This window comes from Comamonas sp., assembly GCF_009360615.1.
Classification (GTDB): Bacteria; Pseudomonadota; Gammaproteobacteria; order Burkholderiales; family Burkholderiaceae_C; genus Comamonas.
In genome coordinates this window covers 1-57671 of sequence record NZ_SPEY01000061.1, presented here as the reverse complement: position 1 = coordinate 57671, position 57671 = coordinate 1, and the positions used below count along the sequence as shown (strand labels likewise).

Sequence of the window (57671 nt, the reverse complement as noted above, 5' to 3'; positions counted from 1 at the left end):
GGCGCGCGCAGGGCATTGCGGTGCGTTTCGGGAAACAGAGGCAGGGCCACGTCGGCGATCTCGCGCGGGAAGTCCTTGTCGGCTTGCTTGAGTTCGGCGGCGTTGGCGTAGTCCGCACTGCGGCCCGAGCGCAGGCGGTCGGCGCGCAGATAGTCATTGAGCTGGCTGATGGCCTGCTCGTCGTGATTGACCAGGGTGCGGATGTACAGCTCGGCCGCAGCAATGGCCGAGGGCGGCTCGGCAGCCTGTGAGGCTGCAGTCAGAGGCAGCAGCAAAAAAGCGATGGCTGTCGTGATGGAATGGTTCATGTTTTTATAACGATCTGAAGGGTCTGAATCGCGTGGAGTCACGTGAAAACAGAATGCAGCCCGTCGCTGAGGCCTGGGCGGGAAGCTGCCTTGGGCGGGCCTGTCGTGGATCGGCAGCAGCCTCTTGGCATGCGGGCGCTCCGGAGTCTGGATGCCAGTCCATGGGAGCGCCTCGCAACAAGTGTAACCCCGAATTGCTATCGTTTTTGTAGTATGAGGGAGCCGTTCTGTCGCTGGCCTGAGCCCTGCCGACCAAGCGACGCACTTGCTGCCGCCATCAAAAAGGCCCCGTGCAGCCAATGCTGACGGGGCTTTTGAGGGCTGGGGGAATGATGCCTGGGCCGCGCTTTCGGAATCGCAGCCGGCTTTCAATCGAGGCTGATCTGGGCTTTCTCGATCAGTAGCTTGTATTGCTCGGACTTCTTTTTGGCAAATTGCTGCATCTCGGGCACGGTGAAGCTCATGGGCTGGAAGGCGAAGGTGGAGAACTTCTCGCGGACCTGCGGATCCTGCAGCACGGCTACCACATCGACGCGTATCTTGTCGCGCACGGCGGCGTCCACGCCCTTGGGACTGAGCAGGGAAACAAAGGAGTTCACGTCCAGTTCGGCAGGGCCGCCGGCTTCGGCGACCGTGGGCACATCCGGCATTTGCGCAATCCGCTTGGGGGCGGCCACGGCCAGATAGCGGATCTTGCCGCTTTTGTAGATGCCCTGGCTGGAAGGCAGGCTGGCAAAGCTCCAGGTCGGGTCGCCATTGGCGACCGAGGTGAACAGCTGGCTGACCTCGCGGTAAGGCACATGGGTCATCTTGCTGCCGGTCAGATAGTCCAGCCATTCGCCGCCCAGATGGCCGGGGCTACCCACGCCCCAGGAGCCGTAGCTGATCTTGCCGGGTTCGGCCTTGGCGGACTTGATCAGATCGCCCATGTTCTTCCAGGGCGAACTGGTGGGGACGGCCACAAAGAAAGGAGTCAGAAACAACGGGGCCACGGGATCGAAGTGGCTCAACGTGTTGAAGTTCTTGTTCCTGTAGAGATAGGGCAGCGCCGAGATATGTTCGCTGTCCAGTTGCAGCAGGGTATAGCCGTCGGGCTTGGCGCGGCGCGCGTACTCGATGGCGACAAAGCCACCCCCGCCAGGGCGGTTGTCCACGGTCACGCCCTGCTTCCAGCGCTGGGCCAGCTTTTCGCCGACGATGCGCAGCACTGCATCGGGGCCGCTGCCCACGGCAAAGGCCGTGACCACAGTCACGGGGCGGTTGGGATAACCAGACGCATCGCCCTGAGCCAGCGCAGGGCCGGCTGAGGCCAGCAGAGCGGCTGTGGTAACTATGGTTCTGATAGCTGCTTGCGTATGTGTAGATTGGCTTCTTGTCTGATTTTGCGCGTTTTTCACAGTTTGTCTCCGGTGGGTGTTTTTTAGGGACTGCAAAGCGTTGCTGGGTAGCCGCGTCCGGGCGCGGCCGCACGGGAAGGGTCTAGTGCGGAGCGTCGGGCTGGGCCAGAGGTGCTGCCTGGGCAAAGGCAGGCAGGGCGCTGCAGGCCGCATCGACGGCGCTGATCAGCGGCCAGCGGGCGAGATCCACACCAAAGCGGCGTGCGCTCTCGACCTGCGGAATCAGATAGACATCGGCAAGGCTCGGTGCATGGCCAAAGCAGAAGTGCCCCCGTGTGTCGTCCCGTGACAGCAAGGCTTCGATGGCGTCGAAGCCGGCCGTGATCCAGGTGGCGCACCAGGCGTTGATGGCGGATTCGTCGGCACCGAACTGCTGGCGCAGGGTCTGCAGGATGCGTCGGTTGTTGACGGGGTGCACATCGCAGCCCACGATGGCCGCCAGGGCGCGCACATGGGCGCGGGCCTCGGGGTCGGCAGGCAGCAGCGCAGGCGTGGGGTAGCGCTCTTCCAGCCATTCGATGATGGCGGGCGACTGGATCAGCGTCGTGCCGCTGTCCAGCGTCAGCGCGGGAACCAGGCCTTGCGGGTTGATGCGCTTGTACGGCGCTTCGGCCTGTTCGTCCACGCGCAGATCCACAGGGAGGTAGTCGGGTGTGAGGCCCTTGAGATTGAGGGCAATGCGCAGACGGTGCGAGGTGCCGCTGCGAAAAAAACTATAGAGTTTCATGGTCTGTGCGCCTTACCCGGGCTGGCCCACATTCAGGGCAATCTCGCCCACGCCCTCCACGCGTCCCGTGATCCGGTCGCCGGGCAGCACGGCACCCACGCCTTCGGGCGTGCCCGTGTAGATCAGGTCGCCGGATTGCAGGTGATAGAACAGCGACAGGTCGGCAATGATTTCGCGGATGTTCCAGATCAGCTTGTCCACATCGGACTGCTGTTTGACCTGACCGTTGACGCTCAGCTCGATCAGGCCGGACTCGATCACCTTTCCGGCCATGGGCACGATTTCGCTGGCCACGGAGGATTGCTCCACGTCCTTGCCCAGATCCCAGGGACGGCCCTTGTCGCGTGCCACCAGCTGCAGATCGCGGCGCGTCATGTCGAGGCCGCAGGCATAGCCATAGATATGTTCATGGGCCTGGTCGGCAGGAATGCGGAAGCCCGGTTTGCCGATGGCCACGACCAGCTCCATCTCGAAGTGGTAGTTGGCGGTTTCGGGGGGATAGGCCACCGTGGCGCCGGATTCGGTCAGCGTCTGCGGGGCCTTGGTGAAATAGAAGGGGCGCTCGACGCTTTTGTCCACGGGGCGGCCCATCTCCACTGCGTGGGCGTGGTAGTTGCGGCCCACAAAGAACAGGCGGTTGACGGGCAGGCGCTGCGCGCTGCCGCGCACGGGCAGAGATTGCACGGGCGGCGGCGCCCAGAGGTAGCTGGCGTGGGTCATGGAGTGATTCCTGATGGTGATCGGTGACTGGGTGCTTGAAAAAGACATGTTCTGTGTGGGAGGCAGCCCGCGGGGGCCTAGGTGGTCCCGTCGCCCCGCAGCAAAGGCTGTCGTCCTCCTTGAGAGGGGAGACGCGAAGCGGCTCAGGGGGTATCCGCCCTGTACGCGTGGATGGCCTCGAAGATCGGCGTATCGGCAAAGCGGAACAGATCGAGCCGTGGCTGGTCGGCATCACATTGCGCGCTGAACAGCTGCCAGGAAGGCACGACGAACATGTCGCCACGTCGCACCTGCCACTGGCGCTCGCCCACGGTCACCGTTCCCTGGCCGTCGAAGACCTGAAACACGGCGGAGCCGACTTCGCGCTTTGGCCGCGTGCCGGCACCACGGGTCACGCGGTGCATTTCGCAGCGTATGGTGGGCAGCACGTCGCGGCCATTGCAGGGGTTGGTGTAGCGCACGGCGGCATGACCGGGGCTGACCGTGGCGGCACAGCCCTCGGCTTCGAGCGCCAGCTGCTCGGTCAGCGCGCGGTCCGTATCCGCCCAGCGATAGGCCAGCAGCGGTGTGGTCGGACTGTCCTGCAGGTGAGCGACAGGGCGCAGGCCGGGGTGAGCCCAGAGGCGCTCGGAGCGCGAGAACTCGGGCGTGGTGCGCTCCTCGGGGTCCAGATGCAGGCGGCCGTGCTCGAAGAACTGGGACTCGGTGGTGTAGGCAAACGGAATGTCCAGCCCGTCTATCCAGGCCATGGGCTGGCGGGCCGCATTGTGGTGGGCGTGCCAGTTCCAGCCGCCCTGGGGCAGGAAGTCTCCGCGCGACATGCGGATCGAGTCGCCGTTGACCACGGTCCACACGCCTTCGCCTTCGACCACAAAGCGAAAGGCATGCTGGGTGTGACGATGCTCGGGCGCATCTTCGCCGGGCATCAGGTACTGGATGGCAGCCCACAGGGTGGGCGTGGCAAAGGGGCGGCCGCCCAGCGACGGATTGGCCAGGGCGATCGCGCGGCGCTCGCCGCCCCGGCCCACGGGCACGATGCGGCCGGCCTCGTCCGCCAGCCTGCGCAGATTGTCCCAGCGCCATAAATGCGCTGCGGCCTGACTTCGGGGGTGGGCGGGCATCAGGGCGCCGATCTCCGTCCACAGCGGCACCAGCATCTCCTGCTCGAAGCCTCGGTACAACTGCTCCAGGGCAGCGGTGGGTTCGGGTTGGCCGGGGGCGGCTCGGGCCGTGAGCTTGACCGGCGAGGGCTGGGCTTGCGCGAGGCTCATGGTGTGTCTCTTTCCTTGATATCTGTCTGGCAGTGCGTCGCTGGGGGCTCCGTCGGCGTCCGGAACGGACGGTCTGCGAACGAAATAAACAGCACACTGATGATTAGCATAATGTTGATCTGCATCAGCGTTGATTGGGTTAAACCCGGTTGAAGGCCAGGTGCGAATCGGGGTGGCAGTCGTGCGAATATCGGGGTCTTTCAGTCATGGCCCTTCCACTGCCGCTCGGCAGGTCGGGCTCGGCATCGGTTCTCAAGACATGCAATACCAACCCGCAGAACTCGAAAACTATCCCGGCTATCACATCCGCAGGCTTCAGCAGATCGCGGTGGCCGTGTTCATGGAAGAAACCGAGGAATTTGGCGTGACGCCCGTGCAATACGCGGCCTTGTCGGCTGTGCTGCGCCAGCCGGGCATCGACCAGCGCACGCTGGCTCGCAATATCGGCTTCGACACTTCCACCATCGGCAGCGTGATCGACCGTCTGGAAGCGCGTGGCCTGATGGCACGCAACGCCAGCCCTGCAGACCGGCGCGTGCGTTTGCTGAGCCTGACGCCAGAGGGGCGCAGCTTGCTGGTGGCTGCCGAGCCTTCGGTGCTGCGTGCCCAGCGCCGTATGCTCGAGCCTCTCGACGATGACAAGCGGGCGCAGTTCATGGAAATGCTGTCGCTGCTGATTCACGAAAACGACGAGTTCGCGCGCGCGCCGAGCGCAGTGGCCCAGCGCAGTGCCGAGCGCAAGCGCAGCGCGGCCCTCAGGGCGGTCAAGGGCCTCTCGGGCACGGTGCCGGGCGGCGTGGACGACTGAACCCCCATTGCAAGGAAAGACAATGGACTGGGACCATCTGCGTTTCTTTGGTGAACTGGCCCGCAGCGGCAGCATGGCCGCAGCTGCGCGGCGCATGGGCGTCGAGCACACCACGGTCTCGCGACGCGTTCAGGCGCTGGAAAAGCAGCTCGGTGCCGTGCTGTTCGCTCGCGAAGGCGGACAGTGGCGGCTGACCGAGGCCGGACGGCAGTTGCAGAAAGTGACCGACACCATGCAAGGCGCGGTGGACGGGCTGGAGCGGGGACCGCTGGCGCAGGCCTCCACCGCCGAAGGGCCGGCCGGGCTGGTGCGGGTGGGGGCTACCGAAGGCTTCGGCACGCAGATGCTGGCCTCCGAACTTGCCAGGCTCACGCTGCGCTATCCCTTGCTCAGCGTGGATCTGCTGGCGCTGCCGCGCATGCTCCATCTGTCCAGCCGCGAGGCCGACATCGTCATCTCGCTGGAGCGGCCCAAACGCGGCTCGGTCGTGGTCACCAAGCTGACCGACTACCGCCTCTATCTGTACGGCCAGCGCGAATATCTGGCACGCAAGCCCCTGGTGGCCAGAACCGAGGATCTGCGCCACCACAGCTTTGTGCACTATGTGGACGACCTGCTGTTCACGCGCGAGCTGCAACTGCTGGATACCTTGTACCGTCCCGAGCGTTTTGCGCTGCGCAGCACCAGCATCACCGCGCAATATGAAGCCGTGCGTGCGGGCGCAGGTCTGGCGGTGCTGCCTGCATTTGTTGCCGACAGGGACCCGATACTCAGCCGTGTGCTGCCCGAGCAGGCGTGTTTCACGCGCACCTTCTGGATGAGCATGCCCGTGGAGTCGCGCCAGATTCCACGCATCGCCACGACCTGGAGCTTTCTGCGCGACGCGGTCCAGGGCATGCAGAAGCTGCTGCTCCCCAGCCTTTGACGGTGCGGTGCGATCAAGCCCCAGGCCGAGGTGGCGGGGTGACGGACGACCTCCATGCTGCAGCCCGGCCTCATCCGTAGACCGGGTGTTGCCGGCACAATGCCTTGACCTGCTCTCGGATCCGGGCACTCACCTCCGGCAAGTCCTCGCTGCCCAGTGCGTCCAGCACATCGCAGAGCCAGCCGGCGAGCTGGATGCACTCCCTCTGTCCGAAGCCGCGCGTGGTGACGGCGGGTGTGCCTATGCGCAGGCCTGAGGTCACAAAGGGCGGGCGCGGGTCGTTGGGCACGGTGTTCTTGTTGGTGGTGATGTGGGCTTCGCTCAGGGCGGCGTCGGCGTCCTTGCCGGTGTAGCTGCGGTCGGACAGGTCGATCAGCATCAGGTGGTTGTCCGTGCCGCCGGAGACGATGCGGTAGCCGCGTTGCTGCATGACGGCGGCCATGGCGCGGGCATTGGCCAGAACCTGGCGCTGGTAGGTTTTGAACTCGGGCTGTAGCGCTTCCTTGAAGGCGACGGCCTTGGCGGCGATCACATGCATCAGAGGACCACCTTGCACGCCGGGGAAGACGGCCGAGCTCAGGCGCCGGTTGAAGCTTTCGTCCCGGCCTTTGGACAGGATCAGCCCGCCGCGCGGGCCGCGCAGCGTCTTGTGCGTGGTGCTGGTGACCACATGCGCATGGGGCAGGGGGCTGGGATATTGCCCGGTGGCGACCAGTCCGGCCACATGGGCCATGTCCACCCACAGCACCGCGCCCACCTTGTCGGCGATCGCGCGCATGCGCGCCCAGTCCTTGTGGCGCGAGTAGGCCGAGAAGCCCCCGATGAGGATTCGCGGGCGGTGCTTCAGCGCAATGCGTTCCATCTCGTCATAGTCGATCAGTCCGGTCGCAGGATCCACCCCGTAGGGCACGATGCGGTAGTGGCGGCCGGAGAAATTCGACGGATTGCCATGGGTGAGATGGCCGCCCTGGGCCAGGTTCATGCCCATGACCGTGTCGCCGGGCTGGGCCAGCGCCAGGAAGACGGCGGCATTGGCCTGGGCGCCCGCATGAGGCTGGACGTTGGCGTAGTCGCAGTCGAAGAGGGCCATGGCCCGCTCGATGGCCAGACGCTCGGCCACGTCCACGTTTTCGCAGCCGCTGTAGTAGCGCTTTCCGGGATAGCCCTCGGCGTACTTGTTGGTGAGGACCGAGTTCTGGACGGCCATCACCAGGGGGCTGGCGTAGTTTTCCGATGCGATGAGTTCCACATGGTCTTCCTGGCGGTGCTGCTCGCTGTGCATGGCCTGGGCCAGCGGCGGATCGAAGTCTGCAAGTGTCTGGGTGCTGTCGTACATGGCGCATCTTTCCTGTATCCGGTGAGAGGAAGGTCCGGGCGAGCCCAGGCCGGTGCGTGGCGGCTGATGGTGGTGTGGGTCCTGCGCTCAGGCAGTGGCCAAGGGGTCCGTCGCGCGGCGAGAGCGCTGTGCGGCGGCCGTCGGTGCCAGCAGATGCGCGACGCGCGCCACGATCTCGTCGATCTGGGCTTCATCGCAGACCAGCGGCGGCAGTAGCCGGATGGTGCTCTCGCGTGTCACGGTGATCAGCAGCCGCTGCCGGGCCAGCGCCTGTCCCACCAGCGCCTGGCAGTTGTGGTTCAGCTCGATGCCCGCCATCAGGCCCAGGCCGCGCACGGCCAGCACGTCGGGGTGGCCATGCAGTGCCTGGTGCAAGCCATTGAGCAGTCGGCGTCCCAGGCGCTCGGCACGGGCGGGAATGCTCTCGCGCTCCATGATGTCCAGGACCGTGCAGCCGACGCGGCAGGCCAGTGGATTGCCGCCGAAGGTGGACCCATGCCGGCCTGGCGAGATCAGGCTGGCGGCGGATCCTCGCGCCAGGCAGGCACCGATGGGCACGCCATTTCCCAGCGCCTTGGCCAGGGTCATCACATCTGGCACGATGCCCGCGTGCTGGTGGCCGAACCACGCGCCGGTGCGTCCCAGGCCGGTCTGGATCTCGTCGAGCATCAGCAGCCAGCCGTGCGCGTCGCAGAGGTCGCGCAGCTGGCGCAGATAGTCGGCACCGGCCACGCGGATGCCGCCTTCGCCCTGCACGGGCTCGATCAGCACCGCCACGATGTCGTCGTACCGGGCTGCGGCCTGGCGCACGGCCTCGATGTCGTCATAGGGGACGCGCACGAAGCCCGGCATCAGCGGCTCGAAGCCGCGCTGCTTGGCCGGGTTGCCGGTGGCCGACAGCGTGGCCAGCGTGCGCCCGTGAAATCCGTTGTCCATGACCAGGATCTGCGGGTGTGCGACCCGCCGGCCATGGCCGTGCAGCCTGGCCAGCTTGAGCGCGGCCTCGTTGGCCTCTGCGCCCGAATTGCAGAAGAAGGCCGACTGCATGCCCGCCAGGCGGCACAGACGCTCGCCCAGGCGTTCCTGCCAGTCGATGCGAAACACGTTAGAGGTGTGCAGCAGCAGTCCGGCCTGCTCGGCGATGACTGCGGCGATCTCGGGATGGGCATGGCCCAGGCTGGTCACGGCCACGCCGGCGATGGCGTCCAGGTATTGCGTGTCTTCGGCGTCCCAGAGCAGGGCGCCTTGTCCGCGCACGAAAGAGACCGGCTGTCGGGCATAGGCCTTCATGAGGGAAGAGTCGGGCAATGGCATGTCGTTCTGCATGGTGTGGTTCTCAGGGGGAAAAGATGTGTGCGGCCGTCTCAGGGCTGCGCGGGGTCCGGGTCGCCGGCCGGCCAGTAGAGGCTGTCGGGTTGGGTGCGCGCACCGAAGATGGCCTGGCCGACACGTACCACGGTGGCGCCTTCCTCGATGGCGATCTCGAAGTCGCCGGACATGCCCATGGACAGCTCCTCAAGTCCTATGCCGGATGGCGCATCCTGGCGCAGCCGCTCTTGCAGGTTGCGCAGCAGCACGAAGCACCGCCGCACGCGCTCGGCTTCGCTGGAGAACAGCGCCAGCGTCATCAGGCCGCGCACGCGCAGCGCCGAGAAGCCGGGCAGTGCCCACAGGAAGTCCTCGACCGCATCGGGTGCCAGACCGTATTTGCTGGCCTCTCCCGAGGTATTGACCTGAACGAACACGTCCAGCGAGCGGCCTTCGACCTGCAGGCGGCGGTCCAGCGCCTCGGCCACGCGCAGGTTGTCCAGCGCCTGGAATTCACTGGCAAAACGGGCTACCAGCTTTGCCTTGTTGGTCTGCAGATGACCGATGACGGACCACTGCAGGTCGGGAAGGTCCTGCATGGCTTCCCACTTGCCATAGGCCTCCTGGACCTTGTTCTCTCCCAGCATGAGGCAGCCTGCGGCATGGGCCAGGCGCAGGCTGGATTCGGGCTTGGTCTTGCTCACCGGCAGCAGGCGCACGCCGGCGGGGTCGCGCCCGGCGCGGCGGCAGGCTGCGGCGATGCGCGCCTGCACGGTGGCCAGGTTGCACCGGAAATCTTCCACGGTTTCGGCCTGCGGGTAGCGGCCGTGCTGGTCGTGACGTGTCAGGGTGTCGCAGGTGGTGTCTTGTGTGGCAAGCATGGGTCACATCCTCTTGATGGCGGCACCGGTGCCGGTCTCGCTGCGGGCGGCCCGGCGCGGCCATTGGCCGTTGAGCACGGCGTGGGCCACGAGGCCGATCACCAGCCCCCAGAAGGCGCCGCCAATGCCCAGCATCGTGATGTTGGCCGCAGCGGCCAGGAAGGTGATCAGCGAGGCTTCACGTGTGGAAGGGACAGCCAGGGCGCTGGCCAGGCTGCCGCCGATGGTGCCCAGCAGCGCCAGGCCCGCCAGCGTGGTGATGAAAGTGGCGGGAAACGCCATGAACACGGCGGCCAGCGTGACCCCGAACACGCCGACCAGGATGTAGAACACCCCGGCCGCAACGCCCGCGATCCAGCGCCGGGACGGCTGCTCATGCGCCTCCTTGCCAGTGCAGATGGCGGCGGTGATGGCGGCGATGTTGAAGGCGTGCGAGCCGAAGGGCGCCATCAGCAGCGAGCCAAGGCCCGTGAGCGTGACGATGGGATTGGCGCTGGTCCTGAAGCCGTCGTTGCGCAGCACCAGCATGCCCGGCATGTACTGGCCGGTCAGCGTGATCAGGAACAGCGGCAGGGCCACGCTCAGCAGCGCATTCAGGGTGAATTCGGGACGGGTGAACACGGGGGCTGCCAGGCGCAGCGCCAGGCCCGACAGGTCGATGCGGTCCTGTGCCAGCAAAAAGGCCAGCCCGATTGCCAGGATGCCGACAACGGCGTAGCGTGCCGTCATCCGCTTGAGGACCAGATAGGTCACGATCAGCAGGCCGGCCAGGGTCGGGTCCACGCTCATGCCTCCCAAGGCCTGGATCCCGAACTGCAGCAATATGCCCGCCAGCAGTCCCGAGGCCACGCCCGACGGGATCCGCCGGATCACGCGCTCGAACCAGCCCGACAGCCCCAGCAGCACGAAGGCCGCGGCCGAGACCACGTAGGCACCGACGGCCTCGGCATAGGGCGTGGTGGCCAGGGCGGTCACCAGGAACGCTGCGGCCGGCGTGGACCAGGCGGTGATGATGGGCTCGCGCGAAAGCCAGCTCAGGACCAGGCCGGTGATGCCGACGCCGATCGAAATCGACCAGACCCAGGAAGCCGTGAGCTCTGGGCTCAGACTGGCTGCCTGGGCTGCCTGGAATACGAGTATGAAGGTGCCTCCGTAGTTGACGATGACCGAGATCAGTCCGGCCAGCACGGGATGCACGAGGTCGCTGAATCGAAAAGAGAGATACGTGCCCGGTGAAGGCGTGGGGTTCTCGGTTTCCATGGGTGGGTTGGTTTGTGCAGATGTCGAAGTGGTTTTTATAGCGAAGGAGTGGACTATTGGATCAATACACTTTCGTCCAATGTTTCAGACCACTTTGAAGTGGTTTCACCCTGTGCGTGTCGATAGAATGGCCTGCCACATGCTTGGCCATGAGTGAATAGGAGCAGACCGCATGAGCAAGACTTTCGAGCTGGAGACGCTCAAGATCCGGATGGGTGATGCGGACCTTGGACAGCTGGACCTGCATCAGCGGGTGCAGCGCGCCATGCGCGCGCTGATCCTGGACGGGGTACTGCTGCCCGGTCTGAAGCTCCCGGCCACGCGCTCGCTGGCGGACTCGCTGGACATGGCCCGCGATACGGTGGAAAGCGCCTACACGCAGCTGCACAGGGATGGCTTCATCGTCCGGCGTCAAGGCTCGGGCAGCTATGTCTCCGAGACCATCGGCACGCCGCTGCGGGGGCGTGCCTCCCGGTGCGCCAGACCACTCGAGCAAGAGCGAAGCGTGCCCGTGGCCGGTGCCGGCCTGAGCCGGCGCGGCCAGGCCATTGTGGACGGCGGAGGCATTACCGACCAGCAGACCATTCGGGCCTTTGCCACCGGCCTGCCCGAGACGCGCACCTTTCCCACCGATGTCTGGGAGCGCCTGCAGCGCCAGGCGCTCAAGGACTACCGCGCCAGCGTCCTGCTGCACGGCGACCCGCAAGGCGCCGAGCCGCTGCGCAAGGCCATTGCCACCTACCTCAACCTGGAGCGCGGCGCCAAGGTGGGGGCCGAGCAGATCGTGGTGCTCAGCAGCACGCGGCAGGCGCTGTTCCTGTGCGCGCAGCTGCTGGTGGACGCGGGCCGGCCCGTCCTGCTGGAGAACCCCGGCTACTTCGGGGCCCGGAAGGCGTTTGAATCGGCCGAGGCCAAGGTCCTGCCCATCGATGTGGATGCCCAGGGCATCCGCACCGACCTGTTGCGCGCCGACCGCAGCGGCGCCACCTGCGTCTACGTGACGCCCTCGCACCAGTACCCCACGGGCGTCACCATGCAGCTGGAGCGCCGGCTGGACCTGATCCGCTGGGCCTTTGAGAGCGGCCGCTGGATTATCGAGGACGATTACGACAGCGAATTCCACTACGACGGCATGCCCACGGCCTGCGTGCAGGGCCTGGACAAGTACGCGCGCACCATCTACATCGGCACCTTCGGCAAGACCCTGTACCCGGGCCTGCGCATGGGCTACATGGCCTTGCCGCAGCCACTGGTGCGCCCCTTTGTCCAGGCGCGCAGCATCATGGATGGCCATACGCCGCAAATCCAGCAGCTCACGCTGGCGCGCTTCATGGAAGACGGCCACTACAACTCCCACGTGCGGGCCATGCGCAAGCTGTATGCGGGCCGGCGCGAGGTCATCCTGGAGTCCATAGGCAAGCACCTCGCCGGCATCGTCACCGCGCCCCGGCCCCAGGGCGGCATGCAGGTGCCCTGCCTGCTGGAGCCCGGCTGGTCGGAGGAAGACACCATTCGCTGCGCGGCCACGGCCGGCGTGCTGCTGCAGGGGCTCAGCCGCCTGTATGCGGGCGAGCACCGGCAGCCGGGCTGGCTGCTGGGCTACGCCTCGCTGACGGCCTACGAGATCGAGGCCGCCGTGTTGCGCCTGGCCAACGCGCTGCGCAAACCCTGAAATGGGACCCCCACGCTCCCCCGCTCCGCGTGGTCCGCTGCCCCCCGAGGGGGCGCTTTTCATATTGGGGCGGCCCGGCGATGAAAAGGTGGAAAGCTTGGGACGCTGCATGCCTCAATGGGGCAGGGGAAAGCGGCCGGTCAGGTCGGACACGCCTTCGTGGATGGACCGGAGCGTGCGCGCATTCATGGTGCCGCTGCGCGGGCCGCCCAGTGCGGCAAGAATCCCGGCGAATCCGCTCTGCCGCGATGGCATCCCAGGCCGCGCTGCCTGCCTGTTGAAGATTCAGTGAATTGATTTTGGGGAGCGATAAATCGTCCATGCCGCACTGGCTGTCCTGAGAACGGAATGCAGGGAAATTGGCGCTGCCCGGGTTCTGGCGGGATTTGAAAGAACCGTAGCGCAACGGCTATCGGCAGTCCATAGAGCAAGGCGGGCTTGATTCCGACCACGTTCGGAGAGTCGGGCAGACCACGCAAGGTGGCATGCCGATGTAACTCATGGGAAAAAGCGGTCTGGTTTATTCCTGGAAATAGGTCGGTTGGAGTCCATCGTGCCTCCATAAAATTCGCCGCCAGACGTTGAAATTCATGAGGTCCAATATCGCAGGAAATCATCCGCAATCTGCAGCCGGGATGATTCATTCAAGGCGAAATAATGGCGGATCAAGAAAATCCATGACATACAGCACATCGAGGCCTTCACGCCGCCTGCCGCATCCACCGCCCAGCCAGGCGAGACCGCGCAGGCATGCCGGCCGCAGATCGCGCACAGCGGGCAGATTGTCGAAGCCGCGTCCGGCGAAAGCCTGCTGCACGTTCCCCTCGGCGGGCCATATCCACATCGGTCTCAAGCCCGGTGTCTGACTGGCACTGCACGTTCCAAGCCTCCCTCCTGCATCCAGCTGAGTTCCTCCCATGAAAAAAGCCATTGCCCTGCGCCATATCCACTTCGAGGATCTGGGCACCCTCCATGCAGAACTCGCCTGCCACGGCTACGAAGTGCAGTATGTCGATCCCACCGTGGGACAGCTCGACATCCTGGACCTGACGCGCACCGACCTGCTGGTTGTTCTGGGCGGCCCCATCGGAGCTTGTGACGAGGCCCTCTATCCCTTCATCGCAGAGGAGCTCGCCATCGTGCGCCGCTGGCTGGACAGCGGCAAGCCCCTGCTGGGCATCTGTCTGGGTGCACAGCTGATTGCGCGCGCCCTGGGCGCCCGGGTCTATCCCCTGGGAGTCAAGGAAATCGGTTTCTCGCCGCTGAACCTCAGCGATGCGGGCCTGGCCTCGCCGCTGCAGAAGCTGGACGGCGTGCCCGTGCTTCACTGGCATGGCGATCAGTTCGACATACCAGAAGGCGCTGTCCATCTGGCGAGCACACCCATCGGAGCCAACCAGGCCTTTGCGGTGGGCTCCCGGGTCCTGGGTCTGCAGTTCCATCTGGAGGCCGATGCGGCTCTGTTGGAGCGCTGGCTGGTCGGCCATGCCTGCGAGCTGGGCGTGGCCGGGGTTGACCCGCGCAGACTGCGTGCCGATGCTCAGAAATACGGCAGTCAGCTGTCGCTGGCCGCGCATGGCGTGCTCGCGGACTGGCTCGCCAATCTGGCCTGCGGGCGTTGACCTTCAGGCCCACCGGGCGCTGGGCGCAGGGCGCAATAGGCGGGCAGGGTCTGATCCGGCTCGACGCCAGGGCGACTGGAAACAGCATCCATGTGCAATCGCACATTTTTGGGCCACTTCGAAATTTGTAGCGAAAAGTCGTTGTAGAATTCGATCCGCCGTAGGGGAATCGCCAAGCTGGTTAAGGCACTGGATTTTGATTCCAGCATGCGAAGGTTCGAATCCTTCTTCCCCTGCCAAAATTCAAAACCCTGCTCATCACCGTGAGCGGGGTTTTTCATTTGTCGTAGGCGTGAATCGGACCGGGCATGCCAGCCAGCCTCGGGTTTCATCATCTGCCAGGCATGCGCAGATTGCAGATCGAGCTGCCGGAGCACAGCCGGGGCATGGCGGATGACCGGGCTGCCGCGCTTTCTGATGGGTTGCGGCGGCTAAGAGCGGCGCGCCGATTCAATGAATGGACTAGGGTAAGTACTTACCGCTTGCAGATAGTTGCGGTAAACCAGCCAAACTTACCGAACGTTTTCGCCGTATCGTCGGCGATTTGAAGGGGCATGGGAAAACAGCCAGTAGACTCCTCGCTCTTTTGTGTCGCTGTGATTCAATGAGTGCTCTTGGGTCTTTGTGAGCTAGCGTGAATGCCTGCTGCAGAAGCCCGATCTCGGTTGCCATCCGGCCGAAGGCATCGCAGCGTGTTCTTGCCCTGGCCACAAGCACAGGCAAGTGCAGATATGTTGAATATCTTGCCGGGATGAAACAGATGTATACAAACGGTCCATCTGAAAAGACAAGCTCGCAACCCGAATGGGTTAGCTGACACAATCACTGGCAATTCGGTGCAGCGAAAGCTTGCGCCATGCGTTCGGCCGATCGCAGACAGGGACACAAGCAGCCTGGCCATCGAATGGCTGCAGCTGGCGCAGGGAGTTCCTGGGGGTGGGTATCTGGCGCAGCGTTTGCGTAAGAGCACGGCAAGATTTGGATAGACAAGGTATGGAATATCGACTGGATGAAACGGATCGCCAGCTGCTGCGCCTGCTGCAGACCAATGCGCGCGCCTCGACCGCGCATTTGGCCCGGCAGATGAATCTGGCACGCACCACGGTGGTCGCTCGCATTGCCAAGCTGGAGCAGGAAGGCGTGATTGCCGGATATGGCGTCCGCCTTGGCTCGCGCATGGAGCAGTCTGCCGTGCGCGCCTACTGCGGCATCCGCGTCCAGCCCAAGACCGCCACTTCGGTGATGCAGGCACTCAACCGTTTCACCGAGGTGGAAGAGGTGTCGGCCGTCAGCGGACAGTATGACTACATGGTGTTTGTGCGCTGCGAGAGCAATGAGAAACTGGATGCGTTGCTGGATCGCATCGGCCTGATCGACGGCATTCAGCAGACCTATACCTCGGTGGTGCTGAGCCGCAAGATCGACCGCCGCACCACGGCCGAGGTGGTCGGCGAGACTTCGGCCCCTTGAATGCGTCACGCACCGGATGCAAGAGCGCCCGGTCCATGCCGGGCGTTTTTGCATTTCGCAGCTGAGCGAGGGCAGTGCGGGCTGATGCGCATCGTCCCTGGTGTTCCGGCTCTCAGTCCACAAAGACCTTGGGAGCGCCAGCCTCCATGCGCCCAATCACGGCCGCATCGGCAAACCCGCTGCCGGCGAAGACCTCTAGCACCTGCGAAACGGCATCGGCAGTGCAGGACACCAGCAGGCCGCCGGAGGTCTGGGGGTCGGTCAGCAGCGCTTTCTGAGCGTCGGTCACGGACGAAGCCAGTTGAATGTGCTCCCCATACGATGCCCAGTTGCGTCCGGAGGCGCCTGTGAAAATACCTTGCGCCGCAAGTGCCTGAACGCCCGGGAGCACAGGCAGACTGGCGCTGTCGATGCGCGCGCTGAGCTGGGCGCCACGGGCCAGTTCCAGGCCGTGGCCCAGCAGGCCGAAGCCGGTCACATCGGTCAGTGCGTGCACGCCGTCCAGCTTGGCAAGCTCGGTGCCGGGGCGGTTGAGCTTGGTGGTCGCCTCCACCATGGCACGGTAGCCTGCCTCGTCGAGCAGATTCTTCTTGAGCGCGGCCGAGAGAATGCCCACGCCCAGCGGCTTGCCCAGAATCAGCACATCGCCATCCTTGGCATCGGCATTGCGCTTCATTTGCCTGGGATTGACGATGCCGATACCGACCAGACCGTAGATGGGCTCGACCGAATCGATGGAGTGGCCGCCCGCCAGCGGAATGCCGGCATCGCGGCAGACCGATTCACCGCCTTCGAGAATCCTGGCGATGACATCGTGCGGCAGGACATTGATAGGCATCCCCACGATGGCCAGCGCCATCAGCGGCGTGCCGCCCATGGCGTAGATATCGGACAGTGCGTTGGTGGCGGCAATGCGGCCGAAGTCATAGGGATCGTCGACGATGGGCATGAAGAAGTCCGTCGTCGCCACAATGGCCTGCTCGTCATTGATCTTGTAGACGGCCGCATCGTCGGCGGTTTCCGTGCCCACCAGCAGGTCGGGGAAAAACTGCTTGGGAAGATTGCTTCGGGCCAGCAGCTCCGACAGCACGCCAGGTGCAATCTTGCAACCGCAGCCGCCTCCATGGGAGAGAGACGTCAGGCGCGGGGTTGCGGGGGGGGTGGTTTCTTGCGTGGTGTTCATGTCCATCCAGACGGCAGGCAGCGCATGGCTGCGGTATCGGTAGCGATGTTTGTGCTCTGTCAGAAGTTCATCCTGAACGCACAGTAGGCTCTCATTATTGTCTGACTGGGGGGGCGGTCGGCAACTGGTCGTCGGCTTTGCCAAGAATGTGCAGCGCAGGGGAGCGCTATTCCCGGGATTGCTGGCGAAGACCTGGATTCATGAATGGGTGCATTTTTCAGCAACCAATTTTTGAATCAGATTCAGATTATTCCGATGATTTAGGATTTTTGGGATATTGATAATATTCGTCCTCATTATCATGATTGGCTTATTCATGTCGGATTATTTAATTCGCTAAACCGAATATCTTCTCTGATAGATTTTTCAATCAGCCCTCGATGACTGTTGTTGATACGCGACTTTGTAATAAATTTTATTTATTCATTTTTATAAATTGATAGTTGATTCACAATGTAATTCAATGTGAATCGGGGGTATTGGGTGGCTGTAATAAGGTTTTGCTTATGTTTTCATTTATAATCGACCGCTTGGATTTCAGTGCATCTTGAGTCCAAAAGAACGAGGATTCATCTTGGACTCAGCCCCATCTTCTGGTGCGATCTCCGCGCCGCGCAGTTCACTTTCCGTCACTTTTGCGGTCTGGAACGCACTTTTCCTGCGCGAAGCCGTTGCGCGCCTGAGCGCCACGCGCGGAGCCTGGGTGCTCATCGTGCTGGAACCGGTGTTGCATGCATGCTTCATGCTGCTTCTTTACTCAGTTTTACGCGCACGTTCTGTTGCAGGGGCTGATGTGGCGGTGTGGCTGGTGTTGGGGGTGACTGGTTACTTTACGGTTCAAAACGTCTTCCAGCGCGCCATGGGTGCAGTCGATGCCAATAGGGCCTTATTTGCATATCGTCAAGTTCGCCCTGTCGACACGGTGATTGTTCGAGCAGGTCTTGAAGCGCTTTTAGGTTTTCTGATATTGAGCTCACTGCTTGGTATTCTTGCTCTCCTTGGACATTCTATTATTCCAGATTCAACGCTGGAGGTTATGCTGGCCTTCATCGGGCTAATGCTGTGCGCCCTGGGGGTTGGGCTTGTTTTATCTGTTCTAAGTGATTTGGTTCCCGAGGCCGGGAACTTAATGATGTTTCTGTTTCGTCCGTTATATTTTCTGTCGGGTGCCATATTTCCATTGGCGGCAATACCTGTTCAGTATAGAGAGTGGGCTTTTTATAATCCATTTGCACATGGCCTAGAGCTATTTAGAGGTGGTTTTTTTTCTGTTTATCATCAAGCACCAGAAGCAAATTTTGAGTATCTTTTTGGCTTTGCTGCTGTTTCTATTTTTCTTGGTCTGGCATTGCAGGTGCGATTTTCTAATAAGCTGAGGGCACAATGATTCTTGTGAGTGAGGTGCACAAGCGCTACCAGACGCCACACGGTGCAGGCCGCTGGATACTAAAAGGTGTCAATCTTGTTATTCCGGCTAATATCAGCGTAGGCTTGGTGGGGCGCAATGGCGCCGGAAAGTCAACGTTGCTCAACTTGATTGGTGGAGTGGATACACCAACACGTGGAACGGTAGAGAGGCGTAGCCGAGTTTCCTGGCCTATGGGCTATGGCGGCGGCCTGCAAGGCTCTCTGACAGGCCGCCAGAATGCCAAGTTTGTTTCTCGTCTGCATGGATTCGATTCGGCGCAAGCTATGGCCGAAAAGATTGCCTACATACAAGAGTTTGCCGAATTGGGCTCATCCTTTGATGAGCCCGTTCGTACTTATTCTTCGGGCATGAAGTCCCGCTTGCAGTTCGGCCTTTCTCTGGCATTTGATTTTGATGTGTATATCTCGGATGAAGCCACGTCAGCGGGCGATGCCTCATTCAGAAAAAAAGCGTCTGACGCTTTCAAGCGTATTGCGGATCGCTCGGGACTTATCATGGTTTCGCACAGTGATGGAACTTTGCGCGAATTTTGCCAGGCCGGAATCTGGCTTCATGAAGGCCAGGCCCATTGGTTCGACAGCATCGAAGACGCCTTGAAGAATTATAAAGACAGTATTTCCAAATGACCGATTTCTTAAAAAAAGATGGCCTCAAAGCCTATTGCAAAGCCATATGGCGCTTGAAGGCGCTCGCAATTGCTTTGTGCGCATCAGTGTTGGCGATTATCTATTGGGGATTTATCGCTTCTGACCGCTATGTCTCAGAGGCTCGCGTGCTGATTCAGCGCACCGACATGGCAGCTTCGCAGGCCATGGATTTCAGCTCGCTCTTGGCTGGCGGAGATGGAATCTCGCGTGCCGATCAGATGCTGCTGCGCGATCGGTTGCTGTCGGTCGACATGTTGCTGCAACTGGACAAGGAGCTGAACCTGCGCGAGCACTACAGCGGCCACGACCATGACGTGCTGTCGCGCATGTTCTTCCATGACGCGTCTCTGGAATTCTTTCACCGGCATTTTCTCTCGCGCATCAGCGTGGAATATGACGAGTACGCGGGTGTGCTGGTCATCCAGGCCCAGGCCTATGACGCCGAAATGGCCCGCAAGATCACCAGCGCACTGCTGCATGAGGGCGAGCGTTACATGAATACGCTGGGCCACCAACTGGCCCAGGAGCAGGTGAACTTTCTCGAAAAGCAGGTCAAAGTGCGCGGTGAGCATGCGCTGGACGCGCGCCAGCGTGTTTTGGCCTTCCAGAATGCCAAGGGTTTGATCTCCCCTCAGTCCGCTGCCGAGAATCTGGCGGGTGTGGTCAACAAGCTGGATGAGCAACTGACCGAACTCAGCGCGCGCAAGACGGCGCTGCTCGGCTATCTGGCCCCGACGGCACCTGCGGTCGTGGAGGTCGATTTGCAGATCCAGGCCGTGGAAAAGCAGATCAAGACGGAAAAAGCCCGGTTGACCAGTGCCAAGGGGCAGTCGCTGAACAAGACCGTTGAGGAATACCAGCGCCTGGAGCTTGAGGCGCAGTTCCAGCAGGATGCCTACAAAAGTGCCCTGGTCGCACTGGAAAAGGGCCGGGTGGAGGCAACGCGCACCTTGAAGAAGGTGCTGGTGCTGCAAAGCCCGTCGATGCCGGAATACCCTCTGCGCCCCCGCCGCCTCTACAACATCGCCACCTTTATTCTGGGGGCCTTGCTGCTGGCCGGCCTGGTGCAATTGCTGGTGTCCATCGTGCGCGATCACCGCGACTGATTTTTGATTTTTTCGAGTTTTATCATGCAACGTTTTATCGCGCGTACCTGTGTCGGCCCGGCAGTCGCGGTGCTGCTGGCCGGTGTAGTTCCGGTCCAGGCACAGGTTTCCCAAAATGGCTCCAGCGCGGATGCATCGGCATCCAGTGTTGATCCCTTCCAGATCAATCAGGCCTTGGGTTTGCTGCCTTCTGGTGCCGCCTCCGGCGACGCATCGGCAAGTCGCTCTGCCGCTGTGGTGCCCATGCAGGCCCCCGTGCTGCCGCAAGCCCCCCAGACCGCCGATTACACCGCCAACCTCAGCAGTGATGTCTTTGGTGCAAACCTGTTTACCGGCAATTTTGCGCGTGCCGGGGCAACCCAGTTCAACCCGGATTATCTGGTGGCGGTGGGCGACCGCATTCATTTACGGTTGTGGGGCGGCTTTACCTTTGACAGCGTGGCGGCCGTGGACCCGCAAGGCAATATCTTTCTGCCCCAGGTCGGGCCGATCAAGGTGCTGGGCATTGCCAACAAGAACCTGCAGCAGCAGGTGGAAGCCGCCGTGCGCCGCGTGTTCCGCGCCAATGTGTACAGCTACGCCAGCCTGGCGGCCGCGCAGCCGGTGCGCATCTTTGTGGGCGGCAATGTCATGCGTCCGGGCCTGTACAACGGCACCAGCATGGACAGCCTGCTCAACTACCTGGATCAGGCGGGCGGTATCGACCCCGAGCGCGGCAGTTTCTTGACCGTGCAGGTCAAGCGAGGCAGCTCGGTACGAGCCACCTTCAATCTCTACGACTTTCTGCTCAAGGGCCAGTTGCCGCTGCTGCAGCTCAATGATGGCGATGTGATTTTTGTCCCACCGATTGCCAATCGGGTGCGCGTTTCGGGCCTTGTGAATAACGCCAAGCGCTTTGAGTTTGCCCAGGGCTCTGAAACCGTTGCCCAGTTGATGCAACTGGCCAAGCCACAGGCCCAGGCCACCCATGTGCGCATTGCGCGCAATACCGGTACCGTGAAGAACACCGAGTACTACCCGCTGCAGGAGGCCAATGCACTGGTACTGCAGAACGGTGATGAGCTGGAATTCACTGCCGACAAGAAGCCCGGCACCATTACCGTGCGCGTCGAAGGCGAGCATATGAATTCACAGGAATATGTGCTGCCGTATGGAACTCGACTGGGGGCGCTGATGCAGGGCATTCAGACCTCGGCAGATGCCGAGCCTGAAAGCATTCAATTGTTCCGCCAAAGCGTGAAGGATAGGCAGAAGGAAATGCTGGCTACCAGCCTGCGCAGCCTTGAGACTGCTTTGCTTACCGCTCGCAGCGGTAGTGTCGATGAGGCACGCTTGAGACAGGAAGAGGCAAACCTGACCTTGCAATGGGTGGAACGCGCCAAGAAGGTGGAGCCCACCGGCCAGGTGCAGATTGCCCAGGCGGCCCAGCGCGACAATATGTTATTGGAAAACGGCGATGTGATTCGCATACCGCGCAAGGACGGCCTGGTTCTGGTCAGCGGGGAAGTTCTTTTTCCCAATGCCGTGGCATTTGATGGCTCTTTGAGCCTCAAGGAATATATCGACCGCGCTGGCGGATTTACCCAATCCGCAGACAACGCCCGCGTAGTGGTTGCCCATCGCGATGGTGCGTTCCAGCAGGTTGATACCAGCAAGCTGTTTGCTGATGCCTCTATCAAGGCCGGTGATCAGATTCTGGTATTGCCACGGGTTGATGAGAAAAAGCGCCAGTTCTGGAAGGACATGACTCAGATCATGTACCAGATTGCCATCAGCGCAAAAGTTGTGTTTGGTCTGTGAATATTTCGAGTTGTGAATCTATGAAAGCCCTGTACATCCTAGAGCCCGCTATCGAGCTGGGAAATCCCGAGTTTCGCTTCGCCACTCTGCGTAGCTCACTTGTTCATCAGATTAAAGCGCTGCGCTCCAATGGCGCTGAAACCCACCTGATTGCTGGCGAGGCTGTGGCCAGTCGCGCGATGCAGGATGGGTATTTGGAAGAGCTTAACTCTGTTTCTGCAATTGACCACTTCGAATGGACACAGGGCGAGAACTCCTTTGAGCGCTCTATGCGCCATCAAAGCAAGAATTACAAAGAAGGAGAAGTTGAACGTCTGCGCAAAATCATTGAGGCGCAACTGCCGAGTGATTTCTCGCCAGACATCATCTTTGTTTGGGAGTCGCCGATGTACTTCTTGGAAGAGATATTCCCAGGGGTGAAGATCATCTACCAGATGCCCGGCTTCTTCTCACGATCTCCTTTTCCGGAACTGGTCAAATTTGATAATGGCCTTTTGGATAAGGCTTCTGATGCCGTTTGCATTGAAGGCAAGCAGCCTCATGTGGACGAGGCGTTGGAGCAACTGCGCTCCCAGGACAAGAGCTTTTTCCAGTCTTTGAACCTTGTCGAACCACTGGTCAGCGGAATTAAGCATAAGTTCCAAGGACTGGTGCTATTACCGCTTCAAATCGATCATTACTTCATGGTCGACTACCTGCTTCAACGTAGAAGTCAATTCGACATCGTATTGGATTTGCTGCAGAAAACTCCATCGAATATTGGGGTTCTGGTAACTAATTATTGGTCTGGCAATTTGCGCAGCGCTGTGCTGAGCGCAGAAAATGTCCGCTATTTGCGCAATAAGTTCAGCAATTTTGTCTACATCGAGAAGTTCAATACTATCCAGACAGTGTCACAGTTGCTGCTGCCGCTGGTGGATGGGGTCTACACCATATCCTCCTCAGTGGGGTACCAAGCGGCTTACTGGGGCAAGCCGGTGTTCTCCGTGGGTGCCAGCCATATCACCAAGTACAACACGGCAGCTCACCTTGAGGACTTTTTGCATCAGGTGGCAAAAAATATCAGTTTTTACCAGGATGACCTGATTAAGCGAGACATCTTAGGCTCTCACTTTCCCGCAGAGTGGATCAAGGACAAGCCCGGGCATTTCACCGCGTGGATTGAAGCGTTCACCAGCCCGACCCAATCCAGCCCTTGGACCTCTGATTCCCAGTTTTTGCAAGACTTTACGGCTTTGCGTCGCGAGCAGGCTTATCTACGTCATTCAGGTTTCGAAAAAACAATTAATGGGGCGCACACACTGACGCACTGTGCCGACCTCTCTGCACAGATTCGCAAGCACGACATCATATCGTTTGATATTTTCGATACCTTGTTGTTTCGTCCATTCAAACGTCCGTCGGACATGTTCGATTTCATGGCGGAAGATGCCGCCAAGCTGATCCGTCGTAACGATCTTCATTTCAAGGATGTTCGTCGGCAGAGTGAAAAACTTGCCTTCGAAGCGGCCATTGGCCGCGAAGAAGGGGAGACCCACATTGATGAAATTTATGAGCATTTCCAGGTTTTGACGGGATGTAGTTTTGAAGAGGCTGAACAGGTCAAGGCATTGGAAATGCAACTGGAATATGACCTGCTCTATGAACGAAAGAGTGCCCGAACTGCATTTAATCAAGCTGTCAGCATGGGAAAGCGGGTCATTGTCATTTCCGACATGTACCTGCCTCAGGAGTTTTTAGAGAAAATTCTCCTGAAAAATGGCTATCAAGGCTATGAGCGTATTTTTGTTTCAAGCCAGGTAAAGCAGAAAAAACATAGTGGTCGCTTGTTCGATCATGTGCTCAAGGAGTTAGGAGTTCCAGCTGCGTCGATTTTGCATGTTGGTGACAATCTTCAAGCTGATGTGATAAAAGCCAAAGAGAGGGGTATTAAGCCTTTCCACTTGGTTAAGGCTTCAGAGGTCTTCGAGAAGAGCGATTCCTATAAATCCATCTGGAGTCGCGATGAGGAGCGCCATAGTTTGGACGCTCAAATGCTGATTGCGATGGTGGGAAATACATTGCATGACAACCCTTATTTGCCGAGCCGCCGTGGAACTTTGTTCAGTGGAGATGCCTGGAGACTAGGTTACTATGGCTTCGGCATGTTCCTGTTAGGTTATGCCAAATGGATCATGGAGCAAGCTATTCGCGACAAAATGGATCGGTTGTACTTTCTATCGCGTGATGGCCTGATCATGAAGAAGGCCTACGATCTGTTGGCCAAGCATTACCCCAATGCTCCAAAAAGCCACTACCTGCTCTGCTCTCGTCGGGCGGTGAATCTGGCCAAGATCAAAGATGAATCCGGCATTATCGACTTGTTGAATGTGGACTATGCGCAGACATCGATGAGCCATCTGCTCAATGCACGCTTTGGTCTCAAGGACAGCGATGTGGATACAGACTTGCTTAAGCAGCACGGGTTGGCACTCGACTCGCGTGTGAATGCCAAGCATCGCCCTGTGCTCAAGGAAATCCTGCTTGCCCACAAACAGAAGATCTTTGCCATTGCCCAGCGTGAGCGCGAAAACTATCTCCAATACCTGGAAGATGAAAATTTGTTCGGAAATGGAAGCGTTGCCATCGTCGATATCGGCTATGCAGGTACCATGCAAGAGTCGCTTTACGAACTGACGGACCGTCGTAAGCCGATTCAAGGGTATTACTTGATGACTTTTCGTCAGGCATTACAGCGTGTGGAGAAGAAAGGCTTGTCTGCCAAGGCGTATCTGGCCAACTTTGTTGATCGTCACGATACCTTTCATCCATTCTGCAAATTTGTTCCTTTGTACGAAACTCTATTTTCCAACACAGAAACTACGTTTCTCAAGATGGAAAAGGACTGGAATGGTGCACTAAAGCCGGTTCATATGAACCGTTTCCCGCAGGAAGAAACACGTGAGAACGTGGTGACACGGGTACATGCCGGTGCGTTGGAGTTTATTGATGTCGCAAGCACTGTTTTTGGGCTATGGCTGCATAAAATCGATATTGAGCCAAATAAATCTATGCGCGTGCTTGATTGCTATTTCAGTACTCCTCACCCCATAGATATAAAAATAATGAAAGGCGTAGTTTTTGAGGATGCTTATGGTGGTGCTGGATTGAAAATTATTCTCCCGAATGATACTCAAGCGTCCCTGAATTGCGTCTGGAAGAATGCTCAGAAAATTTTGAATAGTGGAGCTGTTGTTCCGGAGAAAAAACCTGTTGCTGTTAAATCAATAAGAAATCGATATTTGGATATTGTATTTTTAAGAATTCTAAATGGTCGAAAGAAAGAGAAATATATTAAAGATCCCCAGGCATTTTTTAATGATTCTAAGTATTCTTTTTTAAGAATGGTTGGTAAAAATTATTTTGCATGATGTGGAGGGGATATGAAAAAATTCTTACGTACTGATCCTTTAGTTGATGTCATCAAAGAATATTATCAAAAATTATTATATTCTCAGATTGATCGGAGTGATGTACTAGCAATATGGGCTGATAAATCGAGAAATGTATTTGAGAGAGTTTCTGCATCTTTAAGATTAATAGATTTTGACTCATCTAATGTGAAAGGATATTTGGACTCCTATGATCTTTTGTATTCATTAGGGTTTGATGGTGACTCTTTAGATATTCTTCATGCATATTTGAATAGAAATGGATTTCATCCGTTAGTTGCAAGCAGGCTATTTGTTAGATATGTAAACTCGTGTCAGTTAGGTCGAGCTGTAAGATTTTTTGATAGCTATAGTGATTTAATAATTGAAGATGCGAAGTTAAATGAAAAGACTAGGCAAACTCTGATTTCTCTTTTTAGTGAGGTTGGTGACTTCAGCAGGCTTGCTCTTATAGGTGTTTCGTTTGAGGATACATGGAAGGCTGAGAGAATCCGCATTGTTAATGAGCTAAATTTATTGTCTTTAGATGAACAATTAGATTTTATTTTTAAGAGGATAGATGAAGGGCGATATGAGGAGGCGGATTGGGCAATATGGTCTGCTTATTCGATGGGGAGCAGGCAGCATGGATTTTATGAGCGATTGACCTGTGTCTTGCCTTATGAGACTGCGTCTTCTCGGCGGGTGGCTGCCTTTTCGCATGAGGCATACAATCTATTTCCTACAGATTCAGGTTTTATTGACCTTGCTATCCAGGCTTCTCTTCATCGAGGCGAGCTTTATGAAGCGCAAATTATTGTCCTTAAATCACTTGCTTTGGGATGTAAATCTCGTGAGATAGCATTGCATGCATTGCGGATGCAAGCCCTTTCTGGTAGCTCTATTTCTTTTGGTTTGCATGGCGACCTCGATCAAGAAGTAGAAAAAGTGCTGTCTATTAACTCTATTAGAAGATGGGGGGCGTGGGACCAGCGGGTTAATGGTCTGTATGATGAATTAGGACTACCTGCAGGTGGAATGGGTAGTGATAAGATAATAAAAAAGAGTTTTAATTTTTACGTTCCTTCTCCCACGCCATCCGTCGCAATATGTATCTCTGGCCAAATTCGCGGAAACTTAGATGATCTTTCATCTAATATTAAAACTTTTAAAAAAAATGTAGATGCAGATGTTTATTTAGACACCTGGGATCAGGCATCCTTAACTTCTGTGAGATTTAGTACAGTCGAGCGTCTATTGGGGAGAGACTTAACAAATGTGTTGCCTTTTGAGGCGCGTTCTCGTGATGGGTTTAGAAGAATTTTACCAAATACTTTAGAGGCTCTTATATCGCCGGTTGGATATTCCGTTGATGAAGAGTCCTTAAAGAAGTGTTTCGATTTTGCGAGTATTCGTCTGGAGAGTGCAGGTGCTTTTGAGGATTTATGTTCATCGAAATTCCCAGGATTGCGTTTGCATGGAACGTTCAATCAAGCCAAAATGTTCTACAAAATATGGAGCAGTTTTGAGCAAGTAAAGGAGTTGGAGAAACGTTCCGGTCGGCCTTATGATGTGGTAGTGAGGATGCGACCTGATAATTTGATAGAGCTAGAGGGCCTTTCAAGCATTATTGAGTCCTGTGCCAAAGGAGTGGATATTGCTTACGTTAATTATTTGGTTAACTTAGGTATTGGTGATAGATTTGCTATTGGCTCAAGGTCTGCGATGGAGATTTATTCTTCGATATGGCCACTTATTTCATCTAAAAATAGTTTTATTTACAATAAAATTATTGATAGACGGGCGAATCTTGGTGCTGAAATATTAATGGGTAATCATCTTGCTGCATTTGGGGTGGATGTCGCTATTGTCAAACCAAAGAAAGACCTTTTTATCAATAAATCTCCAATTAATGTGATTGATATCAAAGATGCGATTGAGAAAGATAGCCGCCTTGATACTGGATTTTTGATAAAGGATTTCGAGAAATTTTATATTGATAGATCTAGTTTAAAAAATTTTGTTTTTTCTTAAAAAATTGATTGTTTATAATGATAATTATTACTATGGCAGGTCTCAGCAGTAGATTTTCTAAAGCTGGGTATCAAGTTCCGAAGTATGCTCTTGAGCTAGATGGTATTACTCTTTTTGAGTGGGCGGTTCGCTCATTTGAGCATTATTTTGATTGCGAGCACTTTCTCTTTGTGGTTCGTCCGGATAATTTTTCTCAGTCATTTGTTGAAAATGCGGTAAAAAAGCTCGGGATCCGTAGCTACGAAATCTTCTGCTTGGACCGTGATACGCGGGGACAAGCAGAAACAGCATATCTGGCATTGCAGTCTCATGGCGATGACTTTCCGATAACGGTATTCAATATCGACACCATTCGCTATGACTATCGCAAGCCAGAGTTCCTGTCCGAGTGCGATGGCTACCTGGAGGTGTTCCGTGGTGAAGGGGAGCACTGGTCGTTTGTGGAGCCGGGCCTCGATGCGTCGGTGACTCGCACGACGGAGAAGGACCGTATTTCCGACCTGTGCAGCGATGGGCTGTACTACTTCAAGAGTCAACAACAGTTTTGCAGTATTTTTGAGCAAGCTATCGCAGCCAATGAGCAGGTGAAGGGTGAGTTCTATATTGCGCCGTTATACAACCGTTTGATCGAGGCCGGGGGAGTGGTCAAGTACGAGGTAATCAGTCCGGAGCAGATCGATTTTTGTGGTACTCCAGACGAGTATGAGGCATTGTTGAAAAAAAAGGCGCTGGCATGAAAAGAATCGTGATGGATCTGGATGAGACCATTTGCTCTACCGTGAATGGCGATTATGCCAACTCCATACCCAAGCCGGATGTAATAGAGCGCATGCGTGAATTCAAGGCGCAGGGATTTGAGATCGTGATCAGCACGAGCCGCAATATGCGCACGTATGAAGGCAATGTTGGCAAGATCAATGCCAATACACTGCCGATTATTGTCGGCTGGCTGGATAAGCACAAAGTGCCGTATGACGAGATATATACTGGAAAGCCTTGGTGTGGAACCGATGGTTTTTACGTGGATGATCGAGCTTTGCGGCCTGACGAGTTTGTGCAGTTGTCCGTGGAGGATATTCGGAAGCTGGTGGGGATCAAGAGATGATCGTCATCAACTCTGCCGCTTATGTAGTGCCGGAGTTCCGGAATGAGCTAGGAGCAATTCCTCCTTGCTTGCTGCCATTGGGAAATCAAAAGCTATTGCAGCATCAGGTGCGCGTCCTGCGGCGTTTTGAGGGTGAGCGCATTGTTGTGTCCTTGCCTTCCAGCTATGAGTTGACGCTTGACGAACGTGATTTGCTGGAAACGCTGAAGGTTGAGCTGGTAGCTGTACCGGATGGCTTTTCTCTGGCCGAGGCTTTGACCTATGTGCTCAATATTGCTGCCAATGGCGAGCATGGACTGCGTTTGCTGCATGGAGATACGCTGATTCTGGATTTGCCGCAAGCACTGGACGTTGTAGCGGTGGGACATTCAAGGGGTGACTACGACTGGGAGGTTGAGTCACATGAGGAGGGGCAGGTAGCTGACACTTTGGTGTGGTCAGGTTTTTTCGCATTTTCCAGCCAGCGGGAATTTTTGCGGGCTTTGGCGCTGAGCCGCGGTAATTTTGTGAAGGCAGTAAGACTGTACGGCCACACGCAATCCTTGACTGCAGTATCTTGCGAAGAGTGGTTCGATCTTGGGCATGTGAATACCTATTTCTCCTCGCGCTCCAAAATCACCACTCAGCGTTCATTCAATGCCTTGAAGATCAGTGAGGGCGTGCTGTACAAGACAGGCGTTCCTCCGGAAAAAATCGAAGCAGAAGAGCGATGGTTCAAGACCGTTCCGTTGGCGGTCAAGAAGTACACTCCCCATCTTCTGGATGCTGGAGCGCAGCCCGATGGTGGGCGCTTTTACGCATTGGAATATCTACCCTATTTGCCGCTGAACGAACTGTTTGTACATGGGCGCAACTCCGTTGACTTCTGGGTGCAGAAGTTTGCGTTGCTCAAGAAGTTTTTTGCGGATGCTCGCCAGGCTTGTCAGCTTGAGTCTTGCGCGCATGAGGATGTGTTGCGCGACGCAGTATCTCTGTACGAAGAGAAGACTGTGGCCAGACTGCGCAAGTACGAACAGGAGACGGGGTTTTCTCGTGATGCTGTGATTGCCAAGTATCAAGGGAAGCCATTGACGGTGGCTCAAGTCGTGCAGCATTGCGTAGGTCGTGCACTAACCATGCCCGTGGCTCCTTCCGTTCTTCATGGGGATTTGTGCTTTAGCAATATCTTGTTCGACTCACGTTCAGAGCGTCTAAAAGTCATTGATCCACGAGGCCTTAATTTCAAAGGGGACTTCTCGATTTATGGAGATCAGAAGTATGACTTGGCCAAATTGGCGCATTCGGTGATTGGTCTATACGACTTCATCATTGCAGGGCGCTATGCGATTGATTCGGATGCGGATGGCTATGACTGCATTCGATTCGAAATTGATCAGCGACTGGCAGCTGCGCAGAAAGTATTCCTGGACGTTCCCTTTATCGACGGTGTGCCAGTCCGAGAAGCCATGCCCCTGGTTGTATTGCTATTTCTCTCGATGCTGCCCTTGCATGACGATCGGCCAGATCGCCAGAAGGCCATGTTGCTGAATGCAGTGCGTTTGTATAAAGAGTTTTTTTGATCATGAATTTTGAAAAATCCCCTCTATCTAACTCGTCAAAATTTGTACTTTTTGGCGGCATCAATGTACTTGAGGATTTAGATTTTGCCTTGAGGTGCGCTGCGCACTACGTGGAAGTCACCGCAAAATTGGATATTCCTTATGTCTTTAAGGCTAGCTTCGACAAAGCCAATCGATCTTCCATTCATTCCTACCGTGGCCCAGGTCTGGAAGAAGGTTTAAGGATTTTTGAAGCGGTAAAGAAAGAATTTGGCGTTCCGGTGATTACCGACGTGCATGAACCCTGGCAGGCGGCTCCCGTAGCGGAAGTGGTGGACGTATTGCAGCTGCCGGCCTTTCTGGCTCGCCAGACCGATCTGGTGGTGGCCCTGGCCAAGACCGGCAAGCCCATCAATATCAAGAAGCCGCAGTTTTTGAGCCCTTCTCAGGTGCTCAATATCGTCGAGAAGTTCAAGGAAGCCGGCAACGACCAGCTCATGCTGTGCGACCGTGGCACCTGCTTTGGCTACGACAACCTGGTGGTGGACATGCTGGGCTTTGGCGTGATGAAGAAGGTGACGGGTGATTTGCCCATCATCTTCGATGTGACGCATGCGCTGCAGCAGCGCGACCCTAACGCAGGCGCATCGGGGGGGCGTCGTCAGCAGATCGTGGACCTGGCCCGTGCAGGCATGGCAACAGGGCTGGCGGGCTTGTTCCTGGAGGCGCACCCCGATCCGAACCAGGCCAAGTGTGATGGCCCCAGTGCATTGCCGCTTGACAAGCTAGAGCCTTTCCTGGCCCAGGTCAAGGCCGTAGATGACTTGGTGAAGTCTTTCGAGCCGTTGGTGATTGACTGAACGGCGATAAATTGCGGCTTTCGCTGATTTTTTATAAAAATAGCTGCTATCGCCTATCTGATAAGCGTTAGTAGCTATTGTTTTTATATTTGGTAAATATGCAACATGCTCTGACGGAGCCCACTTCGGACGCTTGTTCCAGGGGCGGCGCTGGCCTAGGCACAGCAGTAGCTATTGTGATTCCGGCCCGCTATGGCTCGACCCGGTTGCCCGGCAAGCCTCTCGCCGATATTGCGGGCAAACCCATGATTCAGCATGTGTACGAGCGCGCATGCCAGGTTGCAGGTGTGCAGGCCGTGCTGGTCGCCACCGATGATGATCGCGTGGCGCAGGCCGTGCAGGCATTTGGCGGCCGCTGGGTAATGACATCCAAGGATCACCCGTCCGGCACGGATCGCCTGGCTGAGGTGATGGCTCAGGTTCCTGCAGACATCTATGTCAATCTGCAGGGTGATGAGCCGCTGGTGCGGCCCGGGGATGTGCAGCGATTGGTGGATGGCATGCTGGTTGATGCCAGCGTGGCTGTGGGAACGCTCTGCCATTCGATCAATGAGCAGGAGGCGCTGAACCCGAATACCGTGAAAGTGGTTCTGGCGGACAACGGGGATGCGCTGTACTTCAGCCGTTCGCCCATTCCGTATCCGCGTGATGCGCAGGAAGCCACCTATCTCAAGCATGTGGGCGTCTATGCCTATCGCCGTGAGGTGTTGGAGCGCTATTCCGGTTTGCCCCAGCCGATGACAGAGAAAGCTGAAAAGCTCGAACAGTTGCGCCTCATGGCTGCCGGTCTGAAGATCCGCGCCTATGCGGTGGAGCCTACAGGGCCTGGTGTCGATACGCCCGAGTGTCTGGAGCGCGTGCGCGCGCTGCTGGAAGGGCGTGAGCCAGAGTCGCAGCCGACGTTGGCAGATGTTCGCCTGGTGATTACCGATGTGGACGGGGTGCTGACCGATGGCGGACTGTTTTATGACGCTACTGGCGAGTGCCTGAAGCGCTTTCACGTGCGGGACGGCCTGGGTATGAAGCTGTTGGAAGAAAGCGGCGTGCGTGTGGCCGTGCTCTCCGGTCGTGACTCGGCCACGCTGCGCAAGCGCGTGGCCGATTTGGGCTTGACTCTGTGCATGCTGGGCGTCAAGGACAAGGCCGCTGCTTGTCGTGAACTGATGTCCCAGGCTGGAGTGCAGGCCGCGCAAACAGCCTGTATTGGCGACGACAGCATTGATTTGCCGGCCTTTGCGTCTTGCGGCCTGAGCTTTGCCGTACCTGATGCCCCGGTCTACGTACGCCAGGCAGCAAGCGGTGTGTTGCAGACCCCGGGCGGACAGGGTGCATTTCGTGAGTTGGCAGACGCCATCCTCTCCGCACAGGGCAAACAAGACGTGATCGGCTCCGCCCAAGGCTATGCAGGCGTGATGTCTGCCATGACTCAATGACGAACAGAGGGAAGTAGACACATGGACATGAAAGCGAAGAACGATGCGGCGGGCGATGCGTTGGCCATTGCGCAAGAAACGCTGGACATAGAGATCGAAGCACTGCGCCGTATGCGCTCGCGTATGGATGCCCGCTTCAACGAAGCGGTAGAGATGGTGTTGGCCATGCAGGGACGTGTGGTGGTGGTCGGCATGGGCAAGTCCGGCATCATTGGGCAGAAGATTGCTGCTACGCTCGCATCCACCGGAACGCCAGCCTTTTTTGTGCATCCGGGAGAGGCATTCCATGGCGACCTGGGCATGATCAAGCCCATCGATGTGGCGCTTCTGATTTCCAACTCGGGCGAGACGGAAGAAGTGCTGCGCATTCTCCCGTTCCTGGAGCATCAGAAAAACAGGATCATTGCGCTGACTGGCAAGATGGAGTCCACACTGGCACGCCATTCGCACGTGGTGCTGGATGTGGGGGTTGAGCGTGAGGCTTGCAAAAACAATCTGGCTCCTACCAGCTCCACCACCAATACATTGGCCATGGGCGATGCCCTGGCGGTGGCCTTGACGGTAAAGCGTGACTTCCAGCCAGAGGACTTTGCGCGCTTCCATCCCGGCGGCAGCCTGGGACGCCGTCTGCTGACACGCGTATGCGATGTCATGCAGAAAGGGCCGCTACCTGTATGTTCCCCCGATGCCTCGTTCCGCGATGTGGTGACCTCTATCACCTATGGCCGCATGGGTCTGACCTTGGTGATGGATGGCGAATTGCTGCGAGGCATCATCACGGACGGCGACTTGCGACGGGCGTTCGGTTCTCAGGATGATGTGAAACTTCTGAGTGCTCGACACATGATGTCGTCGAACCCTTTGACGATTGGTGAAGAGGTTCGTTTTGCGGAAGCCGAAGCCTTCATGAGGGAAAAAGAGGTGGGCGCTCTGGTTGTGAAGAATGGCGGAGGTCAAGTGACGGGCGTGCTTCAGATCTTCGGTCTGAAGGGCGAACCTTCTCCGGCAGTCTGATATGAGGTTCGGGATTCTCTCGAAGGGTATTGGCAGAATCCCTTTCCTTGATCGGTTGACGGGCGCTGATGTTTCGCGCCTTTCTTCCTGGCTCCGGCCGGATGTGGATGCTGTAGCAGGGTGGGGTCTGCGCCCCAGCACACGCAAGGCCATCGCTTATGCAGACAAGCACGGGCTGCCTTATGTGGCGCTGGAAGACGGCTTTCTGCGCTCCTTTGGCACCGGCGAGCATTTCCCGCCGCTGTCGCTGGTGGTCGATGACGCCGGCATCTACTACGACTGCACGCGTCCCAGTGCACTGGAGCGTTTGCTGAGCAGCGATGCCGATGTGCTGGCTGCGGATGCCGTGCAGGCGCGGCAGGCCCGCGAGCAACTGCTGTCCGCTGGGCTGAGCAAGTACAACCATGCTCCTGAGCTGCCCTCGGGAATGCTGCGCAGCGACGATGTTCAGCGGGTGCTGGTCGTGGACCAGACGGCGGGCGATATGAGCGTGGCAAAGGGCGGGGCGGATGCCGCTACGTTTGACGCCATGCTGGCCGCTGCGCTGGCCGAAAACCCGCGGGCCACGGTCTATGTCAAGACCCACCCCGAGGTGACTTCGGGTCGCAAGGGCGGCTATCTGACGGGCGTGCAGTCCGATGCCCGCACGGTGGTGCTGCGCAATGCCGTCAACCCGATGAGCCTGATTGCGCAGATGGACAAGGTCTATGTGGTCAGCTCGACCATGGGCTTCGAAGCCTTGCTGGCTGGCAAGCCGGTCGTCTGTTTTGGCGTGCCCTGGTATGCGGGCTGGGGCGTGACAGATGATCGGCAGCCGCAGCATGCTGCCATGCGGCGTCGCGCCGGTCGCCGACGCTCGGTGGACGAGTTGTTTGCAGCCGGCTATGTGCACTACACCCGCTATCTGAATCCCGAGACCCGGCAGCGCGGCAATGTACTGGATGTGATGGACTGGCTGGAGCGTCAGCGCAAGGCGGCTCAGCGCTTTGGCGGACGCATGATTGTGGTGGGCTTTCGACGCTGGAAGGCCGCGAACGTGAAGGCCATGCTGTCGCTGCATCCCGGCAAGGTCGTGTTCGTCAAGAACGCTGCGGCGGCCAGGGCTTTACGGCCTGCTGGTGAAGATTGCCTGGTCTGTTGGGGCCGGGTGCCGCCGGCAGGTGTGCAGGAGTTGGCGGATGCAGCGGGCGTGCGCCTGCTGCGCATGGAGGATGGTTTCGTCCGTTCGGTGGGCCTGGGCTCCGATCTGATCCCGCCGCAGTCCTTTGTGCTGGATGCCAAGGGCATTTATTTCGACCCGGGTCAGCCTTCGGAGCTGGAGGACTTGCTCAACACGCGGGCATTCACTGCGCAGGATCTGGAGCGCGCGCGCAATGTGCGTGCCTTTATCGTCGAGCATGGCATCACCAAGTACAACCTGGAGCCCCATCGCCCGGTGGACTGGTTCAACCATGACCGTCCGCAGGCCGGTCGGCAGGTGGTGCTGGTGCCGGGTCAGGTGGAAGACGATGCCTCCATTCGCTTTGGCTGCGATGCCGATGGCGTCTGCACGAATCTGGGTCTGATCCAGGCGGCGCGCGCTGCATTTCCTCATGCATTCATCGTCTTCAAGCCGCATCCCGATGTCAGCAGCGGCAATCGCAAGGGCCATGTCGAGCCGGCGGTGGCCTTGCAGCATGCGGACCATCTCGAACTGGGGGCGTCGGTGGTCAGCTGTATCGAGGCTTGCGACGTGGTGGTGACCATGACGTCGTTGACGGGCTTTGATGCCTTGTTGCGCGGCAAGCAGGTAGTGGTGCACGGGCGCCCGTTCTACGCCGGCTGGGGTCTGACGCAGGACTGCCTGCGCGTGCCGCGCCGCAGCCGCCCGCTGTCTCTGGATGAGCTGGTTGCGGGGGCGCTGCTGCACTACCCCTTGTACTGGGATCCGGTGCTCCGGGGCTATACCAGCTGCGAAGCGGTGCTCAGGCGCTTGCTGGAGCAGCGTACGGCCCTGGAGCAGTCTGGAGGCTTGCAGGGCTTGAAGTCCGGCTGGCTGAGGCGGCAATGGCGCAAAAGCGGGGTGCTGCTGCGCTCGATTTTGTCGGACTGGTGACACTTACCTTTTTTTGCATTTATTTTTCATCGATTTGTTGTCATCACGCAGTGATGTGCAGGAGGCGCGCTCGGTGAAACCCCTAAAATATCGGGGTCATGCTTCATGACGCCTCCATAGAAATACCAAGCGGCCTGACAACCCGCAGTCTCGTACGCATGAAGAACAAGAGTGGATTTGCGTCTAAACGTGTTTTGTTGCTACAAGGCCCGGTAGGGCCTTTTTTCTGGAACCTGGCCAAGGACTTGCGCTCGGTGGGGGCGACTGTATTCAAGTTCAATTTCAACGCCGGGGATTGGCTGTTCTATCCGCGCAAGGCTCATTCGTTCAAGGGCGACCTGGCGCAGTGGCCGGAGGTGCTGGAAGCCTTCATCGTCAGGCACCGGATCGATGCCGTGCTCTTGTTCGGAGATTGCCGGCCGGTCCATGCCTGCGTGCGCTCCATGACGGAGCGCCTGGGTTGCGCCTTCGGGGTGTTTGAAGAAGGCTATCTGCGGCCCGATCACATCACTTTCGAGCCCATGGGCGTCAACGGGCATTCGCATTTCGAAAAGAGGCTGGCCCTCTGGCTGAAACACAGGTCGAAGCAGGAGAATGCCCCATCGCGTTCTCATTCGAACGGGCCGGCCACGGAGTCCTGGAAGAAGGTCGGCAACTCTTTCTGGCACTCGGCCATGTGGGGCATGCTGTATTTCTTTGCAGCCTGGCTCGGGCAGTGGTTCTGGAACAATGCCCTGCATCACCGGAGCATGACCGTGCGCGATGCTCCCTGGTGGTGGCTCAGTTATCTGCGCAAGTTCTGGTATCGGCGCACGGAAAAGGATATCGAGGATCGCCTGCTGGGCGACCTGCGCAAGAAGTTCTTCCTGGCACCCCTGCAGGTCTACAACGATGCCCAGATCGTGGTTCACTCGAACTACGATTTCGTGACGGATTTCATCAATCACGTTCTGCATTCCTTTTCCCGGGCCCTGGCGATGGAGCGCAAGGACGGCGTGCCCGAAGGAGGGAAGTCGATTGCCGATGACGTGGTGGTTTTCAAGCACCACCCGATGGATCGCGGGCATCGAAACTACGCCAACATCATCCACCTTCTGGCGCGGCGCCATGGGCTGGAGGGCAAGGTGTTCTATATCCATGACCAGCATTTGCCCTCCCTGCTCAGGAACGCTAAGGGGGTGGTGCTGGTCAACAGCACGACCGGGCTTTCGGCCTTGGGTCATGGCGCTCCCGTCAAGGTCTGCGGCAACGCCTTGTATGACCTGGAAGGGTTGACCTACCAGGGCAGGATGCGGGACTTCTGGTTCCGGGCCCATCAGGCGGCTCCCGACCAGGAAATGCTCTCGCGCTTTCGCAAGGCCTTGATAGAGTGCACGCAGATCAACGGCAGCTTCTATCGTCGGCTGTCTTCGGTTTCGTGGCGTTGCGGCGCAGCGCTGGATGGTCAGATGGCCCAGCGCCTGTGGGGCGGTGGCTCCTCGGTGGATCCTCTGCTGTGGCCGCAGGAGCCCGGAGAGGCGACCCCTGCCTCCATGCCTGCCCATCAGGCCGATGCCATGCCTTCGATGCGGCAGGGGGTGGCCTCTGTCGAATAAGCCGTGGTATGGGGGATTCCGCTTTCCGGAGTGCAATGACTAGCAGCGACAAGACCATTTCATCCGAGCCTTCCCGCAAGACAGGGGAGGTCGAGCGCCTGGTGATATTCATGGGCGGCTTCGATCCGCGCGGTGCAAGGCACTATCACCAGCTGATGCGTACGGAATCGCGCAAGCAGCCGGCTGTTTCGGGAGATGGAAGGTACGAGATTGGCAGCAGGGAGAAATGGAGCGGGGGCGATGCTGCCCCCGGAAAATCGCTGCATTCCCGATGGCGGGTTGCCCAGGCGGACTCGGACGGGACGGCCGGGGCCGATTTTGTTTTTTTTGACTGGCATGACCAGGTCCGACTCCACTGGCCTCAGGGCCGGTTGGGGGTTTTTCGACAGGCCCTGGGGACCTATGTTTCCATCTGGAAGTTGAGGCGTTGGCTCGAACCCGTGCGGGAGCAGGCGCGCTTTACCTTGTGGGCGCTGATGTATCCGCTGGTCTATGTGCTGCTGGTGCTGCTGGCGGGCGTCGGCCTGGGCGCCTGTCTCGCCAAGCTATGGGATGGATTGCCGGTACCGGGTGCGCTCGCGCTGATGCTGGCGGTGGTCGCTGCCGTGGGCTGGGGCGGCCTGGTGCTGGACCGTTATCTGCACATCAGCTGGCTTTTGCGGATTCTGAACTTTGCCCATGCCAGTTCGGAGAAGGCTTTCCCCGAGCTGGAGGCACGTATCGAGGCGATGGCCGAGGATGTGGCGAAGGCCATGCAGCAGCAGCGCTGGCGTGAAGTGGTGGTGGTCGGCTTCAGTGTCGGCAGCGTGCAGGCTCTGAAGTTGACCCGGGCACTTCGCCGAAGGCTGGCCCAAAGTCCGCTATCCTTGGCCCCCTCGCGCAAGCCAGTGGTGAATCTGGTCACCCTGGGCAACTGCATTCCGCTGTTCGGGCTGTTTCCCGGCGCAGGTGCGTTGCGGCAGACCCTGCGCGAGATTGCCCTGGACGACGCGGTGTACTGGGCCGACATTTCTTCCCCCAGCGATAGCGTGTGTTTCGGCATGTGCGATGTGGTCGGGCTGTCGCTGCGCGAGGATGGGCAGACGAATCCGCCCCAAGCGGCCCGCTTCTTCGCCGCAGCCGGCAAGCGCCACCCCCAATGGGGGCTCAACCCGCAAGCGGTGTGTTCGCCACGCTTTCACAAGCTGTTTTTGCCGGCAACTTACCGTTGGTTGCGCAGGAACAAGATGCGCATGCATTTTCAGTATCTGATGGCCGGCGAAGTTGCCGGTGCCTATGACTATTTCGAATTGCTCACCAGCGCCGGTCCGATGCAAGACTATCTAGAGAGGAAATTGGTGCGATGAGTCGTTTCTGCCCCGTCTATCCCAAACCCCACCCCGAACAGACATCGAAGCTGCGCATGTTCTGGCATGCACGGCGTTCCTGGATGGATGCGTTGTTCGAGCGCAGCTACAGCATGCAGATGGGCGAAGTCCATCTGCCTGGCGTCGATCTCTACATGCTCAACGACACCCAGGAAGTCAAGAGAGTCATGCAGACCGAGGCGCAGCGGTTTCCCAAGAGCCATCTGCTGCATGCATCGCTGGAGCCTTTGCTGGGCGACAGCATCTTCACGACCAATGGCGAGCAGTGGCAGCGGCAGCGCACCATGATGAACCCGGCGTTTGCCCAGGCCCGGGTGAACGTCGCTTTCCCGCGCATGCTGGGGGCTGCGCAAGCGATGCTGGAGCGCCTGGATGCCGTGGACCAGACGCAGCCCTACGATATCGAGATCGAGATGACCCATGTCACCGCTGATATCATTTTTCGCACCATCTTCTCCACGCCGCTGCAGGGACCCGATGCGCATCGAATCTTCGAGGCCTTTGCCCGCTACCAGGCGCTGGCTCCCAAGCTCATGCTGCCGGCCCTGTTCGGGGTTCGCTGGCTGACCATGCCCTGGTATCGCTGGCAGAGCAACCAGGCCGCCCGGGAGATCCGCGGCCTGCTGCATGCCATGATCAAGCCGCGCTATGAAGCGCACCTGAAGGGCAAGGCCGAGGAGCAGGAGGATATTCTTGCCGCCTTCATGCAGGCCCGGGATCCGGACACCGGCGAGCCTTTCAACGAGGAAGAGCTGGTCAATCAGGTGGCCATGCTGTTTCTGGCCGGGCATGAAACGTCGGCCAGTGCGCTGACATGGGCCAGCTACCTGCTGTCCCAGTCTCCCGACATTCAGCAGCGTGCCTACGAGCAAGTGCTGGAGGTGGCTGGCGATCGTCTGCCGCAGCAGGCGGACATGAAAAGCTTCTCGCAGGTCTGGAATATCTTTCGGGAGACCTTGCGCCTGTTTCCGCCCGTGGGCTTCTTCGCCCGGGAGAACGTTCAATCCTGCCCCATCCGGGGCAAGCAACTGAAGGAGCGCAGCACGGTGGTGGTGGCCCCCTGGCTGCTGCAGCGCCACCGCAAATGGTGGCAGAACCCCGATGCCTTCGATCCCGATCGCTTTGACCGCGAGGAGGACAAGGAGGCCATCAAACACGCTTACATGCCCTTCAGCATGGGCCCGCGTGTCTGTCTGGGCGCTGCATTTGCCTTGCAGGAGGCGGTCCTGATTCTGGCCTGCCTGCTGCAGCGCTACGAAATCCTGCCCGCGCAAGGTCATGTGCCGCAGCCTGTGGGGCGTCTGACGATTCGCTCCGAAAATGGCGTTCGTATCAAGTTGCGCAAGAGAGAGGACGCATGAAGGAGCGCCTGGCAGGTTTTGTGTTGATGTGCGCCGTCGTCCCGCTGGCAGTGGTGGGCTGGCTGATTCTTTGCTGGGTCGGCCTGTTCGGCAAGACGGAGCGGGGCAGGGCCGGAGTGCGCGCGCTGGACCATTTCGTCAATGCCGCTGTGCTCAACGGCTATGCCTGGGAAAGCGTTTCATCGCACGCCTGGCGCGAACGCGAGAACAAGCGTTGGGCGCGCTGGGTCATCAGAATCACCGATCATTTCCAGAAGGATCACTGCATGCGCGCCAACAAGCGCGAGCAGCCCGTGGTGGATCTGATACTGAAAAAGGGCCTGCAGGGCCAGACGATCCGGTGAGCGCACGGCCTTCGCGCCCGGCCGGTTCGGGGTCTTACGCCTTATTACCCTTGATGTGGGCGACGGGTCAGCGGGAAGTGGCCCTGAGGCGTTAAGGACAGAAGCGTTTCCGGGTTGAAGCGCGATCTCGCCGGCCCACGGTGATCTTTATCGAGCATGGAGACATATGTCCAATCGCACTTCACTCACCCGCAGCCTGGCGGCCCTGGCGCTGGTTTGCGCAGCGGGTGCCGCCCAGGCCCAGGCTTACATCAGCGGCTCCATATCCGGGCAACTGGCACCCGGGGTCTACGGCCAGGTCAACATCGGCAATGCACCCGCGCCACAGCTGCTGTATGCCCAGCCGATGTGGGGCGGTCCGGTGGTGCCACAGGTGCAGCCCATCTATATGTGGGTGCCGCCCGGTCATTCGCGCAACTGGCGCCGCTACTGTGGCCGCTACCATGCCTGCGGTCAGCCCGTCTACTTCCTTCGTAACCCGCCACCCCATTGGCGTGCAGCCCCGCCGCCACATTACCGCCACGAGCGACGCGACTGGCATGACGAGCGCCGCGACCACGGGCACTGGGACCGAGGCGATCGCGACGACCGGCGTGGCTGGGACAGGCATGATCGCGACGACCGCGGACGTGGTCATGGTCATGGCCGCGGGCATGGACGCCATGGCGACTAAATTAGGGGTTAACCACTAAATTTACTGTTGCTAATGCGCAGCAATGGAGGCTGGGTGCTATTGAAAAAATAGCGCCCGGCCTTTTTGCATTATCAGGATAAGGCTTTGTTTGTAGGTATTTATACGTGATATGAGCGAGCACTTTGCTATGCTTTGACGGCATAGCTGCTAGCAGGGTGCTTGCCTAGTGGGAGTCCTCCAGGCTGCCGACAATAGGCTTATTCGTTTTGACTGGATGGTTGCCCTTGCGCAAGCCCCGTCGAGCGTCCCGGTCCAGTCGGCTCACCGAGCCCGCAGCGTGAGGGAGTGGCTCGCAAAGCCTGGATGGCGGGGGCGGATCAAGGCGGCCACCGCATCCATTTCAGGAGTCTTCCGGCATGAGCGCAGCACTCAAGGGCATTTCTTCCATGGCAACCCGCCAGGTTCTCGCCGATCTGGCAGCCGCCTGGCAGGCCCAGGGCGGCGAGCCGGTGCATATCGAATCCGTGGGCGGTGTGGATGCCGCGCAGCGCGTGCAGTCCGGCGCGGAGTCCTTCGATGTGGTCTTCCTGGCCTCCAACGCCATCGACAAGCTGCAGGCCGCCGGCCGGGTGGTGGCGGGCAGCAAGGTGGATCTGGTGCTCTCCAGCACCGCCGTGGCCGTGCCTTCTGGGGCAGACCTGCCCGATATCGGCTCCGAAGAGTCCGTGCGCGCTGCCGTGCTGGCCGCGCCCAGCATCGGTTATTCCACCGGTCCCAGCGGTGTGGCGCTGCAGAAGCTGTTCGAGCGCTGGGGAATCGCCGACCAGATCCAGTCCCGCATCGTGCAGGCCAGGCCCGGTATCCCCGTAGGCACCATGATCGCTTCGGGGGAGGTGGCGCTGGGCTTTCAGCAACTGAGCGAGCTGATCCATGTCGAGGGCATCCGCATCGTGGGCGGCCTGCCTGCCGCGATTGCCATCGATACCGTTTTTTCTGCCGGCGTGGTGGCGGGTTCGGCCCATGTGGACGCCGTGCAGCGCCTGCTGGCCTTCATGGCCTCGCCGGCGGCAGCAGCGGCCAAGCGCCGCCAGGGCATGGAGCCCGCTTGAATTGATTCGTGCCCAGGCGGGGGCCTGGTCACTGCACCCCATCCAGCAAAAGGGCAGTCATAGCCCTTTCGTGACGGACGTACCAGATGCCTTCGAGGCTTTGGCGCCAGCCGCGAGACAGGAGATAGAGGCGACAAAGAGAGGCAACTGAGATTCCAAATATGACTTCGCAAACTAGCAAACAGAACACCGACCCGACGGTCGTCAACGTGCAGACCGTGCTCAACCAGAGCCCGTTCTCGGGCTTTCAGTGGGGGATTTTCTTCCTCTGTTTTCTGATTGTTCTGCTCGATGGCTTTGATACCGCCGCCATCGGCTTCATCGCACCTTCGCTGCTGGGCGAATGGGGCATCGACAAGTCCCATCTGGGGCCAGTGCTGAGCGCCGCCCTGTTCGGCCTGGCGTTCGGCGCACTGGGCGCGGGGCCGCTGGCGGATCGCGTGGGCCGCAAGACCGTGCTGATCATCGCTTCGGTGGTGATGGGCGGTGCCTCGATTGCTTCCGGCCTGGTGCACGACCTGCAAGGCCTGACCATCTGGCGCTTCATCACCGGCCTGGGTCTGGGCGCTGCCATGCCCAATGCGATCACGCTGATGAATGAATACTGCCCTGACAGCAAGCGTTCCTTCATCACCAACTGCATGTTCTGCGGCTTCCCCATCGGCTCGGCCTTCGGCGGCTTTATCGCGGCCTGGATGATTCCGCATTTCGGCTGGCGCAGCCTGCTGATCGTGGGCGGCGTGGTGCCCCTGATCCTGGCCGTGCTGATGATCGTGATGTTGCCCGAGTCCGTGCGCTTCATGGTGCTCAAGAACTACTCGGCCGACCGCGTTCGCAAGGTGATGGTGCGCATCGCCGCCGGCACCCGCAATGCCGCGCGTTTCGTGCTCAACGACGGCGGCGAGGCGGCTGCCCAGGCGCAGCAGGGCCCACAGGGTCTGCGTCTGGTGTTCTCGCAGAAATATCTGATCGGCACGCTGGCCCTGTGGGTGACCTATTTCATGGGCCTGGTGATCGTCTACGGCCTGGTCAACTGGATGCCTGTGCTGTTCAAGGAGGCGGGCGTGCCTCCCAGCCAGGCAGCCGTGATTGCCGCGCTGTTCCAGCTCGGCGGCGTGGGCGCGATCTTTGTCGGCCTGCTGATGGACCGCTGGAATGCCAATCTGATCATCGCGACGGGCTACTTCCTGACCAGTCTGGGCGTGGCGTTCATCGGCCAGGTGCTCGGCGGTGGCGTGGGCATGCTGGTGGCTTCGGTTTTCATCGCCGGTTTGCTGATGAATGCGGCACAGTCGTCCATGCAGGCGCTGGCTGCCGAGTACTACCCCACGGAATGCCGCGCCAGCGGCGTGTCCTGGATGCTGGGCATCGGCCGCTTCGGCGGCATTGCCGGCTCTTTCCTGGTGGCCGAGCTGTCGCGCCGTCACCTGGAGCTGCCGCAGGTCTTCATGGTGGTGGCCATCCCCGGTGTGATCGCCGCGCTGGCGCTGCTGGTCAAGAACCGCTATGCCGGTGGAGCGCCCCGCACCTCCATGCTGGGCCTGGGCGGCGCGCACTGAACCTGTTGATTGACGAATTTTTTTGAACGGAGCTTGAAGATGATCATTGACGTACACGGTCACTACACCACGGCACCTGCGGCCCTGGGCGCATGGCGCGATCTGCAGATCGCCGGCCTCAAGGACCCGAGCAAGACCCCGTCGGTGGCCGATCTGAAGATCAGCGACGATGAAATCCGCGAGACCATCGAAACCAACCAGCTGCGCCTGATGAAGGAGCGTGGTTCCGATCTGACCATCTTCAGCCCCCGTGCCTCGTTCATGGCGCACCACATCGGTGACTTCCAGACCTCCAGCACCTGGGCCGCCATCTGCAACGAGCTGTGCTTTCGCGTCAGCGAGCTGTTCCCCGACCACTTCATCCCCGCCGCCATGCTGCCCCAGTCGCCCGGCGTGGACCCTGCAACCTGCATCCCAGAGCTGGTCAAGTGCGTGGAGCAGTACGGCAACGTCGGCATCAACCTGAACCCCGACCCCTCGGGCGGCCACTGGACTTCGCCCCCGCTGTCCGACAAGAGCTGGTACCCCATCTACGAGAAGATGGTGGAGTACGACATCCCCGCGATGATCCACGTCTCCACCAGCTGCAACAGCTGCTTCCACACCACGGGCAGCCACTATCTGAATGCCGACACCACGGCTTTCATGCAGTGCCTGACTTCGGATCTGTTCAAGGACTTCCCGACCCTGAAGTTCCTGATTCCCCATGGCGGCGGCGCCGTGCCTTACCACTGGGGCCGCTTCCGCGGTCTGGCGCAGGAGATGAAGAAGCCGCTGCTGGAAGAGCATCTGCTCAACAACATCTACTTCGACACCTGCGTCTACCACCAGCCCGGCATCAATCTGCTGACGGAAGTGATTCCGACCAAGAACATCCTGTTCGCCAGCGAAATGATCGGTGCCGTGCGCGGCATCGATCCGCAGACCGGTCACTACTACGACGACACCAAGCGCTACATCGAAGCCACGCAGAACCTGACGGCCGATGAAAAGCACGCCGTGTACGAAGGCAACGCCCGCCGCGTGTTCACGCGTCTGGACAAGGCGCTGAAGGCCAAGGGTCTGTAACTTCTCAGAAAAGAGAGCTGCTAGCGCCTGATGTGAAAAGGTTTCACTAATAGATCTCTACGCATCTGCTTGACTGCAAGCGATGTCAGCTCACTTTTCTAATCAATCACGTCAAAGCAAAGAGGTATTTCCATGTACGAACTGGGAGTTGTCTACCGCAATATCCAGCGCGCCGACCGCGCTGCTGCTGACGGCCTGGCCGCCCTGGGCTCCGCCACCGTGCACGAGGCCATGGGCCGCGTCGGCCTGCTCAAGCCCTATATGCGCCCCATCTATGCCGGCAAGCAGGTCTCGGGCACGGCCGTCACGGTGCTGCTGCAGCCCGGCGACAACTGGATGATGCATGTGGCGGCCGAGCAGATTCAGCCCGGCGACATCGTGGTCGCTGCCGTCACCGCCGAGTGCTCCGACGGCTACTTCGGTGACCTGCTGGCCACCAGCTTCCAGGCGCGCGGCGCACGCGCGCTGATCATCGATGCCGGCGTGCGTGACGTGAAGACGCTGCAGGAGATGGACTTTCCGGTCTGGAGCAAGGCCATCTCTTCCAAGGGCACGATCAAGGCCACCCTGGGCTCGGTCAACATCCCCATCGTCTGCGCCGGCATGCTGGTCACGCCCGGTGACGTGATCGTGGCCGACGACGACGGCGTGGTCTGCGTGCCCGCCGCGCGTGCCGTGGAAGTGCTGGCCGCTGCCCAGAAGCGCGAAAGCTTCGAAGGCGAAAAGCGCGCCAAGCTGGCCTCGGGCGTCCTGGGCCTGGATATGTACAAGATGCGCGAGCCCCTGGAAAAGGCCGGCCTGAAATATATTGACTAACACCCCCTGAGTCGCTTCGCTTAGGCGGCCCCGCGCCGTCCCCCTCTCTCGCTTTGTTTCGCAATGCGGGGGGGGGGGCGATGCCCTCGCTGCGAGGCGGCTCTTGCTTGGCATCTCTGAGTTGTGCGGCGCCAGTATTGGCGGCTATGGCCCACTCACAGACTATCGAGGAAAAGACAAATGAGCCAATTTGAAAAGACCCCCGGCTGGCTGGACTGGTATGCCAACCCCAGCAAGCCCCAGTTCAAGCTGCCTGCCGGCGCTGTGGATGCGCACTGCCACGTGTTCGGCCCCGGCAACGAGTTCCCCTTTGCCCCCGAGCGCAAGTACACGCCCTGCGACGCCAGCAAGACCCAGCTGTTTGCGCTGCGCGACCACCTGGGTTTTGCACGCAATGTGGTGGTGCAGGCCACCTGCCACGGTGCGGACAACCGCGCCATGGTCGATGCCTGCAAGTCCTCGGGCGGCAAGGCCCGTGGCGTGGCCACGGTCAAGCGCTCCATCAGCGATGCAGAACTGCAGGAGCTGCATGACGCCGGTGTGCGCGGCGTGCGCTTCAACTTCGTCAAGCGTCTGGTGGACTTCACGCCCAAGGACGAGCTGATGGAGATCGCCGGGCGCATCGCCAAGCTGGGCTGGCATGTGGTGATCTATTTCGAAGCCGTGGACCTGCCCGAGCTGTGGGACTTCTTCACCGCGCTGCCCACCACCGTGGTGGTCGACCACATGGGGCGGCCCGACGTCAGCAAGGGCGTGGACAGCGAAGAGTTCGCCCTGTTCCTGAAGTTCATGCGCGAGCACCAGAACGTGTGGAGCAAGGTGTCCTGCCCCGAGCGCCTGTCCGTCACCGGCCCCAAGGCGCTTCATGGTGAGCAGAACGCCTACCAGGACGTGGTGCCTTTCGCGCGCCGCGTGGTCGAGGAATTCCCTGATCGCGTGCTCTGGGGCACGGACTGGCCGCACCCCAACCTGAAGGACCACATGCCCGACGACGGCCTGCTGGTGGACTTCATTCCGCATATCGCGCCCACCGCGCAGCTGCAGCAAAAGCTGCTGGTGGACAACCCCATGCGTCTGTACTGGCCCGAAGAGGCCTGACGGAGTTCCGGCGATACATACACCCGGAAACAGGCCGCAGCCTTGTCGCATGGGCTGCGCCATCCGTAACGAGGAGAATTTATGGCTTTGGAAAAACCGTATCTGGACGTGCCCGGCACCATCATTTTCGATGCCGAACAGTCCCGCAAGGGCTATTGGCTCAACCAGTTCTGCATGAGCCTGATGAAGGCCGAGAACCGCGAGCGCTTCCGTGCCGACGAGCGCGCCTATCTCGACGAGTGGGCGATGACCGAGGAGCAGAAGCAGGCCGTGCTGGCGCGCGACCTGAACTGGTGCATGCGCACCGGCGGCAACATCTACTTCCTGGCCAAGATCGGCGCCACCGACGGCAAGAGCTTCCAGCAGATGGCGGGCTCCATGACCGGAATGACCGAAGAGGAATACCGCGCCATGATGATGGGCGGAGGTCGCTCTGCCGAAGGCAACCGCTACGTGGGAGAGGACGGCGACGCACAGGCGCACCGCCAGCCACAAGGCAGTGCTCGCAGCGCAGGCAACCAGAACCAGGAAGGCAAGTAAGACATGGCACGCATCACCGCATCCGTTTTCACCTCGCACGTGCCTGCCATCGGCGCCGCCATGGACATGGGCAAGACCCAGGAAGCCTACTGGGCGCCCCTGTTCAAGGGCTATGACTTCTCGCGCCAGTGGATGAAGGACAACAAGCCCGACGTGATCTTCCTGGTCTACAACGACCACGCCACGGCCTTCAGCCTGGACTGCATTCCCACCTTCGCCATCGGCACGGCTGCGGAATTCCAGCCCGCCGACGAAGGCTGGGGCCCGCGTCCCGTGCCCAAGGTGGTCGGCCATCCCGACCTGGCCAGCCACATTGCCCAGTCCGTCATTCAGCAGGACTTCGACCTGACCATTGTCAACAAGATGGACGTGGACCACGGTCTCACGGTGCCGCTGTCGCTGATGTGCGGCGAGCAGGACCCGAAGACCGGCTCCTGGCCCTGCCCGGTGATTCCCTTCGCCGTGAACGTGGTGCAGTACCCCGTGCCCACCGGCCAGCGCTGCTTCAACCTGGGCCGCGCCATCCGCAAGGCGGTGGAGAGCTACGACCAGGACATCAACGTGCATATCTGGGGCACGGGCGGCATGAGCCACCAGCTGCAGGGCGCGCGCGCGGGCCTGATCAACAAGGAATGGGACAACCGTTTCCTGGACCTGCTGATCGAGAATCCGCACGGTCTGGCGCAGATGCCGCATATCGACTATGTGCGCGAAGCCGGCTCGGAAGGCATCGAGCTGGTGATGTGGCTGATTGCGCGCGGCGCCATGTCCGATGTGGACGGCCCCGCACCGCTGCCCAAGGTGGCGCACCGCTTCTACCATGTGCCCGCATCGAACACCGCGGTGGGCCATCTGATCCTCGAGAATCAGTGAACGTTTCACCACGTTCGCTGCTTCGCGTATTCACTGCCCTCCTGTGGGGGGCTTCGCCTCCTTGAGGCGGCTCTACGGAGATCCCAATCATGAGCAAGACCATCAAAGTAGCGCTGGCTGGCGCGGGTGCCTTCGGCATCAAGCACCTGGACGGCATCAAGAACATCGACGGCGTGGAAGTCGTCTCCCTGGTCGGTCGCCGCTTTGACCAGACCAAGGAAGTGGCCGACAAATACGGCATCGCACATGTGGCAACCGATCTGGCTGAAAGCCTGGCGCTGCCCGAAGTCGATGCCGTGATCCTGTGCACGCCCACGCAGATGCACGCCGAGCAGGCCATCGCCTGCATGAAGGCCGGCAAGCACGTGCAGGTCGAGATCCCTCTGGCCGACGCACTGAAGGACGCGCAGGAAGTGGCCGAGCTGCAAAAGCAGACCGGCCTGGTGGCCATGGTGGGCCACACCCGCCGCTTCAACCCCAGCCACCAGTGGGTGCACAAGAAGATCGAAGCCGGCGAGTTCAACATCCAGCAGATGGATGTGCAAACCTACTTCTTCCGCCGCACCAATATGAATGCGCTGGGCCAGGCCCGCAGCTGGACCGACCACCTGCTGTGGCACCATGCCGCCCACACAGTGGACCTGTTCGCCTACCAGGCCGGCAGCCCCATCGTCAAGGCCAACGCCGTGCAAGGCCCGATCCACAAGGATCTGGGCATCGCCATGGACATGAGCATCCAGCTCAAGGCCGCCAACGGCGCGATCTGCACGCTGAGCCTGTCGTTCAACAACGACGGCCCTCTGGGTACCTTCTTCCGCTACATCGGCGACACCGGTACCTACCTGGCCCGTTACGACGATCTGTACAACGGCAAGGACGAGAAGATCGATGTGTCCCAGGTCGACGTGTCCATGAACGGCATCGAGCTGCAGGACCGTGAGTTCTTCGCCGCCATCCGGGAAGGCCGCGAACCCAACTCCAGCGTGCAGCAGGTGTTCAACTGCTACAAGGTCCTGCACGAGCTGGAGCAGCAGCTGAACGCGGACTGATTGGTTGGCGGTTCTGCGCACGCTTGCCCGCAGCCGGCGGCTGCGGGCGCCTGTCCCATTCCGCCCAGTCTCTGTCGCGGCGCAAGGCGATCGGTGTCGGGAGCCTGTCTGGCCGGATCTGCCCCTATGCCGTGCTCTCCCGCCGTGAACGATGGCGCAGTCGACTCGGGGATTGGCCAAACCAGCGCTGGCACGCTCGGGTGAGCACGGCCTGGTCTGAATACCCCAGCAATTGCGCAATATGGCCCAGGCTCAGGTCAGGCTGCGCCAGCAATTGGGCCACCCAGTCCCGGCGCGCGGTATCGCGCAGTTCCTCGAAGGCTGCGCCTTCCGCTTGCAGGCGTCGCTGCAGGGTACGCGGGTGCTGGCCAAGGGCGCGAGCCACCGAGGGCAGGTCGGCCATGCCCACACGAACCAGATTCGCGAGCGCGCCGCGAACCTGGTCGGTCACGCTGGTTTCTCCGCCCGGCCTTGCTCCCAGCAGGAAACGTTCGACAAACTGCTGAAGCAGCCGGTTGTGTCGAGGCATGGGCTGACGCCACGCCAGCGGGTCGATGGCAATGCCGTCAAAGCGGGAGCGAAAGCGCGGCAACTGACCCAGGTGCCGTCGGTATTGGGCGCTGCTGCCCACGGGGGCATGGCGCAGATGGATGGCCGCTGGGCGCAATGCGCCTTCGGACAGCACATGGATCAGGCGGCACATATAGGCCACGCAGATTTCCGTGCCCTGGGGCATGGGGTCGTGGGGGCTCAGGTGCGAAAGCACTTCCACGCATTCCAGCCCTTCGTCGGGCTCCATGAAAGTTCTGTAGCTCAAGGTGGGGTTGTGGAAGCGGACATACTTGCCGCCCTGCATCATGCCCTCGCGGATGGTGGGAGCTGACTGTATGACCAGCCCCAGCAGGCCCAGAGTTTCCACACCCTGCCGGGCGCACAGGCGCAGCCCGAAATCATGCACGCCCAGCACGCGGGCGGCTTCTTCTATGGCCAGGGCCACGGCATGGCCGGGCAGGTAGCGCTCGGGGTCGGCCAGGTCCTCAGGCACCAGGCCGCAGGCGCTGAGGAGGGCGGCAGGGTCGCCGCCCTGCGCGCGCACCAGGTCTTCAAAGCCCGCGAGCGAGGCGGCGCGGACACGGGTCATGACGGCGGAATCAGCGGGCTTGGCAGGCATCGGGGTATGTACTGCATGTCGTTCAACATCAAAATCCTGTCGCGCAAACACAAGTTGTGCCAGAGGGGTAGGCCTAGCATGGCTGCGTGACAGACATGGTTGACGCAAGCCGGTCCGGGCTGGAGATTCACCTCAAGGCCGCGCTCGCTGCATTCCTGTCGGCTCGCGCCCCAGCAGACAAGCAGGAGACACCCGGCATGGCACAGCATTTCGACGTTCTCATCATCGGTGCCGGTATTTCCGGCATCGGTGCGGCCCGCCACCTGCGTGAGCAGTTCGCGGATCGCAGCCTGGCCATCTTCGAAGCCATGGACGGCTTCGGCGGCACCTGGTGGACGCACCGCTACCCGGGTGCGCGCTCGGACAGCGACCTGTTCACCTACGGTTACGGCTTCAAGCCCTGGACGGGCAATGCCATTGCCACGGCGGACGAGATTCGCCGCTACCTGGCAGACACCATCGAGGAGAACAATCTGGCCCCGCTGATCCGCTACGGTCACAAGGTGCAGTCCGCCTGCTGGTCGTCCGAGGACAGGCGCTGGACACTGCAAGTCACCCAGAGCGGCTCGGACGAGGTGCAGACCTTCACCACCGGTTTTCTCTGGGTCTGCGCGGGCTATTACGACCACGGCCAGGGCTATACGCCCGAGTGGCCTACGCTCAAGGACTTCAAGGGGCAGGTCATTCATCCGCAGCACTGGCCGCAGGCGCTGGATTGCACGGGCAAGCGCATCGTGGTCATAGGCTCGGGAGCCACGGCGGCCACGCTGATTCCCAGCCTTGCGCCGGTCGCCGGTCATGTGACCATGCTGCAGCGATCGCCCACCTTCTTCATGCCCTCGTCCGAGCACCCGCTGGTGCCGCTGCTCAAGCCTTTGAACCTGCCCGAGGACTGGTACCACGAGATCATGCGCCGTGCCTTCATCGCGCGCACCGACGAGATCGTGCAAACCTCCAGGCAGCACCCCGAGGCGATGCGCGCCTTTCTGCTTGGCGAGATCCGTTCGCACCTGCCCGAGGGCTTCGACATCGACAGGCACTTCAACCCAGGCTACCGCCCCTGGCAGCAGCGCATTGCCGTGGTGCCCAACGGCGACTTCTTCCAGGCCATGCGCGAGGGAAAGGCCTCGGTGGTGACGGACACCATAGAAAACTTCGACGCCGGCGGCATCCAGCTGGCCAGCGGAGCGCATCTGGACGCCGACATCATCGTTACGGCCACGGGCTTCAATCTCATGCGGTTCGGCGGCATTGCTTTCAGCGTGGATGGCGCTGCGGTGGATTTTCGCGAGCGTATCGCCTACCGGGGCGTGATGATCGAGGGCATGCCCAATATGGCCTACACCCAGGGCTACTTCCGCTCCAGCTGGACGCTGCGCTGCGATCTGGTGTGCGAATGGGTGTGCCGGCTGCTTGCCCATATGCACGAGCATGGCCATGCCGAGGTGCGTCCCACCGTCCCCGCAGCCGATGCCGGCATGCGGCGCCTGTCGTGGATCGAGGCCGACAACTTCAACGCCGGCTATGTGCTGCGTGCACGCGATGCCATGTTCGGCCAGGGTGACCGCCACCCCTGGAGGCACGACATGGAGTACGCCGAAGAGCGCGTGGTTCTGTCTGCTGCATCGCTGCAGGACGATGCCTTGGCCTATCGCTAGGCCCGTCCCCCGTATCCCTTGCCTCGATCTTTATTACGACAGGAGACTTCACCCATGGCTCTCGATCCCCATCTGGCCGGTGTGCTGCAGACGCTGGCCGCTGCCAACAGGAAATCCACCGCCGAAGGCACACCCGAAGAGGGCCGTGCCGGCTATCTGGCGCTGACCCGTGGCTCGCTCACGCCCGAGCAGATCGTGCCCGTGGGCAACGTGCAGGACATGACCGTGCCCGGCGGTGCAGGCCCTGTGGCAGCGCGCTTTTACACGCCCGAAGGCGCAGGGCCTTTTCCCACCGTGGCCTATTTTCACGGCGGAGGCTATGTCATCGGCAACCTGGACACGCATGACAATATCTGCCGCGAGATCTGCCGTGACGCGCAGGCCGTGGTGGTGTCGGTGGACTATCGGCTGGCCCCCGAGCACCCCTTCCCCGCAGGCATAGAGGACGCCGTGGCCGCCGCCCGCTGGGTGGTCGCCAATGCGCCTGAGCTGGGGGGCAGCGCCACCGTGGCCGTGGCCGGCGATAGCGCTGGCGGCAACTTCTGCGCCGTGGTGGCGCAGCAGCTGCGCGATGCGGGCATTTCCCTGGCTGCCCAATTCCTCATCTACCCCGCGGTAGACCACGCCGCCGCCGAGTACGCCAGCGCCGAGCAGAACGCCAGGGGCTATTTCCTGGAAGCCGAGACCATGGCCTGGTTCTACCGCCATTACGCCGGCGCCTGCCCCGATGCGCTGGACCCGCGACTGGCACCGCTGCAGGCCAGGAGCCTGGCAAACCTGCCACCCGCCGTGATCGTGAATGCCGAGTTCGATCCGCTGCGCGATCAGGGCGCGGCCTACGCCGAGGCGCTGCGTGCTGCGGGCGGTCAGGCCGAGCTGATTGAAGGTGCAGGCATGATCCATGGCTTCTTCGACATGGGCCGCTGGTCGCCAGGCGCGCAGGCCATCATCACGCACAGCATCGAGCGCTTTGCCGCGCTGCTCCGGGCGTCCGCCCTCTGAGCAAACCAAGGAGACATCGCGGGAATGAAGCCTTTGTGATGGGCAAGGTGTCTCAGACCACAGGAGAGAGGCCCAGGCATCTTCGCATTGCCGCTCAACGCCCCAATCCCGCGCGAGCCCAGGCAAAGACAGTCCGTGCCGAATCTGGATTCAGTCGTGGGCAGGGCGATAACCCATGAATGCACAGGTGCATTGTTCTTCCTGAAGCTCTAACCCGTCCAGGCCTTGCGCTGGAGTGCTCTGAAGCACAGTGCCCGGTTGCGCGTCGCAGCGATCCGACATGGTCGATTGCGGTATTTCAAGTGCCCGGGCCCCGGGTGCTCGGACGGTGCAAGCGGGCGCCTATACGCCTGTACGCCTGTGCCTGGCGCTGCAGCGGGTCGGTGCCGGATCTGGATGTGCACACCGCGGGGCTTGGCATCATCGACGCACGAAACCGAGCGCGGCTGCTGGAATAATGGTGCCCCGGCATAGATAGCGGCCTGCGCCCGCGCTTGGCCCGGTTCAAGGCCCTGGATGCATAAGGAAAGATAATGGAAAACCGCAAAATCGGCCCATTCAGCGTCGCCAATGTGGCGCTGGGCTGCATGAATTTCTGCCATGCCTACGGCAATCCCGTCTCCACCGAGCAGTCGCATGCCGTGCTGCATGCGGCCCTGGATGCGGGCGTGACCCTGTTCGACACTGCCGCTCTCTACGGCTTTGGCGCCAGCGAATCGCTGATCGGTCCCGTGCTCAAGCCCCATCGCAACCACATCACTCTGGCCAGCAAGTGCGGCATGGCCGGCGTGCGCGGCGAAGACGGCGTGATGCGCCGCGTCATCGACGGTCGTCCCAGGACGTTGCGCCAGAACTGCGAAGACAGCCTCAAGCGCCTGGGCACCGATGTGATCGATCTCTACTACCTGCATCGCTGGGACAGGAACGTGCCCATCGAAGAGTCGGTGGGCGAGATGGCGCGCCTGAAGGAAGAGGGCAAGATTCGCGCCCTGGGTCTGTCGGAGGTCGGCACCGATGCGCTGCGCCGCGCGCACCAGGAGCATCCGATTGCCGCGCTGCAAAGCGAATATTCGCTGTGGTCGCGCAATGCGGAGCTCGGAACGCTCGCCGCCTGCAAGGAGCTGGGCATTGCCTATGTGGCCTTCAGTCCCATGGGCCGAGCCTTCTTCAGCGGCAAGCTGCAGCAGGTGGACAACCTGGTCAAGGGAGATATCCGAGCCTCCATGCCGCGCTTTGCCGGCGAGGCCTACGCGCAGAATCTGCGCCTGCTCATCCCCATGCAGGCCGTGGCGGACAAGGCCGGCTGCACGCTGGCCGAGCTGGCCATCGCCTGGGTGCTGCACCAGGGCGAGCATGTGATTGCCTTGCCCGGCACCACCAGCGTGGAGCATCTGCACGAAGACATTCGCGGCGGCCGCGTCCATCTCGACGCCGGGCTGCTGGCCGAGCTCGATGACATCTTCAAGCCCGAAGCCATTGCCGGCGACCGCTATGCGCTGCAAGGCCAGGGCGAGGTCGATACCGAGAAGTTCGCGTTTGAACAGCGCCCCGCCTGAGGCGGATGGCTGATCGCTCTGGTGGCTCAGGCGGGCAGGGCGTGCAGCGGAATGTCCCTGTCCTGCGCCAGCTGCATCAGCTGCGCGCAGTTGCGCGCGGCCAGAAACCGGGCCACGCCCTGATGGATCTCGGGCTTGCGCATGTCGGTGGGGTGGCTGAAGAGCAGGTCTGCGGCTTCGCACAGGCGCTGGGCAAAGTGAGGCTCCAGCGCGGCCACGGCCACGATGCCGTCGGCACACGGGTAGATGCGGTAGCCCGCATGGGCGCCGCCGACATCGCCCACGGGCTGGGTCAGGCCCCAGTGCCAGGGCAGGGCCAGCCATTGCGCGGCCTGGGCCAGGCCGACCTCGCGCAGGATGCCACGCCCGCTGCGGCCGCTGACGAGCACGGCCTGGAGCACGGCCTCGCTGGCCATCAGCGCTCCCGCCATATCGGCAAACAGGCTGGGGGGCAGGGCGGTGCTGTGCACCAGTCCGGCTTCGGCCTGATAGGTGAGATCGTGGCCGGGGACATCGGCCAGCTCGCCCGCACTGCCGACCACGCGCACCAGCGACAGTCGGGGGTAGCGCTGCTGCAGGGCTTCCCAGCCCAGGCCCAGCTTGCTCAGGGCAGAAGGGCGGAACGAGGTCAACAGCACATCGGTTTGTGCCAGCTGGGCGTGCAGGCTGGCCTGACCTTCGGCGGTCTTGAGATCGGCCTGCAGGGTTTGCACCTTGTCATGCATCTGCGCGTAGGCATCGGGACAGTAGAGGCCCATGGGGTCGGCGCTGCGGTCTGCGCCGGGGGCCAGAGGCTCGAGCTTGCGGCAGTCGGCTCCCATGCCGGCGCAGCGCCACAGAGCGGCGGGGCCGGGCAGGTTGAGGGCCAGGCTGAGGATGCGAGTTCCTTGCAGGGGTTGAATGGCGGAGCTGGGCATGAGGCGGATATTCCTTGTCTGGACTTGTGCAGGCCTGGGGGCGCCGGTATGGTTTCCGTTTGCTGGAAGCGAAGCCCATCGGGCAATGGCCGTTGTAGTGCAAGTCGGGCCCCGACCCTGGCACTTTCAGGACAGTCTGTTGCGGTGGCGATGCTTTCGGGCACTGTTGCGCTGTGGCAAGCTTGCCCTGTCCGTAAAAAAGCGCCTCTTGGAGGTGCGTTCGATTGACCGAGATGCGTAGACGTACGCTTTTGTCCCTGGGCGCAGCCTCCGTGCTGGCCGCCGGCGGGGGCTGGAAGGCTTTTTCCATGAACTCCACTTCTTCCCTGTTGCCCGAGCAGCTGCTGCAGCAGCTCAAGCCGTCGCCGCGCATGCCGGTGATGTTCCTGGGGCACGGAAGCCCCATGAATGTGATCGAGGACACGCACTGGCGCCAGAGCTGGAAGGCCCTGGGCCAGGAGCTGACGGCCCGAGGCGTTGCTCCGCAGCTGATTCTCTGCGTTTCCGCCCACTGGCTGACCGAGTCCGACTGGGCATTGACCGGCATGGCCCAGCCGCGCACGATTCATGACTTCGGCGGCTTTCCGCAAGAGCTGTTCGATCAGCAATATCCCGCTCCCGGTGCGCCCGAGGTGGCAAGGCAACTGGCCGCCGAACTGCAGTCGCCGCTGGACGGCTCGGCGCTGCTGGTGGACCAGAAGTGGGGTTTTGATCACGGCACCTGGTCGGTGCTGCTGCCCATGTTCCCCGAGGCCCGCATTCCCGTCATGCAGCTGAGCATGCCCTATGGACTGGCACCCGAGAAGCATTTCGAGATGGGCCGCCAGCTGCGTGCGCTGCGCGACCGCGGCGTGCTGATCGTGGGCAGCGGCAATATCGTGCACAACCTGCGTGCCATGCAGCGCAGTGCCAGCGACAACCAGGCCTATGACTGGACGATACAGTTCGATACCGAAGTCCAGCAGCGACTGGACAGCGGCAATCTGGCCGATCTGAGCACCTTTCTGGAATGGGGCCCCCAGGCCCGTCTGGCCCATCCCACGCACGACCACTATCTGCCCCTGCTGTATGCGGCAGGGGCCGTGCAGGAGGGCGAAGCGCCGCGTGTGTTCAACACGGCCTACCAGTATGCGGCGCTGTCCATGCGCTCGGCCATCTGGGGATTGAGCACCTGATAAATATTTTGATAGCTAGCTGCGTTTGATAAACAAGGTTTTCGGATGATTTTTAATCTGAAAACAATACGTGAAGAGCGCTGGAAGCTATCAAATATTCTGCAGACATTGACGCCACCCTAAAAAAAGAGCAACGGACTTTCATCCGTTGCTCTTTGGCTTTCAGGGGGGGCAGGCCCCGAATCGTGGACTCAGATCACGGCGGCGATGGCCTTGCAGACGTAATCGATGTTCTTGCTGTTGAGCGCCGCCACGCACATGCGGCCGGTGTCGGTGCCGTACACGCCGAATTCGGAGCGCAGACGCACCATCTGATCCTTGGACAGGCCGGAGTACGAGAACATGCCGATCTGGGTGGTGATGAAGGACATGTCCTGGGTCACGCCGGCGGCCTTCAGGCCGTCGACCAGCTTCTGGCGCATGGCCTTGATGCGTACGCGCATCTCACCCAGCTCCTTCTCCCACAGAGCGCGCAGCTCGGGGTTGTTCAGCACCGCTGCCACCACGGCACCGCCATGGGTGGGCGGGTTGGAGTAGTTGGTGCGGATGACGATCTTCAGCTGCGACAGCACGCGAGCGGCCTCGTCCTTGTCGGATGCCACCACGGACAGGGCGCCCACGCGTTCGCCGTACAGGCTGAAGCTCTTGGAGAAGGAGGTCGAGACAAAGATGTTCAGGCCTGCGGCCACGAACTTGCCGATCACGGCGCCGTCTTCGGCGATGCCGTGGCCAAAGCCCTGGTAGGCCATGTCCAGGAACGCGACCAGGCCCTTGGCCTTGACGACGGCAATCACTTCATCCCACTGGGCGGCAGTGATGTCGTAGCCGGTGGGGTTGTGGCAGCAAGCGTGCAGCACGACCACGGTACCGGCAGCGGCCGCATTCAGGTCGGCCAGCATGCCGGCGAAGTCGATGGAGCGGGTCGCTGCATCGTAGTAGGCATAGGTGCCGACTTCGAAACCTGCGTTGGTGAAGATGGCCTTGTGGTTTTCCCAGCTGGGGTTGGAGATCAGGACCTTGGCGTTGGGGTTGAGCTTCTTCAGGAAGTCGGCGCCGATCTTCAGGCCGCCGGTGCCACCAATGGCCTGCACGGTGGCCACGCGACCGGACTTGACCACCTCGGACTCGGCACCGAACACCAGGGCCTTGACGCCGTTGTCATAGGCGGCAATGCCGTCGATGGGCAGGTAGCCACGGGCGGTGGGCTTTTCCATCATGGCCTTCTCGGCGGCCTGCACGCACTCCAGCAAGGGCAGCTTGCCGTTGTCGTCGAAGTACACGCCCACGCCCAGATTCACTTTGTTGGGGTTTGCGTCAGCAGCAAATTGCTCGTTCAGACCCAGGATGGGGTCGCGGGGGGCCATTTCGACGGCGGTAAACAGAGACATGAAAAAATCCTTGAGGGATGGAAATAAGTCAG

50 protein-coding genes and 1 tRNA gene (1 of these 51 running past the window's edge) are annotated in these 57671 nt (G+C 60.3%); 36 read left to right on the top strand and 15 right to left on the bottom strand.

Annotated elements, in window-relative coordinates:
* From E2583_RS16780 to E2583_RS16760, 5 genes are all read right to left on the bottom strand, one after another.
* On the bottom strand, positions 1 to 308 hold the beginning of the coding sequence (locus tag E2583_RS16780) for a hypothetical protein (protein ID WP_291597356.1). It extends 361 nt beyond the left edge of the window; the window shows 308 of its 669 coding nt (coding positions 1-308); the start codon lies at positions 306 to 308; its stop codon lies beyond the left edge, outside the window.
* Positions 309 to 676: 368 nt separating this feature from the next.
* On the bottom strand, positions 677 to 1642 hold the full coding sequence (locus tag E2583_RS16775) for a tripartite tricarboxylate transporter substrate binding protein (protein WP_291597360.1): 966 nt from the start codon (positions 1640 to 1642) through the stop codon (positions 677 to 679).
* A gap of 145 nt (positions 1643 to 1787) precedes the next feature.
* Positions 1788 to 2432, bottom strand: coding sequence for a maleylacetoacetate isomerase (gene maiA, locus E2583_RS16770; RefSeq protein WP_291597355.1), 645 nt, complete (start codon positions 2430 to 2432; stop codon positions 1788 to 1790).
* 12 nt (positions 2433 to 2444) lie between these two features.
* Complete coding sequence (locus E2583_RS16765; protein ID WP_291597354.1) at positions 2445 to 3152, bottom strand: fumarylacetoacetate hydrolase family protein; 708 nt, start codon at positions 3150 to 3152, stop codon at positions 2445 to 2447.
* A 143-nt stretch (positions 3153 to 3295) separates the two neighbouring features.
* A complete protein-coding gene (locus tag E2583_RS16760; protein WP_291597353.1) occupies positions 3296 to 4423 on the bottom strand; it encodes a cupin domain-containing protein in 1128 nt (375 codons plus the stop codon).
* Positions 4424 to 4682: 259 nt separating this feature from the next.
* Between E2583_RS16760 and E2583_RS16755 the strand changes: the two genes are divergently transcribed.
* Together E2583_RS16755 and E2583_RS16750 are read left to right on the top strand one after the other, a co-directional pair.
* Positions 4683 to 5231 carry a MarR family winged helix-turn-helix transcriptional regulator gene (locus tag E2583_RS16755; protein ID WP_291597352.1) on the top strand — a complete coding sequence of 183 codons (549 nt, stop codon included), beginning with the start codon at positions 4683 to 4685 and terminating at the stop codon, positions 5229 to 5231.
* 22 nt (positions 5232 to 5253) lie between these two features.
* Positions 5254 to 6156 (top strand): LysR family transcriptional regulator, encoded by a 903-nt coding sequence (locus E2583_RS16750; RefSeq protein WP_291597351.1) that lies wholly within the window; start codon positions 5254 to 5256, stop codon positions 6154 to 6156.
* 70 nt (positions 6157 to 6226) lie between these two features.
* On the opposite strand, the gene glyA is transcribed toward E2583_RS16750, so the two are convergent.
* The 4 genes from glyA to E2583_RS16730 all read right to left on the bottom strand — a co-directional run bounded on the left by glyA (position 6227) and on the right by E2583_RS16730 (position 10941).
* Positions 6227 to 7492: a serine hydroxymethyltransferase gene (glyA, locus tag E2583_RS16745; RefSeq protein ID WP_291597350.1), complete on the bottom strand. Its 1266-nt coding sequence runs from the start codon at positions 7490 to 7492 to the stop codon at positions 6227 to 6229.
* A gap of 87 nt (positions 7493 to 7579) precedes the next feature.
* On the bottom strand, positions 7580 to 8806 hold the full coding sequence (locus E2583_RS16740) for an aspartate aminotransferase family protein (protein WP_291597349.1): 1227 nt from the start codon (positions 8804 to 8806) through the stop codon (positions 7580 to 7582).
* Positions 8807 to 8856: 50 nt separating this feature from the next.
* Positions 8857 to 9681 carry a YggS family pyridoxal phosphate-dependent enzyme gene (locus E2583_RS16735; protein ID WP_291597348.1) on the bottom strand — a complete coding sequence of 275 codons (825 nt, stop codon included), beginning with the start codon at positions 9679 to 9681 and terminating at the stop codon, positions 8857 to 8859.
* A 3-nt stretch (positions 9682 to 9684) separates the two neighbouring features.
* Positions 9685 to 10941, bottom strand: a complete 1257-nt coding sequence (locus E2583_RS16730) for a benzoate/H(+) symporter BenE family transporter (RefSeq protein WP_291597347.1) — start codon at positions 10939 to 10941, stop codon at positions 9685 to 9687.
* A gap of 172 nt (positions 10942 to 11113) precedes the next feature.
* On the opposite strand from E2583_RS16730, the gene E2583_RS16725 reads away from it, so the two are divergent.
* On the top strand, positions 11114 to 12613 hold the full coding sequence (locus E2583_RS16725) for a PLP-dependent aminotransferase family protein (protein WP_291597346.1): 1500 nt from the start codon (positions 11114 to 11116) through the stop codon (positions 12611 to 12613).
* Between the two features lie 114 nt (positions 12614 to 12727).
* On the opposite strand, the gene E2583_RS16720 is transcribed toward E2583_RS16725, so the two are convergent.
* Both E2583_RS16720 and E2583_RS16715 read right to left on the bottom strand, forming a co-directional pair.
* Positions 12728 to 12868, bottom strand: coding sequence for a hypothetical protein (locus E2583_RS16720; RefSeq protein ID WP_291597345.1), 141 nt, complete (start codon positions 12866 to 12868; stop codon positions 12728 to 12730).
* Between the two features lie 385 nt (positions 12869 to 13253).
* Complete coding sequence (locus tag E2583_RS16715) at positions 13254 to 13430, bottom strand: hypothetical protein (protein ID WP_291597344.1); 177 nt, start codon at positions 13428 to 13430, stop codon at positions 13254 to 13256.
* A 100-nt stretch (positions 13431 to 13530) separates the two neighbouring features.
* On the opposite strand from E2583_RS16715, the gene E2583_RS16710 reads away from it, so the two are divergent.
* From E2583_RS16710 to E2583_RS16700, 3 genes are all read left to right on the top strand, one after another.
* Entirely contained in the window at positions 13531 to 14235 is a 705-nt protein-coding gene (locus tag E2583_RS16710; protein ID WP_291597342.1) for a glutamine amidotransferase, read from the top strand.
* A gap of 162 nt (positions 14236 to 14397) precedes the next feature.
* Positions 14398 to 14474 (top strand) — tRNA-Gln (locus E2583_RS16705).
* Between the two features lie 754 nt (positions 14475 to 15228).
* A complete protein-coding gene (locus E2583_RS16700) occupies positions 15229 to 15705 on the top strand; it encodes an Lrp/AsnC family transcriptional regulator (protein ID WP_043003769.1) in 477 nt (158 codons plus the stop codon).
* A 112-nt stretch (positions 15706 to 15817) separates the two neighbouring features.
* Here the strand turns inward: E2583_RS16700 and selD are convergent, their stop codons facing one another.
* Complete coding sequence (gene selD / locus E2583_RS16695) at positions 15818 to 16888, bottom strand: selenide, water dikinase SelD (RefSeq protein WP_291597341.1); 1071 nt, start codon at positions 16886 to 16888, stop codon at positions 15818 to 15820.
* Positions 16889 to 17435: 547 nt separating this feature from the next.
* Here selD and E2583_RS16690 point away from each other — a divergent pair.
* The 26 genes from E2583_RS16690 to E2583_RS16565 all read left to right on the top strand — a co-directional run bounded on the left by E2583_RS16690 (position 17436) and on the right by E2583_RS16565 (position 48772).
* Positions 17436 to 18275, top strand: coding sequence for an ABC transporter permease (locus tag E2583_RS16690; protein ID WP_291597340.1), 840 nt, complete (start codon positions 17436 to 17438; stop codon positions 18273 to 18275).
* The gene (locus E2583_RS16685) at positions 18272 to 18943 is read left to right on the top strand and encodes an ABC transporter ATP-binding protein (protein WP_291597339.1); all 672 of its coding nucleotides are present in this window, start codon (positions 18272 to 18274) and stop codon (positions 18941 to 18943) included. Before E2583_RS16690 ends, E2583_RS16685 begins: the two co-directional genes overlap by 4 nt.
* Positions 18944 to 19089: 146 nt before the next feature.
* Positions 19090 to 20070 carry a chain-length determining protein gene (locus E2583_RS16680; RefSeq protein ID WP_291597338.1) on the top strand — a complete coding sequence of 327 codons (981 nt, stop codon included), beginning with the start codon at positions 19090 to 19092 and terminating at the stop codon, positions 20068 to 20070.
* 24 nt (positions 20071 to 20094) lie between these two features.
* Complete coding sequence (locus tag E2583_RS16675; protein ID WP_291597337.1) at positions 20095 to 21870, top strand: polysaccharide biosynthesis/export family protein; 1776 nt, start codon at positions 20095 to 20097, stop codon at positions 21868 to 21870.
* A 20-nt stretch (positions 21871 to 21890) separates the two neighbouring features.
* Complete coding sequence (locus tag E2583_RS16670) at positions 21891 to 25280, top strand: HAD-IA family hydrolase (protein WP_291597336.1); 3390 nt, start codon at positions 21891 to 21893, stop codon at positions 25278 to 25280.
* A 12-nt stretch (positions 25281 to 25292) separates the two neighbouring features.
* Positions 25293 to 27314, top strand: a complete 2022-nt coding sequence (locus E2583_RS16665) for a hypothetical protein (protein WP_291597335.1) — start codon at positions 25293 to 25295, stop codon at positions 27312 to 27314.
* A gap of 32 nt (positions 27315 to 27346) precedes the next feature.
* Positions 27347 to 28051, top strand: coding sequence for a glycosyltransferase family 2 protein (locus tag E2583_RS16660; RefSeq protein WP_291597334.1), 705 nt, complete (start codon positions 27347 to 27349; stop codon positions 28049 to 28051).
* Entirely contained in the window at positions 28048 to 28419 is a 372-nt protein-coding gene (locus E2583_RS16655) for an HAD-IIIC family phosphatase (RefSeq protein ID WP_034358173.1), read from the top strand. The genes E2583_RS16660 and E2583_RS16655 overlap by 4 nt, the downstream gene beginning before the upstream one ends.
* Positions 28416 to 29978 carry a phosphotransferase gene (locus tag E2583_RS16650; RefSeq protein WP_291597333.1) on the top strand — a complete coding sequence of 521 codons (1563 nt, stop codon included), beginning with the start codon at positions 28416 to 28418 and terminating at the stop codon, positions 29976 to 29978. The genes E2583_RS16655 and E2583_RS16650 overlap by 4 nt, the downstream gene beginning before the upstream one ends.
* 2 nt (positions 29979 to 29980) lie before the next feature.
* A complete protein-coding gene (kdsA, locus tag E2583_RS16645; RefSeq protein WP_291597332.1) occupies positions 29981 to 30817 on the top strand; it encodes a 3-deoxy-8-phosphooctulonate synthase in 837 nt (278 codons plus the stop codon).
* Between the two features lie 176 nt (positions 30818 to 30993).
* Complete coding sequence (gene kdsB / locus E2583_RS16640) at positions 30994 to 32250, top strand: 3-deoxy-manno-octulosonate cytidylyltransferase (RefSeq protein ID WP_291597331.1); 1257 nt, start codon at positions 30994 to 30996, stop codon at positions 32248 to 32250.
* A 27-nt stretch (positions 32251 to 32277) separates the two neighbouring features.
* A complete protein-coding gene (locus tag E2583_RS16635; protein WP_291597330.1) occupies positions 32278 to 33264 on the top strand; it encodes a KpsF/GutQ family sugar-phosphate isomerase in 987 nt (328 codons plus the stop codon).
* Positions 33265 to 33367: 103 nt separating this feature from the next.
* Positions 33368 to 35359, top strand: coding sequence for a capsular polysaccharide biosynthesis protein (locus E2583_RS16630; RefSeq protein WP_291597329.1), 1992 nt, complete (start codon positions 33368 to 33370; stop codon positions 35357 to 35359).
* Between the two features lie 158 nt (positions 35360 to 35517).
* The gene (locus tag E2583_RS16625) at positions 35518 to 36954 is read left to right on the top strand and encodes a capsular biosynthesis protein (protein ID WP_291597328.1); all 1437 of its coding nucleotides are present in this window, start codon (positions 35518 to 35520) and stop codon (positions 36952 to 36954) included.
* A gap of 35 nt (positions 36955 to 36989) precedes the next feature.
* The gene (locus E2583_RS16620; protein ID WP_291597327.1) at positions 36990 to 38300 is read left to right on the top strand and encodes a hypothetical protein; all 1311 of its coding nucleotides are present in this window, start codon (positions 36990 to 36992) and stop codon (positions 38298 to 38300) included.
* Entirely contained in the window at positions 38297 to 39682 is a 1386-nt protein-coding gene (locus E2583_RS16615) for a cytochrome P450 (protein WP_291597326.1), read from the top strand. The genes E2583_RS16620 and E2583_RS16615 overlap by 4 nt, the downstream gene beginning before the upstream one ends.
* Positions 39679 to 40026, top strand: coding sequence for a hypothetical protein (locus E2583_RS16610; RefSeq protein WP_291597325.1), 348 nt, complete (start codon positions 39679 to 39681; stop codon positions 40024 to 40026). The genes E2583_RS16615 and E2583_RS16610 overlap by 4 nt, the downstream gene beginning before the upstream one ends.
* Positions 40027 to 40192: 166 nt before the next feature.
* The gene (locus E2583_RS16605) at positions 40193 to 40699 is read left to right on the top strand and encodes a hypothetical protein (RefSeq protein ID WP_291597324.1); all 507 of its coding nucleotides are present in this window, start codon (positions 40193 to 40195) and stop codon (positions 40697 to 40699) included.
* A 377-nt stretch (positions 40700 to 41076) separates the two neighbouring features.
* A complete protein-coding gene (locus E2583_RS16600) occupies positions 41077 to 41769 on the top strand; it encodes a substrate-binding domain-containing protein (protein WP_291597323.1) in 693 nt (230 codons plus the stop codon).
* 161 nt (positions 41770 to 41930) lie between these two features.
* The gene (locus tag E2583_RS16595) at positions 41931 to 43328 is read left to right on the top strand and encodes an MFS transporter (RefSeq protein ID WP_291597322.1); all 1398 of its coding nucleotides are present in this window, start codon (positions 41931 to 41933) and stop codon (positions 43326 to 43328) included.
* A gap of 39 nt (positions 43329 to 43367) precedes the next feature.
* Complete coding sequence (locus E2583_RS16590; protein WP_003067554.1) at positions 43368 to 44396, top strand: amidohydrolase family protein; 1029 nt, start codon at positions 43368 to 43370, stop codon at positions 44394 to 44396.
* Between the two features lie 132 nt (positions 44397 to 44528).
* Entirely contained in the window at positions 44529 to 45212 is a 684-nt protein-coding gene (ligK, locus tag E2583_RS16585) for a 4-carboxy-4-hydroxy-2-oxoadipate aldolase/oxaloacetate decarboxylase (protein WP_003075867.1), read from the top strand.
* Positions 45213 to 45392: 180 nt separating this feature from the next.
* Positions 45393 to 46310 (top strand): amidohydrolase family protein, encoded by a 918-nt coding sequence (locus tag E2583_RS16580; RefSeq protein WP_291597321.1) that lies wholly within the window; start codon positions 45393 to 45395, stop codon positions 46308 to 46310.
* Positions 46311 to 46391: 81 nt separating this feature from the next.
* Positions 46392 to 46850, top strand: coding sequence for a protocatechuate 4,5-dioxygenase subunit alpha (gene ligA, locus E2583_RS16575; RefSeq protein WP_291597320.1), 459 nt, complete (start codon positions 46392 to 46394; stop codon positions 46848 to 46850).
* A 3-nt stretch (positions 46851 to 46853) separates the two neighbouring features.
* Positions 46854 to 47723 carry a class III extradiol dioxygenase subunit beta gene (locus E2583_RS16570; RefSeq protein ID WP_291597319.1) on the top strand — a complete coding sequence of 290 codons (870 nt, stop codon included), beginning with the start codon at positions 46854 to 46856 and terminating at the stop codon, positions 47721 to 47723.
* An 89-nt stretch (positions 47724 to 47812) separates the two neighbouring features.
* Positions 47813 to 48772 (top strand): Gfo/Idh/MocA family oxidoreductase, encoded by a 960-nt coding sequence (locus tag E2583_RS16565; protein WP_291597318.1) that lies wholly within the window; start codon positions 47813 to 47815, stop codon positions 48770 to 48772.
* Between the two features lie 124 nt (positions 48773 to 48896).
* Here the strand turns inward: E2583_RS16565 and E2583_RS16560 are convergent, their stop codons facing one another.
* Complete coding sequence (locus E2583_RS16560; RefSeq protein ID WP_291597317.1) at positions 48897 to 49913, bottom strand: AraC family transcriptional regulator; 1017 nt, start codon at positions 49911 to 49913, stop codon at positions 48897 to 48899.
* A gap of 227 nt (positions 49914 to 50140) precedes the next feature.
* On the opposite strand from E2583_RS16560, the gene E2583_RS16555 reads away from it, so the two are divergent.
* From E2583_RS16555 to E2583_RS16545, 3 genes are all read left to right on the top strand, one after another.
* Positions 50141 to 51601 carry a flavin-containing monooxygenase gene (locus E2583_RS16555; RefSeq protein ID WP_367158600.1) on the top strand — a complete coding sequence of 487 codons (1461 nt, stop codon included), beginning with the start codon at positions 50141 to 50143 and terminating at the stop codon, positions 51599 to 51601.
* A 54-nt stretch (positions 51602 to 51655) separates the two neighbouring features.
* On the top strand, positions 51656 to 52603 hold the full coding sequence (locus E2583_RS16550) for an alpha/beta hydrolase (RefSeq protein ID WP_291597316.1): 948 nt from the start codon (positions 51656 to 51658) through the stop codon (positions 52601 to 52603).
* 533 nt (positions 52604 to 53136) lie between these two features.
* Entirely contained in the window at positions 53137 to 54159 is a 1023-nt protein-coding gene (locus tag E2583_RS16545) for an aldo/keto reductase (protein ID WP_291597315.1), read from the top strand.
* Between the two features lie 26 nt (positions 54160 to 54185).
* Here E2583_RS16545 and E2583_RS16540 read toward each other — a convergent pair whose 3' ends face one another.
* On the bottom strand, positions 54186 to 55076 hold the full coding sequence (locus E2583_RS16540; protein ID WP_291597314.1) for a CoA transferase: 891 nt from the start codon (positions 55074 to 55076) through the stop codon (positions 54186 to 54188).
* Positions 55077 to 55327: 251 nt separating this feature from the next.
* Here E2583_RS16540 and ygiD point away from each other — a divergent pair, with 251 nt between their 5' ends.
* The gene (gene ygiD, locus E2583_RS16535; protein WP_291597358.1) at positions 55328 to 56251 is read left to right on the top strand and encodes a 4,5-DOPA dioxygenase extradiol; all 924 of its coding nucleotides are present in this window, start codon (positions 55328 to 55330) and stop codon (positions 56249 to 56251) included.
* 191 nt (positions 56252 to 56442) lie between these two features.
* Here ygiD and E2583_RS16530 read toward each other — a convergent pair whose 3' ends face one another.
* Positions 56443 to 57639 carry an amino acid aminotransferase gene (locus tag E2583_RS16530; protein WP_291597313.1) on the bottom strand — a complete coding sequence of 399 codons (1197 nt, stop codon included), beginning with the start codon at positions 57637 to 57639 and terminating at the stop codon, positions 56443 to 56445.
* Positions 57640 to 57671 lie beyond the last annotated feature (32 nt).

What these genes read in the sequence shown, in the direction of transcription:
- E2583_RS16530 (WP_291597313.1), bottom strand. Translation starts at nt 57,639, where the DNA reads ATGTCTCTGTTTACCGCCGTCGAAATGGCCCCCCGCGACCCCATCCTG.
- selD (WP_291597341.1), bottom strand. Translation starts at nt 16,888, where the DNA reads ATGAACACCACGCAAGAAACCACCCCCCCCGCAACCCCGCGCCTGACG.
- E2583_RS16665 (WP_291597335.1), top strand. Translation starts at nt 25,293, where the DNA reads ATGAAAAAATTCTTACGTACTGATCCTTTAGTTGATGTCATCAAAGAA.
- E2583_RS16555 (WP_367158600.1), top strand. Translation starts at nt 50,141, where the DNA reads ATGGCACAGCATTTCGACGTTCTCATCATCGGTGCCGGTATTTCCGGC.
- maiA (WP_291597355.1), bottom strand. Translation starts at nt 2,432, where the DNA reads ATGAAACTCTATAGTTTTTTTCGCAGCGGCACCTCGCACCGTCTGCGC.
- E2583_RS16670 (WP_291597336.1), top strand. Translation starts at nt 21,891, where the DNA reads ATGAAAGCCCTGTACATCCTAGAGCCCGCTATCGAGCTGGGAAATCCC.
- E2583_RS16600 (WP_291597323.1), top strand. Translation starts at nt 41,077, where the DNA reads ATGAGCGCAGCACTCAAGGGCATTTCTTCCATGGCAACCCGCCAGGTT.
- E2583_RS16610 (WP_291597325.1), top strand. Translation starts at nt 39,679, where the DNA reads ATGAAGGAGCGCCTGGCAGGTTTTGTGTTGATGTGCGCCGTCGTCCCG.
- E2583_RS16750 (WP_291597351.1), top strand. Translation starts at nt 5,254, where the DNA reads ATGGACTGGGACCATCTGCGTTTCTTTGGTGAACTGGCCCGCAGCGGC.
- E2583_RS16650 (WP_291597333.1), top strand. Translation starts at nt 28,416, where the DNA reads ATGATCGTCATCAACTCTGCCGCTTATGTAGTGCCGGAGTTCCGGAAT.
- E2583_RS16755 (WP_291597352.1), top strand. Translation starts at nt 4,683, where the DNA reads ATGCAATACCAACCCGCAGAACTCGAAAACTATCCCGGCTATCACATC.
- E2583_RS16710 (WP_291597342.1), top strand. Translation starts at nt 13,531, where the DNA reads ATGAAAAAAGCCATTGCCCTGCGCCATATCCACTTCGAGGATCTGGGC.
- E2583_RS16580 (WP_291597321.1), top strand. Translation starts at nt 45,393, where the DNA reads ATGAGCCAATTTGAAAAGACCCCCGGCTGGCTGGACTGGTATGCCAAC.
- kdsA (WP_291597332.1), top strand. Translation starts at nt 29,981, where the DNA reads ATGAATTTTGAAAAATCCCCTCTATCTAACTCGTCAAAATTTGTACTT.
- E2583_RS16615 (WP_291597326.1), top strand. Translation starts at nt 38,297, where the DNA reads ATGAGTCGTTTCTGCCCCGTCTATCCCAAACCCCACCCCGAACAGACA.
- E2583_RS16700 (WP_043003769.1), top strand. Translation starts at nt 15,229, where the DNA reads ATGGAATATCGACTGGATGAAACGGATCGCCAGCTGCTGCGCCTGCTG.
- E2583_RS16625 (WP_291597328.1), top strand. Translation starts at nt 35,518, where the DNA reads ATGAAGAACAAGAGTGGATTTGCGTCTAAACGTGTTTTGTTGCTACAA.
- E2583_RS16545 (WP_291597315.1), top strand. Translation starts at nt 53,137, where the DNA reads ATGGAAAACCGCAAAATCGGCCCATTCAGCGTCGCCAATGTGGCGCTG.
- E2583_RS16660 (WP_291597334.1), top strand. Translation starts at nt 27,347, where the DNA reads ATGGCAGGTCTCAGCAGTAGATTTTCTAAAGCTGGGTATCAAGTTCCG.
- E2583_RS16720 (WP_291597345.1), bottom strand. Translation starts at nt 12,868, where the DNA reads ATGCCATCGCGGCAGAGCGGATTCGCCGGGATTCTTGCCGCACTGGGC.
- E2583_RS16565 (WP_291597318.1), top strand. Translation starts at nt 47,813, where the DNA reads ATGAGCAAGACCATCAAAGTAGCGCTGGCTGGCGCGGGTGCCTTCGGC.
- E2583_RS16740 (WP_291597349.1), bottom strand. Translation starts at nt 8,806, where the DNA reads ATGCCATTGCCCGACTCTTCCCTCATGAAGGCCTATGCCCGACAGCCG.
- E2583_RS16685 (WP_291597339.1), top strand. Translation starts at nt 18,272, where the DNA reads ATGATTCTTGTGAGTGAGGTGCACAAGCGCTACCAGACGCCACACGGT.
- E2583_RS16540 (WP_291597314.1), bottom strand. Translation starts at nt 55,076, where the DNA reads ATGCCCAGCTCCGCCATTCAACCCCTGCAAGGAACTCGCATCCTCAGC.
- ligA (WP_291597320.1), top strand. Translation starts at nt 46,392, where the DNA reads ATGGCTTTGGAAAAACCGTATCTGGACGTGCCCGGCACCATCATTTTC.
- E2583_RS16760 (WP_291597353.1), bottom strand. Translation starts at nt 4,423, where the DNA reads ATGAGCCTCGCGCAAGCCCAGCCCTCGCCGGTCAAGCTCACGGCCCGA.
- E2583_RS16550 (WP_291597316.1), top strand. Translation starts at nt 51,656, where the DNA reads ATGGCTCTCGATCCCCATCTGGCCGGTGTGCTGCAGACGCTGGCCGCT.
- E2583_RS16620 (WP_291597327.1), top strand. Translation starts at nt 36,990, where the DNA reads ATGACTAGCAGCGACAAGACCATTTCATCCGAGCCTTCCCGCAAGACA.
- E2583_RS16730 (WP_291597347.1), bottom strand. Translation starts at nt 10,941, where the DNA reads ATGGAAACCGAGAACCCCACGCCTTCACCGGGCACGTATCTCTCTTTT.
- E2583_RS16595 (WP_291597322.1), top strand. Translation starts at nt 41,931, where the DNA reads ATGACTTCGCAAACTAGCAAACAGAACACCGACCCGACGGTCGTCAAC.
- E2583_RS16570 (WP_291597319.1), top strand. Translation starts at nt 46,854, where the DNA reads ATGGCACGCATCACCGCATCCGTTTTCACCTCGCACGTGCCTGCCATC.
- E2583_RS16735 (WP_291597348.1), bottom strand. Translation starts at nt 9,681, where the DNA reads ATGCTTGCCACACAAGACACCACCTGCGACACCCTGACACGTCACGAC.
- E2583_RS16655 (WP_034358173.1), top strand. Translation starts at nt 28,048, where the DNA reads ATGAAAAGAATCGTGATGGATCTGGATGAGACCATTTGCTCTACCGTG.
- E2583_RS16675 (WP_291597337.1), top strand. Translation starts at nt 20,095, where the DNA reads ATGCAACGTTTTATCGCGCGTACCTGTGTCGGCCCGGCAGTCGCGGTG.
- E2583_RS16635 (WP_291597330.1), top strand. Translation starts at nt 32,278, where the DNA reads ATGAAAGCGAAGAACGATGCGGCGGGCGATGCGTTGGCCATTGCGCAA.
- glyA (WP_291597350.1), bottom strand. Translation starts at nt 7,492, where the DNA reads ATGTACGACAGCACCCAGACACTTGCAGACTTCGATCCGCCGCTGGCC.
- E2583_RS16725 (WP_291597346.1), top strand. Translation starts at nt 11,114, where the DNA reads ATGAGCAAGACTTTCGAGCTGGAGACGCTCAAGATCCGGATGGGTGAT.
- E2583_RS16765 (WP_291597354.1), bottom strand. Translation starts at nt 3,152, where the DNA reads ATGACCCACGCCAGCTACCTCTGGGCGCCGCCGCCCGTGCAATCTCTG.
- ligK (WP_003075867.1), top strand. Translation starts at nt 44,529, where the DNA reads ATGTACGAACTGGGAGTTGTCTACCGCAATATCCAGCGCGCCGACCGC.
- E2583_RS16590 (WP_003067554.1), top strand. Translation starts at nt 43,368, where the DNA reads ATGATCATTGACGTACACGGTCACTACACCACGGCACCTGCGGCCCTG.
- E2583_RS16605 (WP_291597324.1), top strand. Translation starts at nt 40,193, where the DNA reads ATGTCCAATCGCACTTCACTCACCCGCAGCCTGGCGGCCCTGGCGCTG.
- E2583_RS16560 (WP_291597317.1), bottom strand. Translation starts at nt 49,913, where the DNA reads ATGACCCGTGTCCGCGCCGCCTCGCTCGCGGGCTTTGAAGACCTGGTG.